Raw genomic sequence first — 44312 nt, forward strand, 5'->3', positions numbered from 1 at the left:
TCAGCAATGCTAAAATGGAAGGCTTCAATAATAAAATCCGCTGGCTGATCAAACAGGCGTATGGCTTTCGGGATCGTGAATACTTCAAGTTGAAAATCTATCAACTCCCCGAAATTTCGAGCGTGAAAGAGGTGTGACCTATGGCAAGGACCGTCGATGAGGCCTTTTTTCACACAAAAAAAAGAGATCGCAAATTTTACTTCACGACCTCTTTTGAGCTCAAAAATGGTACACCCGACGAGATTCGAACTCATGACCTTCTACTCCGGAGGCAGACGCTCTATCCAGCTGAGCTACGGGTGCCCATGTCATTGTTATATACAATACTCGCTTTTTTCGATTTTTAAAGTCGCGGTTGACAGGAATCCTGCTTTTTTTTCAATTTTCTGCGTTTTTCTCTGTATTGCACCCAAAAAAAACGCCGGCAGGAGAGCCATCCCGCCGGCGTTTTTCTGCCGGTGATCTTATTTGACCCGGGCCGGCTTCGTCGCCGGATCAACAAAAATCAGCTGTTCTCCCTGGCCGAGCACATAGGGAACCAGCTTTTTCACCGAAGTCAGCGTGGCCGGGAAGCCCGCAACTTCACATTTGACCTGCTTGAATACAAAGTAATCGGTCGTCGTCAGCTTGTAACGCGTCCCGAGCAGCGTATCCGCCCCGTTCTTCTGGCAGGCGTCGTACACCGCCGCACTCTTGGCGTAATTGGCCGGCGACGGGAAGAAACTGAAGGCGGAGAGATCCGAATTGTCCGCAAAACCATCCGACCCCCAGGCGAAAATCCCGAACAGCACGTTGACGTTTCCTTCCCCCGAAACACGCTGGTCCTTGTGAGTGTAATACTCCTGGTACCCCGTCGAAATCGTCTCCGGCAGCGCCTGGCTCTCCGCGCCGTCGCTGGTGTTGATCGAGGTGCAGCCGGCAGCGAAGAAAACTGCAGCCGCCGTCCCCATGACAACTCCGAGCCATCTCTTCATGATGTTTCTCCTTCTCTTGGTTTTTGTTCCGGTTGCAGCAACCTCTCCCCTTGAGAGGCGCATTCCCGATTTTTCAACTTCAGCGGCCGTCCGGTTCCCCGGCTCAATCTTCCTCTTCCCCGAAAACTTCCGCCTGAAAGGTGAAGAGCTCCGCTTGCGGCCACTGCCAGGCGTTTTCCGGCAAGCCCGCTTTCCGGGAGAGGTAACGCAAGGTCGTCTCCCGGTCCCAGTGCTGTTCCGGCGCCACCTGCGGCAGAAAGACGGCGCCCCGCCCCGCCGCGCGCAGAATGATGCCGTCCTCCCCGACGCGGAACTCCTCCGGCGAAGCAATGGCCGTCGCCGGCGTCAGAATGGAAAGTTCAATGGTGGTGCCGGGCAGCTCCTCCAGATCCAGCGGCGGAAAGCGCGGATCGCTTTGCGAGGCGTTGATCGCGTTGCGGATCAGATTCTCCCCCAGCGGTTCGAACGCTTCGATGTTCCCGATGCAGCCCCGCAGGTCGCCTCCCTCCTTGAGGGTGACGAAGCAGGCGCCGGGTTCCGCAAGACGGGGCAGGGGCGGCGGGGAGGGCAATTCTGCTCCGACAAGGTCGCTTTCGATCACTTCCCGGACAAAACGGAGCAGTTGTCCGCGTTCCTCCCGGGTGAAGCTGCTTTTCGCCATATTCCCCTCCTGTTTTTACCGGATTTTTTGACTGCGGCTCTGGGAACGGTTCCGGCTCGGCCGCCCGTTCGGGAGCGTCAGTTCCGGTCGTAATAGATGCGTGCCGCGCCGCAGAGAATGAAGCCGATTGTCGGTGCAAGTCCGGCGAACATCGGGTTGAGGATTCCCCCTTTGCCCAGAACCAGAAACACCTGCGCCACGACAATGTAAACCACGATGAGCGCCACCGCGGTGATAATCGCCATCAGACTGCCGGTCCGCTCGTTCTTGGTCGCCAGCGGAATGCCGAGGAACACCGCGAGGAAGCAGGCCCACGGGAAGGCCAGACGGTAGTAGAATACGGTCATGTAAATCGACTTGACCCGCTCCGCCAGGTTCGGATTGCGGTGCACGTAGTCCCAGATCACCAGCGTGGGCAATTCATCCTTTTCCTTGATCGCGTTGATGATGTCGGTCGGCGTCTCCGGAATCTCTTCGGCGCTGAATCGAATCGCCTGGTAGTTCCGGGGATCGTGCATCGTCGAGGTGCCGCGGCTTGCGGCATACTCGGTTTCGTCGTTCTTGTCGTAGCTCAGAAAGTTGCCGTTCTCAAAAGTCCAGACGCCGCTTTCGGGATCAAAGGTGACCCGGTTGGCGAAGAAGTCCACCTTGCGCCCCTTGAGTTCCGACGTGATCTCCCGGACTCTCGCTTCGCGCGAAAGCCCCAGCAGATGGGCCGCTTTGAAGCGGAAAATGTGCTCGATCATCGCTTTCTGTTCCGGTTCCGGCAGGTCGAGGATGATGCTCCGGATCATTCCGTCAGTCCAGAAGGTTTTGACGGTGACGTTTTCCTGCGCGCTCCCGGCGGTGAAGGTTTTGAAGAGCCAGTGGCGCTGCTGGTCCGAACTGCGGAAGGCGAGCAGGTTCTGCACGCTCTTGCGGCGGTCCACCACCGCGTCGTGAACCCGTTCCGCCTGGCGTTCGGTGTAGGGCACCAGCGCTTCGTTGAAGTAGATGTTCACGCCGGTGACGACCAGCCCCACCGCGAAGATCGCTCCGCCGCAGCGGAAGAGCGAGACGCCCGAGGCCCGCATGGCGGTGACCTCCATGTTCTTGCCGAAGGTCGCCATGGTCCACATGCAACCGAGCAGCATGGTGATCGGCAGGATGAACCGGACGTTTCCGGGCAGTTTGTACGCCAGGTACAGCAGGATGCTTCTCCACGGCGCATCCGCCTCGAAGAAATCGGAGATATCGCGGTAGACGTCGCTCAGAATGAACAGAATGATGAAAACCAGCAACAGCACGCTGTACTTGATGAGGAATTCGCGCAGAATGTAGCCATCCAGCTTCGGCAGCGGAAACCAGCGCCGCGGAAGCAGGGTCAGATCTTCGTATTGCAGATGTTCTTTTTTATCCATGGGCACTAATATACACCGCACATCCCGACAAAAAAAGTTCCCGGCGCATTTTTCTCGCAAAAAAGTGGGAATCGGCCCTCCGGAGCCCGCCGCAGGGAAGAAAAAGCGGAAAATCTTCGCTCCAACGGTTGACAAATTCCGGTTTCGGCTTCATACTAACAGGGGGAAGTGGTCCGAAAACATTCAAATCCGGGTGGGGATGCGCCGCCGGTAAGGAATACGGGAGGTGGAGCCATGGCGAATGTGAAGCTGCCGAATCGAATCTATGGGAAATGGATCTGGAAGAAATCCCTGCTCAACCAGCCCGACAGCTTTCTTCTGATGCGCCGGGAGTTCGTCTGCCCCAGCGTCGGGATGGAGACCAATCTCTGGATCAGCGCGAACAGCGCCTATCAGCTCTTCATCAACGGCCGTCTGGTCGGGTTCGGCCCGCGCGCCCATCAGTCCTGCGGCACCAGCTACATCGATCAGCATGAGCTGACCTTCTATCTGGAGGCGGGCATCAACGTGCTCGCCGTGCAGGTCTACTACAATTCGGAGAGCACCGCGCCGAACCGCCGCACCCCCGGGCTCTGGTGCCAGATGGAATCCTCCCGCCAGGAGATTCTCTGCTCCGACGAGTCGTGGCACATCCTCGAAGGGGAGTGTTTCTGCGGCCCGCGGGCGCGCATCAGTTCGGAACAGGGGCTGACCCAGTTCTTTCACTCGGTGAAATGTCCGCGCAAATGGACCCATCAGATGTTCATGCCGGACTCCTCGTGGAGCCACCCGGACCACATCGTGCCGGTCGGGGAGTTCGGCTCCCGGCTGGAACTGCATCCGCTCGCGCCGGCGGCGATCGCCGACGAGCATCCGCCTTTCGACCCGGTGGAACACGGCCGCATCGTCGCGCCGCCCAACTGGACGCAGGTGCGGTTCCGTGACTGTTCCGGCCGGTGGCCGGAGACCTACGCCGCCGGGTGCTACCTCTTCAGCGAGGAGGAGCAGTCGATGCCGGTGAAGGTGTTCACCGACGACCCGTTCAAGTTTTTCTGCAACAACAACCTGGTCTGCTCCGGAACGCACCGCGACGGTTGCGAGGGCGATCAGCTTCTGCTCCGCCCCGGCTGGAACCGGCTGGTGCTGTTCCAGGAGCCGGGACGAAATTCGATGGGATTTCTGCTGATCTTTCCGGGAGAGCTGGACGACGACGAAATCCGCATCTATCAGGATATGGTCGAGAATGCACCCGCCGCCTGGAACATGGCCGGACCGCTCAAGATGACGCTGGAGGAGGCGACGCCGTCGATCCACTTCGAACGGCTGCCGGTCCAGAGCTATTTCCCGACCATGGGCGAACTGACCGACCCGGCGGACATCCTCGCGAACTGCGTCATGCAGCCGGAGGACACCACTTCGCTCCACCGGCCGCTTCAGACCGGGGAATATCTCATCTACCGGCTCGACATCGTCCGCTACGGTTTTGTGAGGATCTATTTCGAGGCGTTCGAGGATGACATCATCGACATCACGCTGGGACTGCGCCGCACCGAGTCCGGCGGCGTTTCGGCCGGGGATGGCATCCGCGGCACCGGGACGCTGATTCACCGGGGAGGCAAGACCACCTATCTCACCTTCATCCCGGCCGACTGTCTCTATGTGATGATATCCATCCGCCGCGCCGCGCAGCGGGTGTCGGTCGAGAGCATCTGCTTCGAGGAGCTGGTCCGTCACGAACGGCACGAGAGTCTCTTCCGCTGTTCGGATGAGCTGCTCAACCGCTTCTGGGAGACCGGGCGGCAGACGCTCCGCCGTTCCGCCGCGTTCGTCCCGCTGTCGGAATCGCGGGCCGATTATGACTGCTACATGCTCGACGCCTATATTGACGCGGCCAACATGGCGATCGCCTTCGGGGATTTCGACTACATGGCCGCCCGGCTCCGGCAGTTCTCCGACGCCCAGCTGGAAAACGGTGAAATTCCGGCGTTGACCTACGGTGTCCGCCACGCGTCGCAGATTCATCATCTGTTCTTCTACCCGGTGTGGATGTATTACAACTACCGGTTCAGCGCGAATCTGGTCGAGCTGGAACGGGCGGTGCCCAATCTCGACCTCCTGCGGGAGTATTTCGAGGCGCTGCTGGAGGAGTCGAGCGGTCTGCTCGTCGACGTGGAGAGCCGCTTCGCGTTGCAGAGCCGCCTCTCCTACGGAAAGTTCGAGGAGGGGGAGACGCCGACCTATCTCAACGCGCTCTTCTGCCGGTTCCTGCTTTCGGCCGCCGAGATCTACCGGGTGGTCAATCAGCCGCTGGTGGCGGCGCGCTGCGTCAAGCTCGCGCAGAAGGTCGCCGACGCGCTGCGGGAACGGAATTTCGACCCGGAGAAGAAGCTCTTCGCCCGCTGGAACCTCGACAGTCCGCGAAAGCCGGATGACAACCTCTTCGCCAACTTCTGCGCGGTGTTCGGCGGCGTGCTGCCGCTGGAGGCGTTTGAACACTTCTTCTTCTCCTTCTTCAATTTCGACCCGCCGTTCGACCGCAGTCCGGAGTCGCGACACCCCTATTTCCACTTTCTCTTCCTGGAGATGATGTTCGCGCTCGGGCAGCGGGACTGGGCGTTCCGCTACTTCCGCGACTACTGGGAGCGGCGGCTCTGCGGCGACTCCGGCGCGTGGCGCATTTCGCTCGACAGCCCCGACCCGGCGCCGACCAAGTTCTCCGACGGCAGTTGCGTGTCGCCCAACATCTTCCTGCTCCGGGAGGTGGTGGGAATCCGCATCGCCGAGGCGGGGCACACGGTCATCTACTTCTCGCCGGCCCTGAATCAGGTGGACTGGGCGGAGGCGATTGTCCCGATGGCGCGCGGCAGGCTGAAGGTCAAGTGGGAGAAGCTGACCGACGGTTCGCTCGACGTGACGCTCGATGCGAACATCCCGGTGAAGATCCTGCCGGAGATGACGCACAGCCAGTTGCGGAACACCACCTTCCGCCTCGGCGAAAAGGTGACGCTGCTCGATCCTCCCGCCGAACTGGTGGACGAGGAGGAGGAGAACGAGTAGGGCTCGCCCCCCGCAGGGACTTCGGCCGGCGTTCCGGGATTCCGGAATACCGGCTTTTTCAGCGCCCGGAAGCGGGGGAGGAAATTTTTTGAATCCGCTGTTGAAAAGAGCGGTCCGGCGTATTACAGTATCCACCCGGCGGAAAACCTGCCGGCCCGGTGCGGGCCATTTCTCGGAGCGGCGGATACCTTGCGGACCTTCTGTCACAATCGAATTCCCGGAATGCGGTGCGGCGCTCTCTTCGCCGCTCTGCTGACCGGATTGTGTCTGATTTTACCGCTCGGCGCGGAGGAGAGCGGGGTCTACTTCTGGCACCGGGAGCGGGGGGAGGCCGCCGAACGCGTGCTCGCCACCTGTTCCCCATGGCGGATCTACCTTCTCCGCGGCGAGTTCCGGAAGGGGAAGAAGGCGGTTTTGCTTCCGCTGCCGGAACTGCCGGACGGGGTCCCCGTCTTCCGGCTGGATGCGCGCGTCTGGGAGGAGGAAGCGTTTGCGGAATCCTTTGCCCGGATTCTCCGCCGTGAGAAGGCGCGGGAGCTCCAGCTCGACTGCGACGTCCCGGAATCCCGGCTCCGGCACTACGGCGCCTTTCTGGAAGAGCTTCGCCGCCGGGTGCCGGAGAAGCGGTTTTCCGCCACGCTGCTGCCCTGCCATCTGCGCCATCCGGAGGAGCTGAAGCGGCTCTTCCGGCACCTCGATTTTTTCGTGTTGCAGCTGCATGCGCTGGAGAGGCCCGGCGACCTGCCGGAGGAGTATCCCCTCTTCGACCCGGTCGCGGCGGCCCGCGCCGTGGAGCAGGCGACTCAACTGGAGAAACCGTTCAAAATGGCTCTGCCCGTCTACGCCTACCGGCTGCATTACGAGGAAAAGACGGGGCGTTTCCGGCGGCTGAGCGCGGAGAACCGCCCGCCCCGGAGGCCGGGGGAGCGGGTCAAAATCGCCGCTCCCGACTGGCAGGAGCTGTTGCGGTTCCGGAAACGGTACGCGCAGATTCCGGTGATCTGGTTCCGACTGCCGATGGCGGGGGACCGGCTCTGCCTGGAGCTGGAGAATCTTCGCCGGCTCGACGCCGGATTACCGCCGGAGGTGAGGATCGTCTGCTCCTTCCGGCGGGAGGGGGCGCGCACCGAACTATACTGGACCAACCACGGCACGTTGGGGGAGGGGGAGTTTACGCAGGTTCTGGGCGGAGGCGCCGGAGAGGCGTTCTTCTTTCACGGTGTGCACCCGGCGGCGCCCGCGGTGCCCGGCTGTGTGCCGGAGGCGATCCGGGGGCCTGTTCCTCCCCCGGGAGAAACGTTGAAAATCGGAGAGATCATACAATGGATTCCCACTCGTTCAAACTGATGCTGGCTGCACTGCTCGTGCCCGGGGCGTTTGCCGCTCCGGCCTGCAGTGTGTCGTTCCCGCCGAGCTACATCGACCTGCAGGATGAGGCGTACAGCCCGGAGCTCGATCTGCACTTTCACCTCTGCGCGCTGGCGCATCACTACTTCCCGGACTGCATTCCGGCGAAGAAGCCCGTCGCGTCCACTCCGGTTGCCGCGGCAGTTCCGCCGGATCCGGATTGCCCGGAGGAGCGGCTTTTCGCGGCCGGCCGGGAGGAATTGAGGCGCAATCCGGAGAACCGTTTCCCCGGGGCATGGCAGGAGCTTCTTGCCCTGCCGGAATCGGAGCGCCCCCGCCGCACCGCGCAGACGCTCTATCTGCTCGGGAATCTGCAGGCGCAGGAGAATCCGGCGCAGGCCTATTTCTGGTATCAGAAACTGCGGGAGGCGGTCGGCCGCGGCGTGCCGGACCCGCAGAATCTGGCGGAACAAAGTTTCCGCACCAACTACTTCTATGCGAAGGATCCGGTACAGCGGATGCGTTTTCTCGTGCTCGCCGCCGCCTTCGGGCGCTGTTCCGGCGACGCGCAGGAGGCGAACTGGCAAAGGGGAGAACCCTGCCCCTTCCGGCGGGAGCTCTGGAACGAACTCGGCGCGATGATCCGGCGCGACCCGAACCGGTTTCTCCGGGATCCCCTCACTGCGGAGGTCGCGGTGCTCTTCCGCCCGGAACTGGTCCGGCAGGTCTCCGGCCCCTTCGTCTGCGGCGACCGGCTGGCATTGCGCGCCTTCCGAAATGGCGCGTTCGACGACTGCCGGAAACTTCTGGCCGGAAGTACCCCCGATTCCCCGCTTCTCCTCTATCTCGAAGCGCGCCTCGCCCGGCGGGAGGGGAGGTTTGAGCAATCCGCCGCCCTGTTGCGGAAGTGGCTGGAGCACTACCGCCGTACTACGGCGGATTCCGCCGCCGCGCCGCAGCTGGACTCCATCCGCTTCTCGCCTGCCGGGCACGGCTGGAATCCCTTTCCGGAGTGGAGCGGGCTGTACTGGCCCGTCTCCTGCCGGACGGAGCGCCTCCCCGGCCGCGGCATGGAGGAGGAGGTCCGCGGGCAGGTCGGCGCGACGCAGTACCACAGCCGCCTCTTTCTGGAGGCGCTGTACAGCTTTCTCATGGGGAACGCCTGGAGCGATGCCGCGCTGGTCGCCGAAGAGCAGCTCGACATCGCGGAACTGCGCCGCTTCGCCGATGCGCACGAGACGAATCCTCAGCTTCCGCCGGAGATGAAACGGAAACTGCGCCATCTGCTGGCCCGCCGCCTGATGCGGGAGAACCGCTTTGCGGAGGCGGAACGGTACTTCCCCGCCGGGCTCCGGGAGGTGTGCCGCGCCTTTGCGACGGAGGCGGCGACGGCGGAGAATCCGGCCCTTTCCTGCGAAGAGCGCGCCGCCGCCTGGTTCCGGATGGGGCAGATCATGCTCCGGCACGACATTGCCCTCTTCGGCTATGAGCTCGCGCCGGACTACTTCATCTGTGACGGCGCCTACGATGGGTATCCGATTCGCCAGCGTGCGCCGCGCGCTCTCCCCCGCTTCCATTACCGGTTGCGCGAGGCCGGCTGTTTCCGGATGGCGGAGAAGCTCTCGCAGGAGCCGGCGTTCCGTTTCCTCGCCACCCTCTCCGGCGGGCTCGTGCTGCGCAGCCGGACCCCCGCCGCGGCCGAGGAGTTCTACCACCGGCTGGTGCGGCTGCGGTTCGCGCCCTATTCGCCGGAGCTCGACCGGTTCCGCTGGATTCCGGCGCCTCCGGCCGGCTGGAAGGAGCGGATTGCCGCGTATGACGTCGCCGACCGCGACGGGATTCCGGCGCTGATCGCACAGCTGCTCTCCGCTCTCGACACTGCCGGGAGCAAAACGGCGGACCAACGGCGGGGAATATGAAAGAACGCAGTTGCATCGCCATCGACTTGAAGTCGTTCTACGCTTCGGCCGAGTGCGCCGACCGGCGGCTCGACCCGCTGGACGCCCTCCTCGTCGTCGCCGACGAGAGCCGGTCGGAGAAGACGATCTGTCTGGCGGTTTCGCCCGCGTTGAAGGCGTACGGCATCTCCGGCCGCCCCCGGCTGTTCGAGGTGAGGGAGCGGGTGCGCGAAATCAACGCCCGCCGCCGGAGCCTCGCGCCCGGGCGGCGTTTCACCGGCAGATCCGCTTCCGCCTCCGCGCTCGCCGCCGATTCCGCGCTGGAGCTGGATTTCATCGTCGCAACCCCGCGGATGGCGCGCTACATCGAGGTCAGCTCCCGGATTTACGGAATCTACCTCAAATACGTTGCGCCGGAGGACATTCACGTCTATTCGATCGACGAGGTGTTTCTGGAGGCTGCCTCCTATTTGAAACTCTACCGCCTGACTGCCCGGGAGTTCGCGAGAAAGCTCATCCGGGAGGTGCTGCAGACGACCGGCATCACGGCGACCGCCGGAATCGGTCCCAACCTCTACTTGAGTAAAATCGCCATGGATATCGTCGCCAAACACATTCCCGCCGACCGGGACGGGGTGCGGATCGCCGAACTGGACGAAGCCGGGTACCGGCGCGATTTGTGGACCCATCGCCCGCTGACCGATTTCTGGCGGGTGGGGCACGGCTACGCGGCGCGGCTGGAGGCCGCCGGTATGTACACGATGGGGGACATCGCCCGGATGTCGGTGCAGAACGAGGAGATTCTCTACCGGATGTTCGGCGTCAACGCCGAACTGCTGATCGACCATGCCTGGGGCTGGGAGCCGGTCACCGTCGCCGACATCAAGGCCTACCGGCCGGAACACCGCAGTCTCTGCTCCGGACAGGTTCTGCAGGAGCCGTATGAGTTCGACAAGGCGCGACTGGTGGTCATGGAGATGGCCGACCAGCTGGCGCTCGATCTGGTGGAGAAGCGCCTGACGACCGATCAGCTGGAGCTGACGGTGGGGTACGATGTTTCCAATCTTGCCGCGCCGGAGCGGCGGCGGGAGTACGCCGGTGCCGTGCGGGTGAACCATTACGGGCGGCAGGTGCCGAAGGCGGCGCACGGTTCGGTCCGGCTCGGGGGGCACACCGCTTCGGCAAAGCGGATTCTGGAGATGGTGATGCCGCTCTTCGACCGGATTGTCGATCGAAAACTGCTGGTCCGGCGGATGACGCTCGGCGCCGGGCACGTGATTCCGGAGAGTGCGCTCCCCGTGGAACGAGCCGTCCAGCCCGACCTCTTCGCCGACCGCGAGGCCGACGCCCGGCAATCGGAGGAGGAGCGCGCCGAACTCGACCGGGAAAGCCGGCTCCAGCGTGCGATTCTCGACATCAAGCGGCGGCTGGGGAAGAATGCGCTGCTCAAGGGAACGAGTCTGCAGGAGGGCTCCACCGCCCGCCTGCGCAACGAACAGATCGGAGGCCACCGGAAGTGAAACACCCCTACGAAGAACTTCTGAAAATGCCGCACCACGTTTCGACGAACCACCCGCCGATGTCGATGCTCGACCGGGCGGCCCAGTTCGCTCCCTTTTCCGCGCTGACCGGCTACGGGGAGGCGGTGGCCGAAACCGCCCGGCTGACCGAGGCGGAACCGGAGCGCGGCGAGGAGGAGGCCGCGGAACTCGACCGGCGGCTCCGGCTGCTGTGCGCCCATCTCGAAGAGCATCCGCTTCTTCAGATCGAATATTTCGTTCCGGACGGTCGCAAACGCGGCGGCCGGTATGAAATCCGGAGCGGCGCGGTCCGGAAGATCGCCGGACCGCGCCGGGCGCTGATTCTGGAGGACGGCACCGAGATCAAACTGGATCGAATCCGTTCGCTCTCCGGGGCACTCTTCGACGCGCTCGATTGAGCCTCCGCCGCCCGTGGAGGCGGTCACTTCACGAAACGGATGAGATCGCGCTGAATCTGGAAAAGTTCGGCTTTGTTGTCCCGGTAGAACGGTTCGAGCGACGGCAGCGGTTTGTCTTCTCCGTCGGTCAGCTGCTGCGTGGCGAAGGCGATCGAATTGGAGGGGAGAACGGTCTTGTACTTCGCGCTGGCGTACACCACCTGCGACCAGTCCGCGATGATGGTGTAGGTGCGCTTCTGCGCCGGGTCGAGCAGGTTGAAGCCAAGCGAGAAATCCGCCGGAGGATTGGTCACTCCGAAGTGGGGCGCGAGGGTCGGCACTACGTCGAGATGGCTGCTCATTCCGGTGTAGACCTGCGGTTTGACGCCGGGAATGTGGATGACCAGCGGTGTGCGGACCTGCTCCTGCACGAAGGTGGAGTTGTGGCCGAGCCGTCCCTTCTCATAGAACTCCTCGCCGTGGTCGCCGATCAGCACGACGACGGTATTCTTCCAGAGGTCGCATTCGTCGAGCGCCCGGAACACTTCGCCGAGCCGCATGTCGAGATGGTGGTTGGAGTTGATGTAACGGTTTTTGATGAGCGGCCCGTCCGCGGGGGAGAGACTGGTGTAGTTGAGCGTCTTCGCGTACTCCTTGCGCAGAATCGCCTCTTCGGGGAACTCATACGGCGCGTGCGAGGATTCAAAGAACATGAAGGCCATGAAGGGGCGGTTCCGGTCGGCGGTGCGGATGAATTCGGTCAGCAGCTTCACGTTGCGCTGGTCGCGGGTGTAGGTCAGCCCTTTGTCGTCGCTGTAGAGCGATTCGGAGGGGATGCGGCAGAAGACGGTCTGGTCGAACTCCGGATAGCTGAACTTCGCCGAGGTGATGCACTTGAAGTTGTACTGATCTTCGACCAGCCAGTCGATGAAGGCGGGGCCGCGGCGGTTTTTCAGGAAGATGTCCCAGTAGTTCCCGTAGAGGCTGTAGAACATCGAGAAGACCCCCTGCCGGGTGCCGTTGCCGCCGGAGTAATTGTTTTTGAAGTTGACGGCCCGTTCCGCGAATTTGCTGGCGTTGGGCATGATTTCCGGGTCGAGCATATCGGCGCGCCACGATTCGCAGGCCAGCCAGACGACGTTGTATTTCGGGCGGTCGGCCCGGCGCTGAATCGGATTGGCCGGGTAGTTCAGGTGTTCATATTTTCCGGAATTTGCCTTGACCTGCATCACTTCGCGGTCCGGCCGCTTCACGCCGAGGTCGGAGAGGAAGCCGGACATCGTCATCCCCTGGAAGAGCGGAATGGTGCGGACCGCCATCAGCGGCGTGGCGCGCAGCATGTAGTGTTCGTACCCGTAGGCGAACATCGAGAAGAGCAGACAGAGGAGGCAGACGCCCGCCAGCGCGAACTTCCGCCAGCCTTTCAGCACAACGGCGATGACCCGCAGTTTCGGCATCCAGACGAAAGCGGCCATGATGGCGATGTGAAACACCAGAAGCAGCACGATCCCGGCGACGAGAGTGAGGATGGTTCCGGCCCGGAGTCCCATCGAGGCGAAACCGCCGGGGGTGGTCAGAAGGTTCCAGACGAGGAAGTTGAAGTGAAAGCCGAATCCATGATAGAGTCCGGCATCCATCAGCAGAAGCAGGTGGGAGAAATACATGGTTCCGACGGTGACGCCGGTCACCAGCCGCCGCCGCCACGGAGCTTCGCCGGCCTTGACGGTCACGGCGGAGACGAGCGCAGAGAGCAGCAGGCCGGGAATCATGTAGAAGAAGGAGTAGCACAGGGCGGCCGTGGCCATGATGGCGACGGTGATCGCGTTCCATTCGGTGACGCGGGAGACAAAGAAGCCGACGACGGCGAGCATCAGCACATAGACAACCATCAGATACGGAGCGATTGCGTCACGGCCGGGAAACCACAGTTTTTTTTGTTTATCCATCCGGGTATGCTTTCGTAAGGGGGTTGAAACAAACAAGAGAACAAAACAATAATATATCCGCGGTTCGAAAAAATTTCCAGTCCATCGGCGGGAAAATGAAACCCGGAAGCCGGAAGGCCGTATTCTGCCCGGAGTTCCGGCGCGTGGCAATGAGGCGGGCCGGTCCATCCGGTTTCGGCGGAGAAGGAAACTCCTGTTTACGGGAAAGCTGCGGGGATGACCGTTTCCGGGAAGTCTGCGGCAATGCGGGATTCGCTGACCGCGGACAGGGTTCGACGCAACGGCGATGCGCTCTTCGACATCCTGCGGGCGGCGTACTGGCCGCCCGCAGGATGTGGTCAGAAACTTACTTTTTCAGGATCTCCGAGCCGAAGGGCGGCAGCGTGAGTGTGTCGCTGCAGCAGGAACCATTCGCAAGCACGGTGAAGTTTCCTTCCGGCAGCCGGACTTGACGCTCCTCCGCCGTGTAGTTGAAGAGAAAGAGAAACTCCTCCTCCCCCTTGCGGCGCACCGAGGCGCTGATCCCCGGATTCTCCGCCGGAATGACCGGCTCCAGCCCGGCTTCCAACGCCAGTTTCCCGAGAAACTCCGAGAGGAACTCCTCCCCGGTCCGCCCGGCAAGGTAGTACGCCTTCCCCGCGCCGAACCGGTTGACCGTGATCGCCGGCATCCCCTCGTAAAGCGGATCACTGGTGAACTCCGCCAGCGCTTCCGCACCGCGCAGATGAATCCGTTCGGCGTAGTCCACCACCTCGATCTCGCGCCCCTCGTACCGGAGCCACTGGCGGTCGAACGCCGGAATCCCGCCCGGCTCCTCGTTCCAGATGCCGAAGAGCTCCATCAGCCCGTCGCCCGGCCAGCCGCCGAGGAAGCAGTTCGTATTCTCATCCTCATACCCCGAAAGGTAGCTCATCACCAGCGTGCCGCCCGCCGCCACGAACGCCTTCAACCGCTCCGCCACGCCCGGTTTGAGCATGATCAGCATCGGGCAGATCAGCAGACGGTATTTCGAGAAGTCCGACAGCGATTCGATCACGTCCAGCGGGAAGTTGCGCGTCCAGAGCGCACGGTAGAAGGTCTGGACCGTTTCGCAATATTTCTTCTGGTCCTCCTTGCCCGGACCCTGGTCGAACTGATGCGCCCAGAAACACTCCCAGTCCCAGACCACCGCCGCCTGTACCGGCGTGGCGCTGCCGCAGATGTCGTTGCACTTCCGGTAGAGCGCGCCCAGCTCCGCGACGTCGCGGAAGACCCGCGTCTCCTCCGTGCCGACGTGATCGACCACCGCGCCGTGGAACTTCTCCAGATTCCCGCGGCTCTTCCGCCACTGGAAATAGAGGGTCCCGTCGGCGCCGTGACCGACCGCGCAGAGCTCCTCGAGCTTGTGCTGATTCGGCCGCTTCAGCCGGTGGCCCGGCTGCCCGTTGGTCGCGCTCGGCGCCGACTCCATGATCAGGAAGGGCTTGCCGTTCTTCATCGCGCGGTGCATGTCGTGACGCATCGCGCACTCCGAGAGGATGCGCCGCACATCCGGATCGATCCCCCAGCCGGGATAGACGTCGTCGGAGATGAAGTCGCACACCTCCGCCACTCTCCAGTAATCCAGCCCGTCGAAGAAGCCCATCATGTTGGTCGTCACCGGAATTTCAGGCGTGTAAACGCGCAGCGCATCCGCTTCGAACTTCATGAAGTCACAGCACTGGAAGGTGGCAAACCGTTTCCAGTCGAGCGAATTGCCTTCGGAACCGCCCCACGGCGTGATCTCCGCCCAGTCGGTGTGGAGGTGACTCCAGAAGGTGTTCCACCACGCGCGGTTCAGATTCTCCAGCGTCCCGTACCGTTCCCGGAGCCAGACGCGAAAACGCTCCTGGCAGAGTTCGCAGAAGCATTTGCCGTTGTATTCGTTCGAGATGTGCCAGGCGGAGAGCGCCGGATGATGCGCGTACCGTTCCGCCAGCTTCGAATTGATCTCGCGCACCTTTTCGCGGTAGACCGGCGAACTCCAGCAGTGGTTGTGGCGGTCGGCATACGGCTGGCGCAGGCCGTGTTCGTCAACCCGGCAGACCTCCGGATACGCGGTCGCCAGCCAGGCGGGTTTCGCCCCGCTCGGCGTCGCGAGGATCACGTGGAAGTTGTGTTCGGCCATGCGGTCCATGATCCGGTCGAGCCAGTCGAATTGATATTTTCCGGGAGCCGGTTCGAGCATGGTCCAGCTGAAGATGCCGACCGAGAAGGTGTTGCAGCCGGATTTCTCCATGAGTTCGAAGTCGCGGTCGATGATCTCCGGGGTTTCGAGCCATTGATCCGGATTGTAGTCGCCGCCGTGCAGGATCTCCGTCGCGTTGCGGATGATCGGACCGTAAGTTTCCATCGTTTTCTTCTCCCGATTGCCTTTCTTGCAGGTGTTTGAGGGAAAACGTATCACATTCCGCATAAAAAACAATGGCCTTTTTGGGAAAAATCGTTATGTTTTCCGGGAAATCCGCCCGCAGAAGTTTTGCAGAGATTGCTGCAGGAAAGAAATTTTCCATTTGATTTTCCCTCTTCTTCATGCTATTGTTACCGGAATCGGAAAAATGTTCGGAGAAATTATTATGCAGCGTTTAACCTGGCCTTCCAGAATCTCCTACGGAGTCGGCGCCTTCGGCAAGGATCTCGTCTACGCCATCGTCGCCACTTTCTACATGTTCTACCTCACCGACATCTGCAAAATCAGCCCGATTTTCGTCGGCAATCTCTTCCTTGTGGCGCGCATCTTCGACGCCGTCAACGATCCGATCATGGGGTTGATCGTCGACAACACCCACACCCGCTGGGGGAAGTTCCGGCCGTGGATCCTCCTCGGAACGTTGCTCAACGCCATCGTGCTCTTCTTCCTCTTCTTCAACCCCGGGCTCGACGCCGGGCAGCAGCTCGCCTACATCGCCGTCACCTACATCCTCTGGGGCGTCACCTACACGCTGATGGACATCCCCTACTGGTCGATGGTCCCGGCGCTGACCGACGACGAGAAGGAGCGCGACACCATCTCCGTCATTCCCCGCATCTTCGCCAGCGCGGCGTGGATGCTCATCGGCTACCTCGGGCTTCCGCTGGTGAAACTGCTCGGCGCCGGCAGTCAGCCGCTCGGCTTCACCCGGCTCGGCGCCATCATCGCCGGAATCTTCTTCCTCTGTTCGCTGGTCACCTTCTTCTTCGTCCGGGAGCAGGTTTCGCCCCGGCAGGGGAAACGGGAACACACTTCGGTCCGGGAGATGCTCCGCATTCTGGGGAAGAACGATCAGGTGATCGTCGTGCTGGTGCTCGCACTGCTCTTCAACCTCTCCTTCCAGCTCTCCAACGGCTTTGCGGTGTTCTACTTCAAGTACGCGATCGGCATGCAGGATCTGGTTTCGTGCTATCTGCTGGCGGCCGGAATCGCCCAGCTGGCCGGGTTGTTCGGCTACCCCTTCTTCGCCGCGAAGTTCGGCAGAAAGGCGGTGTTCTCCGCCACCGGAATCCTTCCGGTGGCGGGCTTCCTCGTACTGCTGGTGGCCCGCTTCCCGGCGGAGGAGACGCTGCGCTGGTGGAGCATCTTCCTCACCGGCGCAGTCATCAATCTCGGCATCGGCTTCTCGCTCGGAATCCTCACGGTGATGCTCGCCGACGTGGTCGATTACGGTGAATTCAAGCTCGGTACCCGCAACGAAAGCATCCTCTTCTCGACCCAGACCTTCGTGGTGAAGCTCGCCGGTGCGCTGAGCGGCTTCATCTCCGGCGCCGGGCTCTCCTGCATCGGCTTTGTTGCCGACGCGGTGCAGTCTCCGGCGGCGGTGCTGGGAATCCGCGTCATCATGGGGGGCATCCCGATTCTCTTTTCACTGCTCTATCTGGTGATTTACTGGCGGTTCTACCGGCTGAACGGCAGCCGTCTTCAGGAGGTCCGCGCCGCCCTCGCCGGCCGGTGAGGAGGCATCTTCCGGCTCTGCGCCGGAATCGGGGATCGATATTCAGCATGGAGCGCCGTGGAACAGGGGTCCGCGGCGTTTTTTTTCTGCCTGTTTGCCCATGGAAAATGCGTCATGGAATGAACATGTCCCGGCTGAAATGTTCAAAATTCTGCTCAAAATTTCAATAAAAGAGAACATTGCGGCGGAATCTGTTGACTTTTGCTCAAAATTCCGGTATAATGTACCCGGAAACAGGAGCGGAAACGGAACAGAACGTCGATGAACTACCACAGCAAAACAACGCGGTTGAAGGAGATCTTTCTCAACGACCTGGCCGGAGAACGGTTCGGCGAAGAGGGCCGGATTCCTTCCGCGCTCCATCTGTCGAGGCTCTACGCCGCCAGCCGCAACACCATCCGCCGGATGCTCGGGGAGCTCGAGGCGGAAGGCATCCTGCGCCGCGAATCCAATCACCGGCTGCAGGCCGCCGGCATTCCAGTGCGCAACCACGCTGCCGGCCTGCCGGAAGAGCCGCCGCCGACGGAGGGAAAACGGCCGGTACTCGGCTGGTTCTACTCCGGCAGCTGCGATCAGCTGATCGTGGCGCGCACCCGCGGAATCGAACGGTTCGTGGAGGAGCACAATCTCGGACTGCGGATTTTCACCAGCCTGCACGGCCATGAACCGGTGCTGGGGTTGCTGGACCATATTCAGGGCTGCGGCGTCGACGGCGTTCTCGTGGCCAACCACCCGCTGCCCCGCTACACGGAGACGCTGAACCGCCTGACCGAAACGGGCTTCCCGGTGGTGGTCGCCTGCGGGCAGGCGCCGAATTGTCACGCGAGCATCGTGGCGGAGGACGACTTTCACGGCATCTACGCGGCGACCTCCCATCTGCTTGAAATGTACCGGAATCCGATCTACTTTCTGGGCGGCGCCGGCAATATCGAGATCCGGCTGCGCGGTTTCCGGCAGGCGATGTGCGACGCCGGATTCATCCGGGAGTCGGAGAAGCATATCCACATTCTCAAACAGGAGATGGATGCTCCGCAGAACTGGGACATGCGGCAGAAGATGCTGTTGCCCGGAAAACTGATCCGCCCCTTTCTCTCCGGGCTGAAACTGCCCGCGGGCATCGTATGCGCCAACGATTACATCGCCTTCGGCGTGTATGAGGCGGCCATCGATCTCGGCCTCAAAATCGGGCGGGATCTGATGGTGACCGGATTCAGCGATCTGCCGTTCGCCGCGCGGCTGGAGCCGCCGTTGACGACGGTGCACGTCGATTACGAAAAACTCGGATATCAGGCGGCCTGGCTGCTCCATCAGCTGATCACGGGGAGAATCACGGTTTCCACCCGTTTGCTGATTTCCGCAAAATTGCAGCAGAGAATGTCGGGATAACCCGCAAACCATAGGAGGAATATCATGCCACTCAGAAAATTATTTACCCTCATCGAGCTCCTGGTGAACACAACTTGTAAAATATACAATCAGTCCACGACTGCCACTCTGCGTAAAAGAGAGGGGCGCGGGGGAGAGAAAGCGGCGACCAGCGCCGCGTCTCTCCCCGTACCAAACGATCTCAACCTCTCGCACACTCCCGGCAAGCTCTTACGCCTTGGCCAATGCTCTGCAAGCGGCAAGTCGGAGCAAAAACGTGAAGTTGTCTTTCCGCAAAAAAGCGGGAAGACAACTTCACGTTATTGCGGATCTTCCTTCCTCGCCAGCCGACCGCGCCACCGCCTGTCGACTGTCCCGTACCCGGCACCGGCACCTTGCCGGACGCAGGGGGCGCGGGGGGCGGCGGATACGCCCCCCGCATACCGCCATTTAAGGCCGACCATCGCAAGATTTACGCTGATTGAGCTGCTCGTGGTGATAGCGATCATCGCGATTCTGGCAAGCATGCTGCTGCCGGCGCTGAACCAGGCGCGGGAGAAGGCACGCGGCATCAGCTGCCTGAATCAGGTCGGCCAGTTGACGCGGGCGCATATCCTCTACTCCGACGCTTACGACAGCTGGCTGGTGGTCAAGACCACCAATCCGCCCAACCGTCCGTGGGGTCAGGTGCTGAAGGAACAGGAGTTCACGACGCAGAAGACGCTTTTCTGTCCTTCGCTCACCGTCCGGGGCGACTACTGGAACACCTACGGAATGTACCGCGCCAACCTCGGCAACTATTCATTCTACGAAACGAATAAAGAGAGGTTCGGCAAATACCTGAAGGAAGTGCCCAGTGACGGCATCTACTACGCGACGGCCCGGATGAAGAATCCCTCCGGCCTGATGCTGCTGACCGACACCCTTTACTGCGCCGGAAGCAACAAGGGCAAAGGGAATACCGTATTCGACCCGCACTCCATCAGCAGTTCCGAAAGCGTCGGCGTCGCCCTGCAGCACGGCAATCGAGCCTCCGGCGGTTTCGCCGACGGACACGCCGCCGCTCAGGGAAAAACCGAGTTGTGGGAATACGGCTTCAAGGCCCTTGTCATCAATTCCGCCTACGTCAAAAAATAAATTTCAGGAAAGGATTTTTACATGCTCAGAACATTCTGCACCGGCGTTGCCGCGCTGGCATTCGCCGCCTCCCTCTCCGCTGCGCCGGAAATCGAGGTCGATATCGCGAAACAGGCGGGAACGATCAACCGCAAACTCGCCGGAGTGTCGCAGGGCGGCAACGCCGGAAGTTTCTTCAAGCCGGCGATCCGCAAGGGACTGGAGGGGCTGCCGCTTCCGCTCGTCCGTATCGAAATGATCACCAACAGCCGCCCCCACGCCCTCTATGACGCGTCAACCGGGAAATTCAACTGGACGAAACTTGACGAGGAGATCGAGGCAGTCCGAAAAGCCGGTGGCGAAGTGATCATCAACCTTTTCGGCACGCCGCAACACCTGGCGAGCGACCCGGCGGCGAAAGTTCCGGCCTTCACGCCGCCGAAGGACTTCCGGGCGTATGCGGAATTCTGCGCCGAAATCGTCCGCCACGTGAATATCGACCGGAAATATGGCGTCAGATATTGGGAGTTCTGGAATGAACCCTCCGGCAGTTGGTTCTGGACCGACTGGAAGAACGGAAACCGCCGCTTCTTCGAGCTTTACGGAATGGTCGCCAACGCGGTCAAGCAGGCCGATCCCGGCGCGCTGGTCGGCGGTTTCGGCGACAACGCCCAGTACCCGGAACATTATGCGGGCTGGTTCCGATACCTGAAAGAGAACCCCGCACCGCTGGACTTCATCACGATCCACTATTACGGCGACTGGGCGGGCAAAAACGGAACTCCCGCACCGCAGAACTACGTACGCTTCGCCGAACGGATGCAGGAACTGTGCCGCCGGGAACTGGGGCGGGAACTGCCGCTCTTCTACACCGAATGGAACCTTCCGGCCGAATCGGTGAACCGCTTTCCCGCCGCGCAGGTCGCCGCGTGGACCGGCTACGCACTCGCGGCAATGCAGGAATACGGCAAAATCGACGGCGCGGCTTTCTTCCGCATCGAGCACTACCGCGACCCGGCTTCCAGCCTGCTCGACCCGCAGGGGAACCGGCGCACCGCGTCGCGAGTCCTGCAAGCCTTTGCCGAACTGCCGGAGCAGCAACTGGCAGTCCCGGTTTCGCCGGAAGACACCGCCGTGCTCGCCGCCGGAAACGCCGATGCCGCCGCGGTACTGATCAGCCGTTACGCTCCCGCCGGTGACGCGACGGCGATGACCGTGCCGGTCCGTTTCCGCAACCTGCGGCCGGATGCCGCCTATGCCGTGAGCATCGCGCAGGAGGATTCCACTTCAGCTTCCCGGCTTGGAGCATCCGCACCGCAGGAGCAATCGCACCGCAGCGACGCGGAGGGCAATCTGACCATACCGGTGCGGCTGGAGCCATTCTCGGTTGCCGGGCTTACCCTCCGGAGATAACGGGCCGGGTGAATCCATAACAAGGTTTTTCATTCCGTCCCATCCAGAAATTCCCAGCCGACGACATGGGCATCCATACGCTCTCCCGGGCGGAAAGCGGCTTTATAATTGATGCTCAATTTCGTCATGTCGCTCTGCCTCGCCACTTTGAAAACCGCACGATGTTTTCCGGCGGGCAAATCGACCGGGTCCAGATTGATGTTTTCCGGAGTCAGGTAAGTCTCAAATTCCGCCCGCGCCAGCTCCCGGCCATCCAGCCAGAACACCAGCGGAGAAGTACGGCCGATCGAAATGCCGATCTTCCCATCCTCTTTCGTCACGAATTCCGAAACGAGGTAAAACACCGCCGGCCCCTGAAAGCCGAATGCCTGGTCCACCGGGATCAGGTCATCCACGGCGTTCACCCGGCCGTGCGGCGGAAGTTCAAGCGTTCCGGCCGCCAGCGCCGCCTCATCCAGCCCGACCAGATCCAACCCGGCGCGCATATTCAAGTGATAATTGCGAATTGCCGTGCAATTATTGTTGAATCCCCCTTGCGGAATATGCCGCAGATATGACTCCTCGCCAAGTTTCACCTGCGGAACCGTCGCAAAATTCCCCCAGAAAGGTCCGTAGACCTGCCACGGCACCGCCGCCGCGAATCCGAACAGAAAAACAGTCCCGCCGAATTCCGCCCGGATCAGATCGCCATCCAGAATCCGGTGTGGCTCCAGATGCCGCACCCGTACCGGAATCCCGGCACTTCCACCGGCCTCAATCCTCACATCCGCTTCATATTCAAACCGGAACGCTTCACTGCCGGTCAGCGTCAGCACGCCTTCCCGGAACCGGTCCGACAAATTGAAAATCTTCAATACACACTCCGCCTCTCCTCCTGCGGCGATCACCGGCATACCCCGGTATTCCACCTCAAAGCGGAAATCGCGCTTCCGCGTCGGCAGCCGGAATGCTTCCACCCCGGCCGGAACTTCCGTCACCTTGAGCTTCCTGTTCCAGAACCGCTCCGCCTCAAGCGTCAGCCGGGCGATATCGGCGGCAAGGTCCTCAATCCGGTCGGAACGGCGGTGCAGCTCGAAATTCGTCACATAACCGGTATCTTCCATGCCGTAATCCTTCCGCAGCTTTTCCGCCCCCCGGATGATGCCGAGAACCGCTCCGGCGATTCCGCAGGTGCAATCGGTATCGAAACCGCTGTTCAACGCGATCATGGTAGTCCGCTCCATATCGCCGTCCCCCATCAGCAGCGCCGTCAGCGTAATGCCGATATTCTCAAACATATTCGTGCAGTCCGGATGGCCGTAATCGCGGATGATCCGTTCGCGCACCCCGCGCCAATCCGGCTCTTCGCGGCAGAACCGGCGGGTATCGGCGATGAGCCGGGCCAGCCTGGAAGCGGCAGGGATCACCGCCAGGCCGGCGTCGATCAGTTTCTGCAGGTCATCTTCCACAAAGGCGGCCGCCTCCATCGCCGCGATAAAGGCTTCGGAATAAACCGACTCCTCCGAATGGTCGATCTGTCCGTCCAACCGGCAGATTCGCCCGGCCAGTCCGGGATCGCCCGCCGCGAGACACGCCCAGATCTCAGCGCGGATGCAGCAGCCCATCCCCTGATGATAAAAATGATTGTTGTAGGAACCGGAAACCGGCGGATGAATCCCCCGCCGGAAATTGCGCTTGAAATAAGCATATTCGCCCGGATTGTAGGGAACGTGGTTCAGAAACGCCTGCGCCAGATCGTCCGAATCAAAATCGAGCCCGATTTCTTCCAGTACGTTGAGCCAGAGAATCTGAAGCTCCAGATCGTCGTTCGGCTCCGTGATCCGCCAGAATTCCGGCTGGAACCGGTAGTCGAAAGCCTGTTTGCACCCTTCCAACGGCGCACCGATCGAACCGCACACGCACTTTCCCAGCCAACAGCCGTAGACCTTGTCGAAATAAGTCTGATAATTCATGAAAGCTCCGCCTTTCGTTGTTGATGGTATAGTATAGCACAGCACCGCCGGGAAAAGTTGTATGATTTCAAGAAAGAGTTGTACAATACGATATTTTTCTTGACTTCGCTTCAACCCGGACTATTTTTATAGAAAAACAGGGCGGTATTTTCAATGGAATTGTATCATCTGAACGACTATTGTTCTCCCGATCTGCCCCTCGCGGTCTGGCCGGTGCAGAAAGCAGGCGCGATCGGTCTGCACAGACATGACTGTTTTGAACTCGTGTTCATCACGCGCGGCACCGGTCTCTGCCGGATCAACGATCTGTCCTACCCGGTGCTGCGCGGCGACGTTTACATACTCAATCCGCACGACACGCATTGTTACGAGATGGCATCCAGCTGTACTTTTTACAACATTCTTTTTCGACGCGAACTACTGCAGCACGAACCCGCGCTGACTCCTCTGCTTGACGACTGGGAAAGCCGCACGGACCGGAAGCTCTATCAATTGGAAAACGATGAAACCGATGCGGAAGAATTCCGTTTTCAGGAGATCATTGTAGAACTGAAGAAACGCCTTCCGGGTTATGAAGCGGCCGTACGCGCGCTGTTCGCCGTTTTTCTGGTCCGGCTGCTGCGGCGCGGGAACTGCGAACGGCACATTCCGCCGGGGCACCGGCCAAGCGCCTCCAAAGTATTTGAATACATCAATGCCCATCTCGGCAGTACCATATCCCTGCGGGAACTGGCCGGCGTGGCGGGCATGAGCACGCCGGCTTTCGCCGGCGCATTCCGGCAATGGACGGGCAACTCCGTTCCCGGCCACATCGGCGCCCTCCGCATCCGGCAAGCACGCCGCCTGCTTGAAGAACGAAAACTTACCATCGGGGAAATTGCGCTGCGGCTCGGTTTCTACGATACCTGTCACTTCTCCCGCGTTTTCAGGAAAAAGACCGGGCTTTCCCCCCGGGAGTACCGGCAGCTCGGACACTTCGCCTCCCCACGGTAAACGGCCGGATCATTGCTGCTCGCGCTTTTTCTTTTCTTCTTCGGCTTTCTTTTTCGCGGCGGCCTCCCGGGCTTTGCGGGCCTTGTCGTCGGCGGCTTTCTTAGCCTTGCGGGTGTCGGAGATCAGTTTGTTCAGCGCCTGCATGTTGGCCGCTTTCGGAAACTTCCGTTTCGCATCCTCAAGGGTTTTCAGCCGGGCGGCCAGGCTCTTGTTCTTCTTCGCCTGATTCATCACGTTGTTCACGGATCTGGCCTGCTGATCGGCAATTTTCTTCTCCTTTTCCAATTCTTTCCTGCGTTCCTCCCAGCGTGCCTGCTGTTCCTTGAGCAGTTGCCGATGCTGTTCAAGCTCCTTTTTCAGCGTCGCCTTGTCCGCGTCGGAGAGGTCTTTTTCGGTCAGGATGCAGCCGCCGTCCCGGTGGAGCACCTCAATGCCGCGCCAGGTCACATTGACCACCTCGACATCGCGGTAGTCGCCGATCTTCGCATAGGCGGCCCACAGCGGACTTCCGCCGGCCAGCAGCAGAGTACAGAATATCGGAAAAATCTTTTTCATAATCACGATTCCTTGTATGAAACGTTTTCAATCTATTACAATATACTACATAATCAACGTTTTACAAGGTCCATTCCCGCTGCGGTGCCGATTCCGCGCCATACTCCCGCAGCCAAATGCCGTAATGAGGGAGGAGACCGGCCTTCACCTTGCATGTGCCAGTCGCCGCCCCCCTCCGGAGCGGCATTGGCGTGCCCTCCCGGCAGCGGCTCCCTGCCGGCAATTTTTTTTAAAATTTCAATGTATCGAGACTTGATTTAAGTGTATCGACACATTATACTATACCAGACGGAACTGAATCAGCCAAACGGGAAAGCCTTTTCAAATGGTCAGAAAAAACGCCGCCGTGTCCTTCGGCCACAAGTACGAGCAGTTGTACCGGGAGTTGAAGGAACAGCTCTTCGCCATGTCTCCCGGCAGCAGTTTTCCTTCCGTGCGCGAACTGATGAAGTCGCACGGCGTCAGCCAGGCGACGGTCTGCAAGGCCCTCGCCGACCTTGAGGAGGAAAAACTGCTTTCGCGCAATGTCGGCAGCGGCACTTTCGTGACCGAGGAAGTGCTCAAGTACAGCCCCGGCGCCCGTCCGGTCATCGGGTTGTCCATCCCGAACTGGCCGGGCAAGTCCAACGCGCTCAAGCAGTATCACTTTTACAAGTTGAAGGACGAATATGGGTTCGAGCTGCTTTTCCTGCCGTTCGACTATCAGAAATACCGGGTGATTCCGGTACTTCCGCGCACGCGCATCGACCTGCTGATCGTGTCGCCCTCCGCGGACAACCTGCGGAACGAAGACGCGGCGCTGCTCGAATCGTTCGGGATTCCCTTCATCGTTTTCGGCAGGGACTGCAACCGCCTCCGGCTGAATTGCGTCTGGCGGGACGAGGAGTTCATCGGCATGAAAGTCGCCCGGGAACTGCTGGAACTCGGCCACCGCAAACTGGCGCTGGTCATCACCGAACCGCGCATATCCGCCGTGGAGAGCCGCTGCAAGGGCTTTCTGCAATATTGCGAACTCAACGGCGTCACTCCGCAGGTCATCGACTGCGGCATCGCCCCCGGAGAAAACTCCCTGCCGAAAGTGTACCGGACCATCACCAACCTGCTGCGCGACGGCAGGCCGGAGGCGACCGGCTTTTTCTTCATCAGCGAAGAACCGGTGCTGGGCGCCTACAAAGCCTTTTATGAAGCCGGGGTGAAAATCCCGGAGGAAGTCAGCATCATCGGCTGCGGCAACACCGGCGACAGCGAATTTTTCCATCCGGGGCTGACCACCGTGGACGACGATATGCAGCAGATGGTCCGCTGCACCTACGAAGCGGCGCAGAAACTGTTGCGCAATTCGGAATTGATCAATACCGGAATCCGGTTTGAACTGGTCGAACGCGGTTCGACGGCGCCGGTTCCGGGGTCTTCTTTCCTCATGTCCAACAACAAAGGAAACTCCAAATGCTGACCGAAAAATTCCCCCATTCCCCCGTAAGCGGCTCCCGCAGACTGACAAGCAATTTTACACTTATCGAGCTGCTCATGAACACAACTTGTAAAATATACAATCAGTCCACGACTGCCGCTCTGCGTAAAAGAGAGGGGCGCGGGGGAGAGAAAGCGGCGACCAGCGCCGCGTCTCTCCCCGTACCAAACGATCTCAACCTCTCGCACACTCCCGGCAAGCTCTCACGCCTCCGCCAATGCTCTGCAAGCGGCAAGTCGGAGCAAAAACGTGAAATCATCTTTCCGCAAAAAAGCGGGAAGATGATTTCACGTTATTGCGAATCTTCTTCCCCCGCCGAGCAACCGCGGCCCCGCCTGTCGACCGTCCCGTACCCGGCACCGGCACCTTGCCGGTCGTGGTCCAGCGGCGAAAGCGCTGGTCGCTCCGGAAGGAGCGAAATCCTCCGTCGGAGACTATCCCGCTGCGGTTTTACGCTGATTGAATTGCTTGTGGTGATAGCGATCATCGCGATACTGGCGGCGATGCTGCTGCCGGTCCTCCAGAAAGCCCGGAACCAGGCCCGGAGCATCCAATGCGTCAGCAACTTGAAACAGGTCTTTTCGGGACTTGCGTTCTATGCCGGGGACCACAAATATTATCCGGCGGCCAAACCTTCGCAGGAGGCGGGAACGGCTTATCCGGGGGAATCCTTCGTCTGGACATTCCGCACGGCTCCCTATCTCGGGCAGCGCGGCGTTCCCCGGGCGCATGACGGAATCGACGTGTGGCAGGACGCCTCCGACATCCGCAACGCCGGTGTATTGAACTGTCCCGGTCTTGTGATCGGCAAGAAAGATATGTCCTGCTATGCGATGAACACCTTCGGCCGCTACAAGGAGGACTTCCGCATGACCGCCCTCGCCGCGCCACCGGAAGTCGACTTGAACTCTCCCGGCGGAAACAGCCTCTATGCCAAGCCGGACTCCCGCTGCACCAAAAGCTCCGGCGGGATCGCCCCGCCCTCCCCCTCGCGGATGCTCTTTGTTTCGGAGCTGGGCTACGGCGCGGAGATGGCCGCCAACGCGGGCATCCCGTGCAACATCCGGAACGGCACTTACTTGAACAACGTCTACAACGGCCTGTTCCAGAACGGCTTTGAAGCCTCGTTCCGCCACAGCGCCAGAAAATCCGTCCTGTGGTTCGACGGCCACGTGTCGCAGGTCCGCTACAAGGAAGTCAACTGGAGCCTCGTCATCCCCTAATCCCGCAGGATCATGATATGAAAACGCGCATTTTTCTTTCGCTTTTTTTGCTGTTCCAGCTCATCGCCGCATCCGCCGCGGCGGAACGCATCCGGCTTTCGCCGGACCGGGGGCTGTATCTGCATATTCCGGGCCAAAAGGAACCGATTCTTTTTCCGCGTTCCGGCGACGGAGTCGCGGTCACCTGGAATCCGCAGGAATCCAAGTACATCTCCCTCTCTTTCCCGGAGAAGCGGAAACTGCCGGAATTCACCCGGCTTTCGGTTACCGCCCGATTCCGGGTTCCGGCGGATACGCCGGTTCGCAAGGTGAGTTTGCGCCTGCTCGACAGCGGCAACGAAAATTTCCAGTTCTCCCGGCCCGCCGTCGTCCGGGACGGCCTCATCGAAGCCGTCTGGGAGATTTCCGCCGGCAGTCAGCCGCACGGCTGGGGCGGCGACGGCAATAAAATGCTCGACCAGCCCGCCCGCGTCTACGGATTCAGCATCGACCACGCCCGGCAGGGAAACCGGACGAGTCTGGAACTGCTTTCGGTCGAAATCGGCGTTGCCGGAGGCGGGACCGTCTCCGCAGAACGGCCGTTCCACACATTCAACTCCGACGAAATCCACCGCCGCAGAAGCGGAACCGGGGAACTTCATCCCGGTTCCGAAGCCCTGCTGGTCACCGGAATCGTCGGCGAATGTTTCGTGACTGAACGCCGCAACCCGGTCCGCACCTTCCACGCAAAGCCGCGGAAGCTGAAAGTCACGGCGGAACTTCTCGCCGGAAATCCCCGGCTCCGCTGGAGTTTCCGGGACGCGGGCAACCGGCTTTTGAAAACTCCGGCGCTTCCCCTGAAACCGGGGAAAAACACACTCGAATTCGATCTGGACTCCCTGTTTGCCGGCGCCCGCCTCCCGTTCCGGGCGGAGGGTTTCACCCTCTCCTGCGACGGCGATACGCCGGGAGCCGTATTGCTGACAGGAGCAGCCCTCGTCACGGCGGAACCGCCCTCCGAGGCGCTGGACTTGGAAATCGTCACCGGCAACGCCCTGCATGTGCTGAAGCGGGGCGAAGAGAACGCATTCAAGCTGAATTTCACCAACCGCTCCAACCGGGGCGGCGAATTCACCGCCGATCTGGAATTCCGCGACTTTTTCGGGAACGGTTTCCGGGAGCGCGCGACATTCCAACTGGAAGCCGGAGAGACCGCCGGCCACACTCCCCGGCGGCTGCCCGGGTCTTTCGGCCATTGGGAAGTCGCCGCTGACATCACCGAACACGGCGCGCCGGAATTCCGGAGCCGCAAAACCGGAAACTTCGCCTACCTCGATCCCGCCGGTCCGACTCCCGGGCGGGCGCCGGGCTTTCTGTTCGGAATCTGCAACAACTCCGCCTCCTGGAGTCCGGGCGAACAGCAGAAAGGGATCGAGGCGGCGGCCCTCTGCGGCGCGAAGATCGTGCGGAACACCTTCGAGTGGCAGCGTCTGCAGCCCGCGCCGGACCGGTGGAATTTCGCCCCGGTCGACTCCCTGATCGACCGCCATCTGGCGGCCGGAATCGAGCTTCAGGGCTTCTTCGGCTTCACCCCGCGCTGGGCCGCCCCCCCGGAACGACGCAACGCTTCCGACTGGAAAAGCTGGAACCGGGGTGCGCCCGATCCCGGCGCATGGCGCAATTATGTGCGGACCGTGCTGTCCCGCTACCGCGGCAAAATCCGCTACTGGGAGGTCTGGAACGAGCCGGACCTCTCCGGCTTCAACCGCATGAGCCTCGAAGAGTACGCGGCCCTCCTGAAAACCGCCGGAGAAATCGCCCGGCAGAACGCGCCGGAAGCAGTCGTCATGACCGGCGGCTTCGCGACCGCCATCGGCCACACCGGCCTGAAAAGCCCCACTTTCCAGCGCGACTGCCTGAAGCTGGCCCGGGGCGCTTTCCAACTTCACGCCTACCACCAGCACGGTTCTTTCGACCGGTTCCGCAATGCGGTGGACGGCAAGTTCCTGCCGATGCGCCGGGAAACGGGAACCGACGTCCCGTGGTACGCCAACGAAACGGCGGTCAGCTCCATGAACGGCACCGAACGCAACCAGGCGCTGACCCTCTTTAAAAAGCTGATTTTCGCATGGGCGCGCGGCGCGGTCGGCTACAACTGGTACAACCTGCGCAATGACGGTTTCGACCCGATGAACGCGGAACACAATTACGGGATGATGAGCTTCGATTTCCAGCCCAAGCCGGTCTACTCCGTATTCAATATGCTCGCCGGCACGTTCCGGGAAGCGCGATTCCTCCGCCCGCTCGAAACGGGCGACGATTTTCCGGCCTTCGTCTTTGCGGACGGGAAAAACCTCCTGATTCCCGCCTGGAACGAATCCGATTCCGGCGGTACGCTCTCCGTCGTTCTCCGCACCGACGCCGCCGCGGCCTCCGTCATCGACCTGATGGGGAACGAAGTCCCGCAGGAGACGGAACAGGGCGTGGCGCTTCTTTCGCTGACTCCGATGCCCGCCACTCTGAAACTGAAAGGCGCGAGCCGTGTCGAACCGGCCGGACGGCTTCTGGAAGCGGCAGCTTCCGGCGCGGCCGCTCCCGGCCGGAGCTTCCGGGTCGCCTGCCGGCTTTTCAACCCGTTCGACCGGGAAAGAGAGTTCCGGCTCAAACTGGAAAACCTGCCGGAGGAGTTCCGGGTTTCCGGGAACGCCAGACACCTCACCGTCCCGCCGAACCGGACGGAAACCGTCGAATTTGAACTCTCCGCCCTCCCCGGCTTCAAACCGGAATACGGACACACCCGCCAACTCAGGCTCGCCTACGAGCTGCACGGCACGCCGTGGCGGGGCAGCCTCGACATTCCGGTCAATTCGGCGGTCGTGATTCCGGCCCGGGCGGATTTCAACCGCGCCCCCGACTTCCGGCTCCGCGATATCTCCCAGGTGGTCTCGCTGACCGCGGCGGACCCGGCGCTGGCCCACCGCCTCTGGCGCGGCCCGGACGACCTCAGCGCCGAACTTTTCCTGAAACTTGATGGCGGCGAACTGCGGATCAAGGTTCTGGTGACCGACGACAGGCACGTCCAGCCCTTTACGGGATTCTCCGTCTGGAAAGGCGACAACATCCAGCTCGCCTTCCAACTGCCGGGACAGAGGGGCTGCTGGGAACTCGGACTCTCCCGACTCGACACCGGCCGGTCCGAGGTGTTCCTTTACCAGGCTCCGGACGGTTTCGCCCCGGAGGCGGCACAGGAGATGAAGCTCGTCACTACCCGGAAAGAAAACGTGACCGGATATGAACTGGTCATTCCGCTGAAAACGGTCGCCCTCACTCCGGCAGCCGCCCGGCAGGGATTCCGTTTCAACCTGCTGATCAACGACAACGACGGCGAAGGGCGCGACGGCTGGATTCACATCGCCCCCGGCATCGGCGAGAATAAGAATCCGGAACGATTCCCCTTTATTCTGTTTGAACAGGAGGTCGGAAATTTCGCCGCCGCTCCGCCTCGGAATCCCTGAAATTCCGCGATTTGTCCGGCTTTCATATTTAAAAGTCGTCGAAATGGTATTATATTGAATAAGACAGGAAGATCCAACATCTCCCGGAGAGGATACCATGAAGATGAGAACGTTTCCGAAAATTCCGGCGACAGCCGTACTGCTGCTTCTCGCCATTGCCGCCGTCGCCGAACCGATCAATATCCGCATGTCGCGCGAGGACCGCTTCCGGCTTCAACCGCCGCAGGGCGCGCAGCTCAAGCTGGAAAAATACATGCCCAACCGCATCGCGGTCGCCGAAATCACCGGCCCGCAGCAGCAATATCAGATGCAGCTGACCTTTCTCGCGTCGCTGGCTTCGGAGGGAGTGCTCAATGACGCCGACAAGCTGGAAAACGCGCTGCGGGTGCGTGCACGCGAATTTCTGCCGCAGTGCGTGGAACAGCTTTTCCGGGTTTACCCGGCCAACCCGGCGGGCCGTCCCGCCGCGCTGCTCTATCTGACCGACCGCAAATACGCCGACAAGCTCCCGCCCGCCGGAGAGTGGCGATACCTGACCTGCGGCATGGTGCGGATCGGCGACAACGCCGTGCTCACCTATCTGCTGAAAACCAATTCGATCGGCACGCCGGAGTATGCGCGGCTGCTGGAATTCATCGACTCCTTCGTCAAACCGGCGGCCTCCGCCCCGGCCGGAGCGAAAATTTCCGACAGCCGGGCCGCGGTCCAGGCCCTGATCCGGGCAACCCCGGAAGCGGCGGCCTATCTGCCGTTCACCGCAACACTCAACGGCAGCCACTGGCAGCTGGACGGCTCCCGGCTGGACAACACCGCCCCGCTGAATGACACCCGCCACTATCAGGTCGAAACCGCAACCGGAAAGGTTTCGGAGCTGAAATGAAACCGCGCGATATCTCCGAAATCGACCGGAATTTCAAAATCGCCTCCGTCGGCGAGCTGGATGTGGAGTTCCGCGATGCGCTGCAGCCGCCCTTTGCGGCGGAGGGCTTCGCGTGGCGCAAACCCGACGCCCCGCTCTATCGGCTGCCGGAGCATTTCACCACCGCTGAAATCAATCAGGGAGCCCTCGATCTCGCGCACCACACCTCGGGCGGCACGATCCGTTTCCGCACCGATTCGCCCTGCCTTGCGCTGCGCGCGCAACTGGCTTACTCCTTTGATATGAATCACATGCCGCGCACCGGCAGCGCGGGCTTCGATCTCTGCCGGCGGGAAAGCGGGCGCTTCGTCTTTCTCGCCGCCGCCCAGCCGAACCGCGACCAGCAACTGCTGGAGCTGCCGCTGCTGCGCGACGGCTCCGGCAAAATGACCGAATATCTGTTGAACCTGCCGCTCTACGGCGGCGCGGCCTCGGTTGAAATCGGCGTTGCTCCGGGCAGCGCGGTGCTGCCGCCCGCACCGCACCGGATCGCGAAACCGATCCTGTTCTACGGTTCGAGCATCACACAGGGAGGCTGTGCGTCGCGCCCCGGCAACTCCTACGCCAATCTGCTCTGCCGCGCTCTGGATGCGGAGGAGATCAACCTCGGCTTCTCCGGCAGCGGCAAGGGGGAAATCGCGCTGGCCGAAGCGATCGGCGAACTGGAGCTCGCCGCCGTCGTGCTCGACTACGACCACAACGCGCCGGACGAAGCCCATCTGGAAGCGACCCACGAACCGTTCTTCCGGGCGATCCGAAACCGGCGGCCGGAACTGCCGGTGTTACTCGTGTCAAGATGCGACTTCCACGGCACCGCCGCCGACATCCGCCGCCGGGAGATCATTCGCGCGACCTGGGAACACGCGGCCGCGGCGGGCGACCGGCACGTGCGGTTTCTCGACGGCGAACTGCTGTTCGGCGCCGAGGAGCGCGACGCCTGCACCGTGGACGGCTGCCATCCGAACGACCTCGGCTTCTACCGGATGTACCGGACCATGCTGCCGATCCTCGCCGAAATGCTCGGCCTATAAGAGCTTATTTTGGGATAAGCTCTAAAGTTCAGCGGGTCAGGTGGTAAGCCATCACCCCGCCGGGAAAACAGCCGGGATCGGCGGTAAACCGGAAAACCCCGTCCGTCAGTACGCCTTTCACCTCGCCAAGCGCCTTGCCGTTACCATTCAATGCAGTTACGCGAAACGGCCGCTCCCCTGCGGCAATTCCGACTTCTGCCTTCAGACGCCGCACCAGAATCGGCAACCGCCCGATGTCCGGGATCAGCTGCATGGTTTCATCCTCGAATGTCATTCCCGTCGGTAAAACATTGGTCAGATGAATCACAAGGATACTGCCGCTTGCAGCCAGCGGATGCTCATCCAATGCAATCGCGGCGACTGTCTGAAACCCTTGAACATCGTGTACGGAAAGCCTCCCGGCTTCAAGAGAACCGCGTTCCAGCGTAATGCTCTCGCTGCGGGGAGAACTGACCGTAAAACTCCGGCTGCCGGCATCAATCTTCAATTCCCCGGTGGAACTGACTACAGGGCCGAAAGGTATCTTGATTTCCGGATCATCGGAACCTCCAAGCACGGTTACGTCCTTGGGGATACGCGGTACGACCACGGCGCCGACCTGCCCGGTCAGCCCCAGGATTCCAAAATTCGCGATATCGCCGTTCCGATCACCGACCCCGAGGTCATTTGCAGAGAAACGTTGCGCGAATTTCTGCCGGGCGGGAGAAACGTCACCGCGCCGGAACATCGCAATCACAATGCGGTCGGAGAGACGGGCAAGCGGATCTCCGGCGATATCGAACATAAACGGCGGACCGCTCGCCCCCCGTTCCACTCCCCAGGCACTATGCGTCCAGGTGAAGCGGAAAATCCCGCTCCACTCCTGCAATGCTGCATAACCTCCAATCAACGGACCGTATTCCGCCCGATAGCGATTCGGGTTGCAGAAATTGATTTCAGTAACCAGAAACGGCTTGTTGAAAATCCGGCAGGCCATCAGGTCGGTAAGCGGTTTCGCCGCCCCCCCGACTGCACTCTGTTGACGGAAAAGATACGGCGCCGCCCATTTGGTCTCAGGAAAAGACGGGTGGTCGAAATAGCTGTGTACATCGACCGCCTCGAACCGGTCCCGCATCACAGTCAACGCAGAATTCATCTGGAAATTGAGGCTCGTCACCATCGTCTCCATCCTTAAATCGTCTTTCAGGAATGCCTGAAGTTCATCCAAGCACTTTCCCTGAAGTTCGCTCAGGAACAGCGTGAAATTATCGGGATTGCCGGCCTTCTTCCACTGTGCAAAGTATTCCAGATAGCACTTTCTGGAACTTTCCGACAGATTCCAGTTGGCACACAACGGATCCTCATTGGCGATATTGACACAAAAAAGAGCCGGATCTTCCGCCCAGGTAAGCCCGGTGTAAGGATTCCGATGCCTCATCCAGCGGCGAACGTATTCTTTCCAGTTCTCCCGGGCCGCACGGCTGATCGGCATTAAAGTCTTGAGTTGGGGGCCGGAGAAATCACACTCCGGAACATTGTCCCCCGGCTTCAGCTCCCGGTTGGTATAGAAATCCGTGGTCAGGTACAGCCCGCGCTTTTTCAAGGCCGCAAACAGGTAATCGAGCCGGTCAAGCTTTTCCGGATCGAAAGTCAGCGTGTCGCTTGCCGCCGGGTCGAGCAGATCGGTGTCCTGATGATGAAATCGGACGCCGTTGTAACCGCAACGGACCAGCCGCTCCGCCAAAGCGTCGGCAAATTTCTTCTCCGGGTAATTGGCAGAAAAGCAGAGATTCACCCCGTAAATCCGCAACCGTTTTTCGGGCGCATTTTCAAAGGTCATCGTTCCGTCAGAGGCCGGGCGGACAAAACCGTATTTTCCCGCCGGAGCGTCGGCAAGAGACGAAAAATCGAGCGGACTGCCGGCAACCGTATCATCGGTAAAGGTGACCGGAATCCATTCCGCATTCGCGCCGACAACCACCTTTTCGCCTCCGGTGAAAGCAATACGGACCGGCTTCTCCGTAAGAGTGACGGCAGGAATCAGCCAGCGCCCGCCGGCGGCCGTCGGACGAAAACACACCTCCACCGGATCGTCGCGATCCAACCGGAAACCGGAAACGTAAAGAACGGTTCCGCCGTAAGCCGGTTCGTCCTGCCAAACCGGAAGCGCATTGGCGCATCCCTGTTCCCGGCGGTTCCAGGAAGCGATATCCCGCCCGGCAAAGAGTGGAAATCGACGGAAAGAACCATCGGCGAAACGGACTACCAGTTCCCCGAACTCCCCGGCGACCGGCAGCCTTTCCCCGGCGTGAAGCAGATTGATCGCCCCGGCCCGGATTCCACGAGGAAGTTTCAGGCGATATCCGGCCGCCTTGCCGGAATCCGGCGGATTTTCAAGATAAATGGCCCGGCCACGTTCCGCGGGAATCCGGAATTCCAAAGTCTCATAACTGACCGTACTCTCGCGGGGCAGAATCGGCACATCTGCCGGATATCCCTCCGCAGCCGGAGCTCCCGCCGGCTCGACCGGCATACTCTTTCCTGAAACGATCTGAAAATCCAGCTCCAGAGAACTCTGCGAAATCCGTCCCTCCCTCCGGGAAAAATAGAACCGGATCGAACAGGTCGCATCTCCCCACGGACGGTTGTCCTGCAACATAACGGAAAGCGGCTGCCGGCCGCCGACAACCAGGAACCGCCCGCCGGCCAGTTCCATCTCAAGCTTGCGGACATTGTCGGATTTATAAAAATGCGGTTCTTCTGGCCTCTCCGGAAATACAACCATGTTTCCGTCGATCCGAACTCCCGGGAAATCAATCGGCAAATCAAGTGAGCCGTGCAGGGAATTCAGCTCGACCGCCTTCGGGAAATTCAAGTCGTACCGGAGTGAAAACGAATCGGCGCCGGTCTGCCGGAACTCACCGGAAAGCAGGCCGGAAACCCCGTCAATCACAAGTGTTTCGCGTACAGAACGTCCGGTCGCCGTCAGCACGGACTTACGCTCCCGTCTTTCGCCACCGTCCCAAAAACGGTTATAAGCCATGATGCCAAACCGTCCCTCGCTGATTCGGAACGTTCCGTTCTCCAACCAGCTTACACCGGGAGGCATGGCTATTGCGGTGAACACGGCGGCAAACAATCCCGACGCCACTACAATCCATCTTCTATTTATCATATCAAAAAACTTGCTCCTTATTTATGCCGATATGATTTATCAGCTTCATGCGTCAAAGATTTCCGAAAAAACGAAGTGGAACCTATCGTCATCTGAGACTCCAATAGTTATAATAGATTGTCCCGGCCGCAGGCTCAGCCGGAATTGAGGGTTGCCCGGCATCCCAGATCTCATTGCCGGTCACGGCTGCGACATGACCGTCATAAAAGCTTGAATTGAGACTCTCGCGGTTGTGCCGGTAAGCAATCGTATCGGTGGTGTACGTTTCTCCGGCCAAACGATAACCGGCGGGGCTGGCATTCGAATAAGCCACTTTGCAGTCCAAAGCATCCATCACGGCCAGCTTGCCGGAAGGCGATTTGATCCGTGAAAACGAAACTGTTCGCATCCGGGGATCATTCCAGCTGGGGCCAAATTCGTTATTCCGCCCATACGAATTCATGATTTCCGCAAAACCATTCGCTTTTTTCATTGCGCTGATGGCATTGGGACAGAGAATTTCAGGAACGACGGCCCATCCATCCTCCTGATAACCGACACCAAGCAAATCAAGATAGGCCAGATTATTGACCCAGCAGTAACTGAAATTCCAAGAATCGTAATTCACAGGCAGCATATTGTCACAATCGTTGATATACATCTGATCGGCCATGCCGAACTGTTTCAGATTACCGCGGCATTTAGTCTGCCGAGCCTGACTTCGCGCCTGATTCAATGCCGGCAACAGCATTCCCGCCAGAACGGCGATGATTGCAATCACTACCAACAACTCTACCAAAGTAAACCGATGTTTCATACTACCAACTTTCTATTGTTTTGGTTAAAGAAAGGACTGTGGATCGGAACGCCGGAACGCATGAACGGAATTACGGAAAATAATCTTATTACCTCTTTGCAACCTCGTCACGCATTTATGATAGCCCGGCGTGTTGATCTGCCCGAACAGTTTTTCCAAAGCATGCCGGGCAATCTGCGTTTCGTCATAGGCAGCCAGCGCGGTCAAAGCCGGATTTACGATTGAACAGAACCACCGGCTGTCGACGGTCAGAACGCTGAGTTCCTGCGGGACAGAAATACCGAGCTGCGCGGCAGCCCGCAAGCAACCGGCCGCCATCGGCGCATCAATTACGAAGATCGCAGTCGTATCCGGATAGGTCGATACGACTTCCCGGGTCAGCTCTTCACCCGATTCAACAGAGATGGATTCACATTCAATGATGTGAATTTCTTTTTCCGTCAGTCCGAATTCCCGCATCGCCTTTTCGATTCCCACGCGCTGACAACTCCCAAACTGGCTGTCGACGCACGGCGCCAACACGGCAATGCCGCGATGGCCGAGAGCCAGCAGATGCTTTATGCCGCAATAGCAGGTCTCGGCATCGTCGTGCATCAGCACGTCGAGTCCGAACTCATGCGACACATCGTGATCAAGCCCGCCGATCAGCACCAGCGGTGTCCGGTATGCCTGAATTTCCCGGGCGAGCTTCAACGAATTCGTGCCGCACATCACGACGCCGAGACAGTCGGAGGCCAGTTCCTTCGGATCGATCACGGCGGAATTCTCACGGCGCAGGAAAACAAGCTCGCACCCCCGCTCGCTCAAACCGCGCTCAAGCTCGAAGAGAATCTGGAACCAGAAATCCCCGTATGGAAAGATATCCGTGAAAAGCACCTTGACCTTGCCGGAGTGCTTCCGCTGGCGGCGCGGCTTGACCGGAAGCGTTTCGGCGGCGAAGGTGCCGATGCGCGGACGGCGCACCAGAAATCCCTCCTCCACCAGAATGCCGATCCCCTTTTCCACCGTCGTCGAACTGAATTTGAAAATCTTCATCAGCTCGCGCGAAACCGGAATCCTCTCCCCCAGCGGAATCCGTCCGGTCAGAATCAGCCGGCGAATCTCACGCGCCAGCTGCATGTAATAAGGCAGGTTGTCGCCCTGCTCGATCCGGATGCTTTTCCAGTCCATAACCCTGTTCCGCCCTGTTGCAATGTATCGTTTATTCACCGATAATTATACCTTAATTCATGCTCAATGTCAATACCAAAGCATACAAGAAGCATAAATACGACACAGGACAATAAGCGGAACTATCTGCACAATCTGATTACAGTAAGCCAGTTAAGCATACTGTGCATGCTGACTTTTCCAAGAGTTTTTTCTCCTCCGGATTTCCGATTCTCGACAAAAGCTGAAACCGGCTCAATGCGAACAGGAGAGAATTCCGAATTCGGCGCAGAGCAGTTCGGGAGCCGGCTCCAGCAGGCGGGTCGCGACGAACTTCAGCCGCTTCGCGCGGGTGCCTGAGAAATAGGCGACCTGCGGCACCGGGTTGGCCCGCACGTTGGAGAACTCCGCGCCGCCGATGCACTGCCATTCGCCGTCGCGCCAGGCGAAAATCCGGCAGTGCGACGGCGTCCCCGCCGGACGGCCCGCAACCGGCGTGAACACAAAGCCGTGCAGTTCCGTCTCCTCCGGCAGCTCGAACACCATCTCCATGCCGGAGACCGCCGGATTTTCCAGCTTCCGGTAGTCCGGGTGACGCAGCGTCTCGCGCTCGTCGCGCCGGAATCCGGGAGCGAGCGCGGCGCAAACCGACAGTTCCGGCACCGGAGCGAGCGCCGATTTCACCGCGACCTTCAACGCCTCACCCTCCGTCTCCGCAAACCGCCGGATACGGCATAGGCCGATCGATTCGCCGGAAAACACCTCGCGCCACTTCCCGCCGCTGCGGAGCGACACCGTATAGGCGGTCACTTTTTCCTCCTCCGCCACCGGCTCGGCCAGCTCGACGAAATTGATCCGGCGGCATCCGCCGAATTCCAGCACCGCCTCGCCGCCATTCAACGCGATGGAACCGCGCGCAAATTCCCCGCCCCGGATCGCCTCCAGCGCCTGTTTGAACTCCGCCAGGCGCTTCACATCGACCGGGTGCATCCGCCCGGAGGCGTCCGGGGAGATCCCCAGATTCAGGAAGCCGCCGTTGCCGACCGACTGCTCGTAGATTTCGACCAGATGCGCGGCGCTGCGCAAGCTGGAATTTTCCGTCTCGTGATAGAACCAGCCCGGCCGCAGCGGCACATCGCCCTCCGGCGGGATGCAGAAGCACCCGTCCACGTCGCCGCAGCCGAGATTCGCCTCGTCGACGCTGCCGGGGGCCGGTTCCCCCCCGGAGCCCGGCGCGGGGCGGGGCGTGATGCAGCCGCGGCACTCCGGCGCCGCATAGCCGCGCTCGTTGCCGACCCAGCGCAGGTCGGGGCCGACGTCGCTGAAGATCGCGGCCTCCGGCTGAAGTTCCCGGACCAGTCGCCAGGTTTCCGCCCAGCCGTAGTAGGAGCCGCGGTCGATGCGCCGTTCTTCGCACGCGCCGCCGTACCAGCCGTCGCCGCCGTTAGCCCCGTCGAACCACACTTCAAAGGCCGGGCCGTAATTGCCCAGCACCTCGCGGAGCTGTTCGCGGAACACTTCGGTCACATATTCCGGTCTGCCGTAGCGCGCGTCGTGCCGGTCCCACGGCGACACGTAGAAGCCGACCTCCAGCCCGGCGCGGCGGCAGGCAGCGGCCATCTCCCCGACGAAATCCCCTTTGCCGCCGCGCCACGGCGAAGCCGCGACCGAATGCTCCGTCGTTTTCGTCGGCCACAGGCAGAAGCCGTCGTGATGTTTGCAGACCAGGATCAGGCCGTCCAGCCCGCCCGCCTTGCAGCTAGCGGCGATCTGGTCGGGATCGAACGAGGCCGGATTGAACAGCTCCGGCGATTCATCGCCGTATCCCCACTCGCGGCCCGAAAAGGTGTTGAGTCCGAAATGCATGATTCCGCAGATGCGGATTCCGGCGCGGCGGACCATGCGCGGCTGCGGCTTCCGGCCCGGATTGAAAAGCTCCAGTGCGTTCATCGAAAAAACTCCCGATCCTGTGGTTGACGTTCAGGTTCACGGGAGTTCTAATATAACGGTCAAAGCGGCCGTTTCAAATACGGGGCTGCTCTTTTCCGGCGGAAACCGTTCCGACATGTCTTTTTGTCGTTTCTTTGTATCTTTCCAATTTGCATTTGCGGCAGCCGCATACGATATTGATTAGAACCCCCCAATGACAGGAGCTGATATGAAATACGGTAAACTGTTGGCAATCGGCGGACTGGCGGCGTTGCTGCCGCTCAGCGCAATCCGGGCGGCGGTATGGCGGGCCGTGGCGGTGAAAAACGGCGAGACGGTGGAACTCTGGACCAGCGACGGCATCCGGTATCCGGTCAGCGGCAGCCGCTTCACCGATTCTCTGCTCAATCAGGAGCTGCTGGTCGCAGGGCGGCTGATTCCGGTCGGACCGTTGCGCGAAGGACAGGTCCGCCGGGTCGTGATCACCCGAGCCATCCCCTGGCAGCCTCCCACCGGAGGCGTTCAGTTCCGGCCGGAACAGCGCAACACCTACGCGAAAACCGCCCGGACTCTGCCCGAAACGGAACTCAAGCCGGAAGCCTTGCTCACCCTTGAACTCCCGGAACTGGGCAACTCCGCCTCCTCCGGCGGCTCCGCTCCGATCAAGATGTGCGTGAGCCTCCCCTCCGATTACAAGCGCGCCACGCCCCATCCGGTCATCATTCATTTCGGCGGCGGCACCGGCGGCACCGGAGACTGGCAGCACTGGCGGCGGATCACCGGCCCGGAAAGTTTCATCATCGTCACCGCCGACTACAACCATGACGAAAACGAGAAAAAAGGGTTGCTCAAAATCGGCACCTGCCGGGATTTCAACTCGAAGATCGCCTTTCACGCCCTGCAGATTCTGCGCAACTCCACTATGACCGATCCGAAAACCGTGATCCTGACCGGCTTCTCCTCCGGTGCGTACTCGATCACCGACAACCTGAAAAACAATCCGAAGGCGTGGCAGCCATTCAGCGGCTTCTGCGCGATCGCGGGCGGCTCCAAAGCGGGCAGCGCCCGAATCGCCGACCGTCCCACCCTCTTCATCATCGGCGCGAATGACACCATGCGCCACAAGTGGCTCGACGAAGCCGTCGACGGCCTGAAAAGGAACCGCCCGGAAAAGCTCTTCGTGGAAAAGGTTCCCGGCGTCGGGCACGACTGGCCGGAAGCCTTTACACCGCTCATCCGCAAATGGCTGGAAAACTTCCCCGCTTACGGCACCTCCGCCCGCCTCGACGCGATGACCCGGGAAGCCCCCGACGACAGCGTGCGTACCATCGTCGAAAGCTGGAAACAATAAACCTCCCCGGGCCCCCCGCAGGGCATCAGGGATTTCGCCTTTGGCGAGCAGGGCGAAATCCCGGCAGTAGGGACTACGGAATTACCAGCGTCGGATAACGCTCCGGGTCCTTGTCCTCGGCGATGCCCGGCGCGATGCCGATGCAGGATTCGCGCATCTCGCCGTCGTTGTCGTTCACGATCAGGTTGAAGCGGAAGCCCCGACGGGCCGCCGCTTCCGTCAGGCCGATCGCCCGGAAGGGGATCGCCGCGCGGTAGACGGTCCGCTTCGCCCTCTCGTCCCGCGAAGTTTCCAGCCGGATCGCCGCGGCGGTTTTCTCCGCCGGAAATCCGGCGGGGGCCAGCCAGCAGAACGCCTCGCCGGAGTTGTCCCGCAGCCGGGAAAGCCCCAGCTCCCACAGGCCGTTCTGTCCGGGCAGCTTCATCGCGATCTGGATGTTGTCCCCTTTCCACGCCTCGGCTCCGGCATACGGCTGATGGTGGACGTCGTCGGTGACGGCCGCCTCGAAAAGCAGTGCCTCCTTATCACGGCCCAGACGGATTTCCGCGCTGAGGTCCGCCGCATTCTTCCAGAAAAGATGCGCTTTATCGGGTACATTCGGCACAAAAGGAATCACCTGCGAAGCATCGCGCAGCACGAAAGTCGGCGTCCGGGGCACTCCCTGAGCCAGCCGCACCACCGGATGCAGCGGCCAGCCGACGCTCCCCTTCCACAGCGCACCGAGTTCAAGACCGAGCTGCAGCACGGCAGGCTCCCGCTCCGGCGGGGTGAAGGTTTCCGCCACGGCCAGCCGGACCGGCACTTTCCGCGCCTCGCCCGGCTTCAGGCGCAGCGAGCGGACCGCGTCGCGCACCGTGACCCCGGCGGGAGTTTTCCACGCCAGCTTCACCGCAAGCGGCCGGCCGGTCGGATTCACAAATTCCGGCGTGACCGTGCTCTCGCTCCCCGGGGTGACGGTGAATTCGGCGCCGGAGCGCAGGAAAGCGCCGCCTGGCTGCAGTCCGGCCGCATCCGCCTCCACCCGGACCGTCGCCGGACGTCGTCCCGCCTTGAACGCCAGTTCGCCCCGCCATACCGGCAGCGGCGTCACGTTGCCGAAGAGGTCGATCTCCGCCGCCGCGCCCGTCACGCCGGCCAGCCGCAGCGGGATGCTGTCGGCCCCGGCGTCGTTGCTCCAGACCGCCAGCAGCAGCTTCCCGTCCCGCCCCCGGAACAGGAACGCCTCCACCCCGTTGCCGAAAGCGAGCGGCCGCAGGAACTCCGCCCCCGGTAGTGGTTCGCCTGCATATTGTAGGCCGCATAGACGGCTTTGGGGCGGATGTCATGGGTCAGCAGCCCGAAGTTATGCTCGTTGTTGCCGGGATCATCGCCGTCGTTGCGCAGGTCGTACCAGTTGTAGCCGGACGCGCCGTTCGCCCAGCTGTACAGGAACTTCTGAAACAGGATCTCCGCCTGCCTCAGCTTGCAATACCAATTTCCTGACAGTTTTTACGGAATTTTCAAAACGCTGTTTCTGGATGAAGTTGAATAATTCCTGAATCCGTGAAATTTTGTCCATGTGTTTTTCATGCGGATTCAAACGTTGTTTTTTGCCGGATTTTCCGGCGTTTTCTGTTCTGATTTTTGTCTCGGCTTCCGTCAACTTTCGTTATTCATCGACATACATGACCGATTTTACAAAAAAAGTTGAAACTGATTCAAAAATCCCGATTTTGAGGCATACGCCTCCAATGATGTTTCAAAACACCTCCTTCCAAAATTCTGTTTTGATAGCGTTATGGTTCAACATCGCGCATACAAATCCTTAAAAATCCGGTAATGCGGATTACCGCGACCGAATGAGAGCCAAATATATCCAGCGTGTTTCACAACTTTGCAGGCGATATAGATCAAGTCCTGCATCACGGAGCGCAACCGGCGGCGCGCCACCTTATATTCCCGGTGAAGCAACTGCGGTTTGTTCAGAAAACGCTGCCCCATGATCCGCAAACAATTGAATGCCAATGCCGCAATGTTTAAAATCAAGGCATTTGTGGCAAATTTTCCACTCGGCAGTTTTTCAATGTTCATATCGGTCTTCAGCTCACTATGGAACTGTTCACTGGTTCCGTGATCGTGATATCCGGCGATACATTCTTCTTCCGTGCAGTCAATATTTGTCCACCACGAATCAATCTCGATTTCAGGGAACAGAAAGACTTCCCCCGTCTTTGCATGGGTCTGGCGTTCGGTCGCGGCAACCACCATCGTCATGGTTCCCCGCATGGATTCTTCTTCCGCATCAAACAGCTCATCCGACTTGTCGATAGGAATATTTCCCCATGAATAATGCCAGACATTTTTCCCTTCGCGAGACGGCTGTTTTGCTCCATATTGTTTCCCGAGTTCCAGATAACGCTCACGAGGTTCCCCGCGGAGATTGCGTTTTATGATGAATTTCACACCGTATTCAGCCAATACTTTGATGAATTTCTGGTCGTCGTGACCGGAATCGACACGAACCACGATTTGCCGGAGATCAATTTTCAGTGCTTTTACCTGTTCCAGACAGCGCCGTAGAAATTCTACCGCTCCATTCTCGCTGTGCTGACTGCCGATCCGCAATTCGTTGGCAAGCATATAGCCCTCACTTCCCAGATAGGCAAAAATCGGCGCATATCCGTCAATTTTATGGTAGGTTCGGGCAATTCCTTCTTTTTTGCAGTCGGGATTCAACAGCGCAGCAACGTCGATGTCCAGTGGAATCAGTTTGTATTTCCCGATTTTCACGGTTCCGAACGATTCAACCTTGCGCAGCAGATCACGCATGGCGTAATCCAACAGCGTCTGCTGGGAATTGAGTTTCGCGATCAAATCCAAACGTTGACGCAAGGTCTCTTCAGACGGAACACGTTCCAGTTCTAACGCAAGCCGAAATGATAACTCATCTCGAAACATGGAAATATCGGCAAAATCACTGCGCCCAAGCGTGAACAGACCGACCACGGACTTGATTATTCCACTGTTGGATATCCAGCCTTTTTTGATACGATCCGTTGTCAGCTTGTCCACACTTGCCAAGCCACGATTGTCATTCAGCAAGGCTCCAACCATGGCGATGCCGCCAGTGGCTATCAGATCTTCCCTGCTTTGCGTAATTTTAAACCGCGTTGCCATCGTTTCTCCTATCGGGTTGAGTCCATTCGTTATGTTGTATTCTCATGTAATATACTGCAACCCAAGAGGTTTGCCTCTGTTTTAACTTTAATTTTACCTGTTATTTCACGGATTTAGG

The 44312-nt window shown here is 60.4% G+C and carries 31 protein-coding genes and 1 tRNA gene; 17 read left to right on the forward strand and 15 right to left on the reverse strand.

The window, feature by feature from the left end:
* Nucleotides 1-14 precede the first annotated feature (14 nt).
* Nucleotides 15-137 carry a transposase gene (locus ACMLHG_RS00795; protein ID WP_417169153.1) on the forward strand — a complete coding sequence of 41 codons (123 nt, stop codon included), beginning with the start codon at nucleotides 15-17 and terminating at the stop codon, nucleotides 135-137.
* 89 nt (nucleotides 138-226) lie between these two features.
* On the opposite strand, the gene ACMLHG_RS00800 is transcribed toward ACMLHG_RS00795, so the two are convergent.
* The 4 genes from ACMLHG_RS00800 to ACMLHG_RS00815 form a co-directional block, all read right to left on the reverse strand.
* Nucleotides 227-303, reverse strand: a tRNA-Arg gene (locus ACMLHG_RS00800).
* Nucleotides 304-464: 161 nt separating this feature from the next.
* Nucleotides 465-974 (reverse strand): hypothetical protein, encoded by a 510-nt coding sequence (locus ACMLHG_RS00805; protein WP_295812548.1) that lies wholly within the window; start codon nucleotides 972-974, stop codon nucleotides 465-467.
* Between the two features lie 103 nt (nucleotides 975-1077).
* On the reverse strand, nucleotides 1078-1635 hold the full coding sequence (amrA, locus tag ACMLHG_RS00810) for an AmmeMemoRadiSam system protein A (RefSeq protein WP_417169208.1): 558 nt from the start codon (nucleotides 1633-1635) through the stop codon (nucleotides 1078-1080).
* Nucleotides 1636-1712: 77 nt separating this feature from the next.
* The gene (locus ACMLHG_RS00815; RefSeq protein ID WP_294436805.1) at nucleotides 1713-3035 is read right to left on the reverse strand and encodes an LptF/LptG family permease; all 1323 of its coding nucleotides are present in this window, start codon (nucleotides 3033-3035) and stop codon (nucleotides 1713-1715) included.
* A 234-nt stretch (nucleotides 3036-3269) separates the two neighbouring features.
* Between ACMLHG_RS00815 and ACMLHG_RS00820 the strand changes: the two genes are divergently transcribed.
* The 5 genes from ACMLHG_RS00820 (at nucleotide 3270) to ACMLHG_RS00840 (ending at nucleotide 11255) form a co-directional block, all read left to right on the forward strand.
* Nucleotides 3270-6071 carry a hypothetical protein gene (locus ACMLHG_RS00820; protein ID WP_295812543.1) on the forward strand — a complete coding sequence of 934 codons (2802 nt, stop codon included), beginning with the start codon at nucleotides 3270-3272 and terminating at the stop codon, nucleotides 6069-6071.
* A gap of 222 nt (nucleotides 6072-6293) precedes the next feature.
* Entirely contained in the window at nucleotides 6294-7418 is a 1125-nt protein-coding gene (locus ACMLHG_RS00825) for a DUF3142 domain-containing protein (RefSeq protein ID WP_417169209.1), read from the forward strand.
* Entirely contained in the window at nucleotides 7394-9337 is a 1944-nt protein-coding gene (locus tag ACMLHG_RS00830) for a hypothetical protein (RefSeq protein ID WP_417169210.1), read from the forward strand. Before ACMLHG_RS00825 ends, ACMLHG_RS00830 begins: the two co-directional genes overlap by 25 nt.
* A complete protein-coding gene (locus ACMLHG_RS00835) occupies nucleotides 9334-10836 on the forward strand; it encodes a hypothetical protein (protein WP_295812535.1) in 1503 nt (500 codons plus the stop codon). Before ACMLHG_RS00830 ends, ACMLHG_RS00835 begins: the two co-directional genes overlap by 4 nt.
* The gene (locus tag ACMLHG_RS00840; RefSeq protein ID WP_295812532.1) at nucleotides 10833-11255 is read left to right on the forward strand and encodes a hypothetical protein; all 423 of its coding nucleotides are present in this window, start codon (nucleotides 10833-10835) and stop codon (nucleotides 11253-11255) included. Before ACMLHG_RS00835 ends, ACMLHG_RS00840 begins: the two co-directional genes overlap by 4 nt.
* A gap of 23 nt (nucleotides 11256-11278) precedes the next feature.
* Here the strand turns inward: ACMLHG_RS00840 and ACMLHG_RS00845 are convergent, their stop codons facing one another.
* Nucleotides 11279-13180: a sulfatase-like hydrolase/transferase gene (locus ACMLHG_RS00845; RefSeq protein ID WP_295812528.1), complete on the reverse strand. Its 1902-nt coding sequence runs from the start codon at nucleotides 13178-13180 to the stop codon at nucleotides 11279-11281.
* A gap of 346 nt (nucleotides 13181-13526) precedes the next feature.
* Complete coding sequence (locus tag ACMLHG_RS00850; protein WP_417169211.1) at nucleotides 13527-15551, reverse strand: beta-galactosidase; 2025 nt, start codon at nucleotides 15549-15551, stop codon at nucleotides 13527-13529.
* 223 nt (nucleotides 15552-15774) lie between these two features.
* On the opposite strand from ACMLHG_RS00850, the gene melB reads away from it, so the two are divergent.
* From melB to ACMLHG_RS00870, 4 genes are all read left to right on the forward strand, one after another.
* On the forward strand, nucleotides 15775-17127 hold the full coding sequence (gene melB, locus ACMLHG_RS00855) for a melibiose:sodium transporter MelB (RefSeq protein WP_417169212.1): 1353 nt from the start codon (nucleotides 15775-15777) through the stop codon (nucleotides 17125-17127).
* A 261-nt stretch (nucleotides 17128-17388) separates the two neighbouring features.
* Nucleotides 17389-18513, forward strand: a complete 1125-nt coding sequence (locus ACMLHG_RS00860; RefSeq protein ID WP_417169213.1) for a substrate-binding domain-containing protein — start codon at nucleotides 17389-17391, stop codon at nucleotides 18511-18513.
* 441 nt (nucleotides 18514-18954) lie between these two features.
* On the forward strand, nucleotides 18955-19629 hold the full coding sequence (locus ACMLHG_RS00865; protein WP_353891064.1) for a type II secretion system protein: 675 nt from the start codon (nucleotides 18955-18957) through the stop codon (nucleotides 19627-19629).
* 21 nt (nucleotides 19630-19650) lie between these two features.
* Nucleotides 19651-21021, forward strand: coding sequence for a GH39 family glycosyl hydrolase (locus ACMLHG_RS00870; protein WP_417169214.1), 1371 nt, complete (start codon nucleotides 19651-19653; stop codon nucleotides 21019-21021).
* A 29-nt stretch (nucleotides 21022-21050) separates the two neighbouring features.
* Here ACMLHG_RS00870 and ACMLHG_RS00875 read toward each other — a convergent pair whose 3' ends face one another.
* Entirely contained in the window at nucleotides 21051-22973 is a 1923-nt protein-coding gene (locus tag ACMLHG_RS00875; RefSeq protein ID WP_417169215.1) for an ADP-ribosylglycohydrolase family protein, read from the reverse strand.
* 153 nt (nucleotides 22974-23126) lie between these two features.
* On the opposite strand from ACMLHG_RS00875, the gene ACMLHG_RS00880 reads away from it, so the two are divergent.
* Entirely contained in the window at nucleotides 23127-23966 is an 840-nt protein-coding gene (locus tag ACMLHG_RS00880; protein WP_116883035.1) for an AraC family transcriptional regulator, read from the forward strand.
* 9 nt (nucleotides 23967-23975) lie between these two features.
* On the opposite strand, the gene ACMLHG_RS00885 is transcribed toward ACMLHG_RS00880, so the two are convergent.
* The gene (locus tag ACMLHG_RS00885) at nucleotides 23976-24521 is read right to left on the reverse strand and encodes a hypothetical protein (protein WP_417169216.1); all 546 of its coding nucleotides are present in this window, start codon (nucleotides 24519-24521) and stop codon (nucleotides 23976-23978) included.
* 325 nt (nucleotides 24522-24846) lie between these two features.
* On the opposite strand from ACMLHG_RS00885, the gene ACMLHG_RS00890 reads away from it, so the two are divergent.
* The 5 genes from ACMLHG_RS00890 to ACMLHG_RS00910 all read left to right on the forward strand — a co-directional run bounded on the left by ACMLHG_RS00890 (nucleotide 24847) and on the right by ACMLHG_RS00910 (nucleotide 32659).
* A complete protein-coding gene (locus ACMLHG_RS00890) occupies nucleotides 24847-25974 on the forward strand; it encodes a GntR family transcriptional regulator (RefSeq protein ID WP_417169217.1) in 1128 nt (375 codons plus the stop codon).
* 299 nt (nucleotides 25975-26273) lie between these two features.
* Entirely contained in the window at nucleotides 26274-27215 is a 942-nt protein-coding gene (locus ACMLHG_RS00895) for a type II secretion system protein (protein WP_417169218.1), read from the forward strand.
* A gap of 17 nt (nucleotides 27216-27232) precedes the next feature.
* Complete coding sequence (locus ACMLHG_RS00900) at nucleotides 27233-30709, forward strand: hypothetical protein (RefSeq protein ID WP_417169219.1); 3477 nt, start codon at nucleotides 27233-27235, stop codon at nucleotides 30707-30709.
* 97 nt (nucleotides 30710-30806) lie between these two features.
* On the forward strand, nucleotides 30807-31589 hold the full coding sequence (locus ACMLHG_RS00905; protein ID WP_417169220.1) for a hypothetical protein: 783 nt from the start codon (nucleotides 30807-30809) through the stop codon (nucleotides 31587-31589).
* The gene (locus tag ACMLHG_RS00910) at nucleotides 31586-32659 is read left to right on the forward strand and encodes an SGNH/GDSL hydrolase family protein (RefSeq protein WP_417169221.1); all 1074 of its coding nucleotides are present in this window, start codon (nucleotides 31586-31588) and stop codon (nucleotides 32657-32659) included. Before ACMLHG_RS00905 ends, ACMLHG_RS00910 begins: the two co-directional genes overlap by 4 nt.
* Before the next feature lie 28 nt (nucleotides 32660-32687).
* Here the strand turns inward: ACMLHG_RS00910 and ACMLHG_RS00915 are convergent, their stop codons facing one another.
* The 4 genes from ACMLHG_RS00915 to ACMLHG_RS00930 all read right to left on the reverse strand — a co-directional run bounded on the left by ACMLHG_RS00915 (nucleotide 32688) and on the right by ACMLHG_RS00930 (nucleotide 39708).
* Complete coding sequence (locus tag ACMLHG_RS00915; RefSeq protein WP_417169222.1) at nucleotides 32688-35630, reverse strand: hypothetical protein; 2943 nt, start codon at nucleotides 35628-35630, stop codon at nucleotides 32688-32690.
* Between the two features lie 271 nt (nucleotides 35631-35901).
* Nucleotides 35902-36609 carry a type II secretion system protein gene (locus ACMLHG_RS00920; RefSeq protein WP_417169223.1) on the reverse strand — a complete coding sequence of 236 codons (708 nt, stop codon included), beginning with the start codon at nucleotides 36607-36609 and terminating at the stop codon, nucleotides 35902-35904.
* A 24-nt stretch (nucleotides 36610-36633) separates the two neighbouring features.
* Nucleotides 36634-37779 carry a GntR family transcriptional regulator gene (locus tag ACMLHG_RS00925; RefSeq protein WP_417169224.1) on the reverse strand — a complete coding sequence of 382 codons (1146 nt, stop codon included), beginning with the start codon at nucleotides 37777-37779 and terminating at the stop codon, nucleotides 36634-36636.
* A 234-nt stretch (nucleotides 37780-38013) separates the two neighbouring features.
* Nucleotides 38014-39708: an alpha-L-fucosidase gene (locus ACMLHG_RS00930; protein ID WP_417169225.1), complete on the reverse strand. Its 1695-nt coding sequence runs from the start codon at nucleotides 39706-39708 to the stop codon at nucleotides 38014-38016.
* 208 nt (nucleotides 39709-39916) lie between these two features.
* Between ACMLHG_RS00930 and ACMLHG_RS00935 the strand changes: the two genes are divergently transcribed.
* A complete protein-coding gene (locus ACMLHG_RS00935; protein ID WP_417169226.1) occupies nucleotides 39917-41038 on the forward strand; it encodes a hypothetical protein in 1122 nt (373 codons plus the stop codon).
* 73 nt (nucleotides 41039-41111) lie between these two features.
* Here the strand turns inward: ACMLHG_RS00935 and ACMLHG_RS00940 are convergent, their stop codons facing one another.
* The 3 genes from ACMLHG_RS00940 to ACMLHG_RS00950 form a co-directional block, all read right to left on the reverse strand.
* On the reverse strand, nucleotides 41112-42266 hold the full coding sequence (locus tag ACMLHG_RS00940; RefSeq protein WP_417169227.1) for a sugar-binding protein: 1155 nt from the start codon (nucleotides 42264-42266) through the stop codon (nucleotides 41112-41114).
* A gap of 135 nt (nucleotides 42267-42401) precedes the next feature.
* Nucleotides 42402-42680, reverse strand: coding sequence for a hypothetical protein (locus ACMLHG_RS00945; RefSeq protein WP_417169228.1), 279 nt, complete (start codon nucleotides 42678-42680; stop codon nucleotides 42402-42404).
* A 140-nt stretch (nucleotides 42681-42820) separates the two neighbouring features.
* On the reverse strand, nucleotides 42821-44194 hold the full coding sequence (locus ACMLHG_RS00950; protein WP_076611216.1) for an IS1380-like element ISVva1 family transposase: 1374 nt from the start codon (nucleotides 44192-44194) through the stop codon (nucleotides 42821-42823).
* Between the last annotated feature and the right edge of the window lie 118 nt (nucleotides 44195-44312).

Origin of the sequence: Victivallis sp., assembly GCF_048170485.1 — a bacterium.
Lineage (GTDB): Bacteria > Verrucomicrobiota > Lentisphaeria > Victivallales > Victivallaceae > Victivallis.

What these genes read in the sequence shown, in the direction of transcription:
- ACMLHG_RS00795 (WP_417169153.1), top strand. Translation starts at nt 15, where the DNA reads ATGGAAGGCTTCAATAATAAAATCCGCTGGCTGATCAAACAGGCGTAT.
- ACMLHG_RS00805 (WP_295812548.1), bottom strand. Translation starts at nt 974, where the DNA reads ATGAAGAGATGGCTCGGAGTTGTCATGGGGACGGCGGCTGCAGTTTTC.
- amrA (WP_417169208.1), bottom strand. Translation starts at nt 1,635, where the DNA reads ATGGCGAAAAGCAGCTTCACCCGGGAGGAACGCGGACAACTGCTCCGT.
- ACMLHG_RS00815 (WP_294436805.1), bottom strand. Translation starts at nt 3,035, where the DNA reads ATGGATAAAAAAGAACATCTGCAATACGAAGATCTGACCCTGCTTCCG.
- ACMLHG_RS00820 (WP_295812543.1), top strand. Translation starts at nt 3,270, where the DNA reads ATGGCGAATGTGAAGCTGCCGAATCGAATCTATGGGAAATGGATCTGG.
- ACMLHG_RS00825 (WP_417169209.1), top strand. Translation starts at nt 6,294, where the DNA reads ATGCGGTGCGGCGCTCTCTTCGCCGCTCTGCTGACCGGATTGTGTCTG.
- ACMLHG_RS00830 (WP_417169210.1), top strand. Translation starts at nt 7,394, where the DNA reads ATGGATTCCCACTCGTTCAAACTGATGCTGGCTGCACTGCTCGTGCCC.
- ACMLHG_RS00835 (WP_295812535.1), top strand. Translation starts at nt 9,334, where the DNA reads ATGAAAGAACGCAGTTGCATCGCCATCGACTTGAAGTCGTTCTACGCT.
- ACMLHG_RS00845 (WP_295812528.1), bottom strand. Translation starts at nt 13,180, where the DNA reads ATGGATAAACAAAAAAAACTGTGGTTTCCCGGCCGTGACGCAATCGCT.
- ACMLHG_RS00850 (WP_417169211.1), bottom strand. Translation starts at nt 15,551, where the DNA reads ATGGAAACTTACGGTCCGATCATCCGCAACGCGACGGAGATCCTGCAC.
- melB (WP_417169212.1), top strand. Translation starts at nt 15,775, where the DNA reads ATGCAGCGTTTAACCTGGCCTTCCAGAATCTCCTACGGAGTCGGCGCC.
- ACMLHG_RS00860 (WP_417169213.1), top strand. Translation starts at nt 17,389, where the DNA reads ATGAACTACCACAGCAAAACAACGCGGTTGAAGGAGATCTTTCTCAAC.
- ACMLHG_RS00870 (WP_417169214.1), top strand. Translation starts at nt 19,651, where the DNA reads ATGCTCAGAACATTCTGCACCGGCGTTGCCGCGCTGGCATTCGCCGCC.
- ACMLHG_RS00875 (WP_417169215.1), bottom strand. Translation starts at nt 22,973, where the DNA reads ATGAATTATCAGACTTATTTCGACAAGGTCTACGGCTGTTGGCTGGGA.
- ACMLHG_RS00880 (WP_116883035.1), top strand. Translation starts at nt 23,127, where the DNA reads ATGGAATTGTATCATCTGAACGACTATTGTTCTCCCGATCTGCCCCTC.
- ACMLHG_RS00885 (WP_417169216.1), bottom strand. Translation starts at nt 24,521, where the DNA reads ATGAAAAAGATTTTTCCGATATTCTGTACTCTGCTGCTGGCCGGCGGA.
- ACMLHG_RS00890 (WP_417169217.1), top strand. Translation starts at nt 24,847, where the DNA reads ATGGTCAGAAAAAACGCCGCCGTGTCCTTCGGCCACAAGTACGAGCAG.
- ACMLHG_RS00895 (WP_417169218.1), top strand. Translation starts at nt 26,274, where the DNA reads ATGATTTCACGTTATTGCGAATCTTCTTCCCCCGCCGAGCAACCGCGG.
- ACMLHG_RS00900 (WP_417169219.1), top strand. Translation starts at nt 27,233, where the DNA reads ATGAAAACGCGCATTTTTCTTTCGCTTTTTTTGCTGTTCCAGCTCATC.
- ACMLHG_RS00905 (WP_417169220.1), top strand. Translation starts at nt 30,807, where the DNA reads ATGAAGATGAGAACGTTTCCGAAAATTCCGGCGACAGCCGTACTGCTG.
- ACMLHG_RS00910 (WP_417169221.1), top strand. Translation starts at nt 31,586, where the DNA reads ATGAAACCGCGCGATATCTCCGAAATCGACCGGAATTTCAAAATCGCC.
- ACMLHG_RS00920 (WP_417169223.1), bottom strand. Translation starts at nt 36,609, where the DNA reads ATGAAACATCGGTTTACTTTGGTAGAGTTGTTGGTAGTGATTGCAATC.
- ACMLHG_RS00925 (WP_417169224.1), bottom strand. Translation starts at nt 37,779, where the DNA reads ATGGACTGGAAAAGCATCCGGATCGAGCAGGGCGACAACCTGCCTTAT.
- ACMLHG_RS00930 (WP_417169225.1), bottom strand. Translation starts at nt 39,708, where the DNA reads ATGAACGCACTGGAGCTTTTCAATCCGGGCCGGAAGCCGCAGCCGCGC.
- ACMLHG_RS00935 (WP_417169226.1), top strand. Translation starts at nt 39,917, where the DNA reads ATGAAATACGGTAAACTGTTGGCAATCGGCGGACTGGCGGCGTTGCTG.
- ACMLHG_RS00950 (WP_076611216.1), bottom strand. Translation starts at nt 44,194, where the DNA reads ATGGCAACGCGGTTTAAAATTACGCAAAGCAGGGAAGATCTGATAGCC.